We start from the raw sequence: 45,780 nt of genomic DNA on the forward strand, positions 1-45,780 counted from the left end.
AGTGGTAGAAACTTTAAAAGAAGGAACTGATATCACCATCGTTTCATATGGTTCGACATTGAGAATTATAGAACAGGCCGCTAAAGAACTTACAGAAGTTGGCATTGATGTAGAAATTATAGACGCACAATCGTTATTACCATTTGATCTTAACCATGATTGTGTTAAAAGCGTTGCCAAAACCAACCGCTTGTTGGTAGTAGATGAGGATGTTCCGGGTGGTGCTTCTGCCTATTTATTACAACAAATTGTAGAAGAGCAAAACGGTTACCGACACCTCGACAGTCAACCACAAACCCTAACGGCCAAAGCCCACCGCCCGGCTTATGGAACTGATGGAGATTATTTCTCAAAGCCTTCGGTAGAAGATGTTTTTGAAAAAGTATATGCCATCATGCACGAAGCAAAACCAGATAAATTTCCGAGTTTATACTAATACCGAAAGGAGCCTAATATAGACTGCCCCCTAAAAGTTACACACCTATTGGGGGCATTTTTATAAAAAAGATGCACCTTAGCAAAATGATATTACTGTTGTTCCATTAATTCCGAATCTATGATGTGGTGGTACTATTTTTTAGTCTTTGCCGGTGCTTTTTTATTTGATGTTGTCCCCATTCCTTTTCCGCCGGCACTTACCATTATGGTTCCGTTACAAATCATGTATGATTTAAATGCTTGGTGGGTTACTGTAATAGGAGTTGCGGGGTCAATTTTAGGAAGATATGTGCTCACTCTATACATACCTCTGTTATCGGAAAAAATATTTAAAGCTAAAAAAAATCAGGAAGTTCAGTATCTCGGGGAAAAAATAAGTGAAAAAGGCTGGAAGAGCCAACTGCTCATCATTACTTATTCTTTACTGCCATTGCCTACCACTCCGTTATTTTTAGCAGGAGGTATAGCCCGAATCAAACCCATCCGGATTATTCCGGCATTTTTTATAGGCAAATTCATCAGCGATGCGACAGCAGTGCATTTGGGTAAATTTGCTTCAGAAAATGTTGATGAGATGTTTCGCGATACATTATCCTGGCAATCCATAACCGGGTTAATTTTTGGGATATTATTGCTTTGTGCTTTATTGTTCATTGACTGGTTTTCACTGCTCAAAGAAAAAAAGTTTAAATTGGATTTTAACATCTGGAACCGAAAAGAACAATCCGACACTTAAGATTTACCCTTTAACCATTTTACAGATATAAATACCGGCTTTTCATTTGCCCAAAAATCTTTTTTCAGTATTCCCAAATTATCAGACAGGAATAACTTGCAATCGCTAATTTGTCATTCACAATTCGTAATTAATTATATTTGTGAAAAAATAAAACCATGCAACATATCATTGACCGTTTCGTAAGTTATGTCACTATCGACACCGAATCGGATCCCAATTCAACCACTACACCGAGTACCAAAAAACAATTTGATTTAGCTAATAAACTGGTAGAAGAGCTCAAAGCCATCGGGATGACCGAGGTTACCATTGACAAACACGGATACGTAATGGCCACCCTGCCCTCGAACGTAGACCACAAAGTGCCGACAATAGGATTTGTAGCCCACTTTGACACGACTCCCGACTTTACCGGAAAAGATGTTAAACCTCAAATTGTAAAGAATTATGACGGAGGAGATATTATACTGAACAAGGAACACAACATTGTCCTTTCTCCAAATTACTTTAAGGATTTATTGCTTTACAAAGGGCAAACCCTGATTACCACAAATGGTTTAACCTTACTTGGTGCCGATGACAAGGCTGGAATTACCGAAATCATGACCGCTATGGAGCACATGATTCAAAATCCGGACATCAAACACGGCAAAATAAGAGTGTGCTTTACACCTGATGAAGAAATTGGCCGTGGTGCCGATTTATTTGACGTAAAAAAATTCGGAGCCGACTGGGCTTACACTATGGACGGTAGCCAGATTGGTGAATTAGAGTACGAAAATTTCAATGCGGCGGGAGTTAAAATTACTTTCAAAGGGAAATCGGTTCACCCGGGGTATGCTAAAGGCAAAATGATTAACTCGATGCTGATTGCCAACGATTTCATCAACGAATTACCCAAAGGTGAAACGCCACAGGAAACCAAAGGATACGAAGGCTTCTTTCACGTAACCCAATTACAGGGAAGTATTGAAGAAACCAAACTGGAGCTGATCATCCGCGATCACGACATGAAGTTATTCAAACAACGCAAAGCTTTAATCGAAAAAATAACTGCAAAATTCAACAAGAAATTTGCCAAACAATTCGGAGAAGATATAGTGATTACCAAAATCACTGACCAGTACTACAACATGAAAGAAAAAGTAGAACCGGTAATGTTTATTGTAGATTTGGCAGAAAAAGCCATGAAATCATTGGGCATCAAACCACTAATCAAACCAATCCGAGGAGGTACTGATGGCTGTCGTTTGTCTTACATGGGGTTACCATGTCCTAATATTTTTGCCGGTGGTCATAACTTCCACGGAAAATACGAATACGTTCCGGTAGAAAGTATGCAAAAAGCAGTGGATGTAATTGTGAAAATTGCCGAATTGACAGCCACCACTGATTTCAGTAAAGCAGGTAAGGGTAAGAAGAAGTAATGTTTTACCGCGAGAGGTTCTCGATACAATTTTTACTTCGTAAAAATCACTCGAACTGACGGAAAATGACCTAAACCCACGTGGGCTTCGGTATTGTTTTTCCAACTGTTGCAGCCGGTTGATTGAAAATTATGTTACACCTAATATTCTGACTGTAAAGCACTATGAAAGAAACACCTGTTTGGGATAAAGTCAATCAATGGGGCGAGGAACTCGGCGTGTTGCGTGGCATTATTCAAAAAACCGAGCTGACAGAAACCACCAAATGGGGCGGTGAAGTGTACACGCTTAACAACAAAAATGTGTTAGGCATTGGAGGCTTTAAAAACTTTTTTGTGATTTGGTTCTGGAATGGGGTTTTCCTGAAAGATGAATTGAAAGTGCTGGTCAATGCCAATGAAGGTGTTACCCGCGGATTACGTCAGTGGCGCTTTACCTCGGCAAAGGAGATAGATGAATCTCTCATTTTACGATACATCAAGGAAGCTATAGCCAATGAAAAGGCCGGACTTTCGATCAAACCTGAAAAGAAAGAAGCCATGCATTGCGATTTCTTTGCTGCTGCTTTGAGAGAAGATAAAGAGCTGAATACAGCATTTGAACATCTCACTCCGTTTAAACAAAAAGAATATTGGGAATATTTGGCTACAGCCAAACAAGAAAAAACAAAAATTGCGCGTCTGGAAAAAGTAAAATCAATGATTTTGGAAGGTCGCGGTTTGAATGACAAATACAGATAGAATTGGGAATTACGAATTAGGAATTACGAATTGGGGGCTTGTTGATTGTGAGTATCTTGATTTAATAATAAATAAAAAACCCAAATCCTTTTATCGGGGTTTGGGTTTTTTAATGTGGAAATTTGAATTTGTAATTCTTAATTACCTATTCATCATTTACCGCTTATGCTTTCTTATTTAAGGCAGCAGTCATTTCAACAGAAATGGCAGAGCGCTCAATTTTCAGTTTTCCCGACATGGTTTCAATGATTACAGTCCCTTCACCCAGTTCTACAATTTTTCCGTGAAAACCACTTTTGGTGATGATTTTATCGCCTACTTTTAATCCGGCTTCAAACTCTTTTTCCTGTTTTATTTTCTTTTGTTGTGGTCTGATCATAAAGAAATAAAAAATTGCCAATAAGGCGACCATTTGTAACGCAAACATTGAATTCATAATTAAGATGTTTTAGTTCGTTCCTTTCGAAACTATGTTAGATTGAATGTATAATATTTTTTTTCCTTCGGGGACATTTGCTGACAGGACTACTGATTTAGAGTTTTCCCCTATCTTCCCGGCGGAATTGAATGAAACCTTAATGATACCGTCCTTACCCGGGGCAACCGGTTCTTTAGGATACTCGGGGATGGTACATCCACACGAGCCTTTGGCATCGGTAATCAACAAATCTGCTTTTCCGGTATTTTTAAATTTGAAATCGTATTCTACTTTATCACCTTGTGTAATTGTTCCGAAATCGTGCTTTTGAGTTTCAAAAGTCATCTCGGTTTCAGCAGCAGGTGTAGTTTCTTTTTCATTTTTACAAGAAGTTGCAAAAACCAATAATGTTGCAACGGCCAGAAAACTTACTTTTCTAATCATTTTTGTATTGTATTACATTAAACCTCTTCCGGTTTTTTTGATTTTGTTTTCGCTTTCAAATTCTTTGACCAAATTATCTAAAATTCCGTTGATGAAGATACTGCTCTTTGGTGTTGAATATTCTTTGGCAATTTCCAAATACTCATTGATGGTTACTTTTACCGGTATAGATGGAAACTTTAAAAATTCACAAATGGCCATTTTAAGGATAATGGTATCGATTTCGGCGATACGATCAGCATCCCAATTGGGCGTTTTATCGATATATTCTTTGGCCAAAGACACTTCATTCAATACCGTTTTTCTAAACAATAAACTAACAAACTCTCTGTCTTCTTCATCTTTGTAAAGCTTAATTACTCTGAAATCATCTTTCTCGGATATTTGCCTCAACTGTTTTTGAATTTGGGTATTCACCAACGGTATATCATCTATCCAAGTCAGCTTGTGATCTTCAAGGTACTCGTATAGTTTTTCATTGGGCGCCAATACTTCGGTAAACATGTCAACTACGAACTGTTTATCTTCTTCAAACGTCGTTTTTTTGGTACTCATGTACTTTTGGTACAAATCGCTTTTTTTAATCTCGTTCAACAAAATCAAAATATAGTCGTCATTCATCGACCAGTTATTGATTTTACGTTTTTCTAAAGCAATGCTCAACGAACTGTTTTCTTCTAACAACAGCAGTACAGCGTTATTGACGAATTTTCTGTTGGGATTTTTTTCTTCCGGAGTAGCTAAATGTTTTTTGCTAGAAGTTTCTAAGAAAACCTCTTCTTTTTTTCTGATTTCAATCAGCGAAGACAGCATGATTAAATATAAATCCTGAATATTATCGATACTTTGAATTAAAAACTTTTCTTCTTTCTCTAATTCATCAGAACTTTTTTGATGCATTGCGTAGATGGACTGCATCACTTTCACTCGAATATGTCTTCTGTTTAACACGGATAAGAACTTTTAAAAATTAACAAAGCGAAAGAAATTCTTTCGCTTTGCAAAAATAGTAATATTTTAAAACGCTCGATTATTTATTGGCGTTTTCTTTTTTTCTTTCGTCAATACGATTTTGTGCAATTTGCATAGCTGCTTGTTGCGTGGTGATATTATTGGTATCGGCAAAGTTGAAAATTTCTAACGTGGTATTGTAGATATTTTCAGTTCTTCTGATAGCTTCTTCTTTGCTGTATTTTACAATTTCTGCATACACATTGATGATTCCACCGGCATTGATTAAGAAATCAGGAGCATAAGCAATTCCTCTTTCTCTTAAAATCTGACCGTGTACCGATTCAACAGCCAACTGGTTGTTAGCCGCTCCAGCAATTACTTTGGCTTTTATCTTGTAGATTGTTTCGTCATTGATAGTTGCACCTAAAGCACATGGTGAGTATATATCTACATCAGCGGCATACAAATCTGCACCGGTGAAAATTTTGGCTCCGTACTTGGCAACCATACTTTCCATTTTATCCTGATGAATGTCTGAAACAAAAACTTCGGCACCTTCTTTTGTCAAATGGCTGATTAGAGTTTCACCCACGTGACCGGTTCCTTGCACCAAAATCTTTTTACCTCCTAAACTGTCTGAACCGAATTGGTATTTGGCAGCAGCTTTCATTCCCATGTAAACACCGTAAGCGGTTACCGGAGAAGGATTTCCTGAACCACCTTTAGCCTCTGAAATTCCGGTCACATAATTAGTTACTTCGTGAATACGGTCCATATCTTCTGTTGTGGTGCCCACATCTTCAGCAGTAATGTATTTTCCGCTTAGTGAGTCTACAAACTGTCCGAAACGGGTAATCATTTCAGGAGTTTTGTCGGCTTTGGCATCACCTATTATAACCGCTTTTCCTCCACCAAGATTTAAACCCGTAATGGCTGATTTATAAGTCATTCCTCTCGAAAGGCGCAAAACATCATTTAACGCTTCCCATTCGTTGTTGTATTTCCACATTCTCGTTCCGCCAAGAGCCGGTCCCATAACGGTATTGTGAATACCGATAATTGCTTTTAAACCTGTATCTTTGTCGTTACAAAAAACAATTTGTTCATGATTATCAAAAGAAAGTTGTCCGAAAACAGGATCCATCTTTTGTAGCTCTGCGGGTGTTGTGATTTCTGAAGTCATTTTATAGCTATTAAAATTTGGACTTTTTTAAAAAGTCCCGACAAAATTAAAACTTTATTCAATAAAACTCACTCAAATCAGGGATAATTAGTAATTTGTTAATAAAATCAATTTAAACAATAAAATCAATAAATTCATTATTTTTAAAAATTTAACAAGAAAAAGTTTTTAAACCCCATTTTCGTCTATCAAAAAATGAAAGAACTTCAATATTTAAACAAATATTTTATCAAATACAAATTCCACTTTTTATTAGGAATTATCATCACTATAGTTGCCCAAATTTTCTCTCTTTTCACTCCGAAGCTCATCAGCAAATCGTTTATGATTATCGAGGATTTTCATAAAAACAATTTGAGCAGTGCTGTTATAAAAACCGAATTGATTCATAACATCCTTTGGATATTAGGCACCACGCTGATTGCCGGCGTTTTAACTTTTCTGATGCGTCAGACATTAATAGTTATGTCAAGGCATGTGGAATTTGATTTGAAAAACGAAGTATTCAAACATTATGAAGTTTTAGACCAAAACTTTTACAAGCGTAACCGAACAGGCGATTTAATGAACCGCATCAGTGAAGACGTGAGCAAGGTTCGTATGTATGTTGGCCCGGCTGTAATGTACACTATCAACACCTTCATTCGTTTTGCCGTAGTCATTATATATATGTATAACGTATCGCCCAAATTGACCCTCTACACCCTGCTACCATTACCGCTGTTATCGTATATCATTTTCAAACTGAGCAGTGAAATCAACAAGCGCAGTACAATTTTTCAACAATATTTATCAAAAGTATCGAGCTTTACACAGGAAATATTTTCAGGAATCCGGGTAGTAAAAGCCTATGCTCTAGAGGATCAATACCAAAATAATTTAGTTGAACTGGCCAAAGAAAGTAAAACCAAAAGCATGAGTTTGGCTCGTGTGCAATCCTTATTCGGACCGTTGATGATTGCTCTGATTGGGGTCAGTAATTTAACTGTGATTTATTTCGGTGGATTGATGTACATTGACGGAACTATCAAAAGTATCGGAACCATAGCTGAATTTATTTTGTACATCAACATGCTGACATGGCCTGTAGCCTCTATTGGCTGGGTTTCTTCATTGGTTCAGGAGGCAGAAGCTTCACAAAAACGCATTAACGAGTTTTTAAAAATTGAACCCGAAATCAAAAACAAAACTGCAGAACATACTGCCATTGAAGGAGAAATTGAATTCAACAATGTAAGCTTCACCTATGAAGATACCGAAATCACCGCATTGCAAAACATTTCCTTTAAAGTTAAAAAAGGAGAAACTCTAGCTATTTTAGGCAAAACGGGTGCGGGAAAATCAAGCATTCTATCGTTAATCACCCGTATGTATGACATTAAAAACGGCAGCATCACCATTGACGGCAAAAAAATAGATGAAATCAATTTGTATGATTTGCGCAACGGTATAGGTATAGTGCCGCAGGATGCTTTTTTGTTTTCAGACACTATTAAAAACAACATCAAATTCGGCAAAGAAAATGCTACTGACGAAGAAGTGATTGATGCTGCGAAAAAAGCTGTAGTGCACAAGAATATTATGCATTTTAATAAGCAATACAATACTGTTTTGGGAGAACGTGGCATCACCCTTTCGGGTGGTCAAAAACAGCGGGTTTCTATTGCCAGAGCCATCATTAAAAATCCACCGATATTGCTTTTTGATGATTGTTTATCGGCTGTTGATACCGAAACTGAAGAACGGATTCTTAACAACCTGCTTGAGATTTCAAAAGATAAAACCACCATTATTGTCAGTCACAGAGTGTCTTCAGCCAAGAATGCCGACAAAATCATCATCATTGATGAGGGACAAATCATACAAGAAGGTTCTCATAATCAATTAGTAACCCAAGAGGGGTATTATGCCGAATTATATCTGAAACAACTTTCGGAAAAAGAATTAAATTAATTGTTGTTTGGTAACAAAAATTTTATCATTTTTGAACTGTATAGAAACACTATTAATCGACTGAAAGAATATGAGAGAAAATGATATGTTAGAAAAAGATGAGATTTTTTCTAAAGTTTTAAGAGCTGGTAGAAGAACTTATTTCTTTGATGTAAGAGCCACAAAAGCCGATGATTACTACATCACCATCACTGAGAGTAAAAAATTCACTGAAGAAGATGGTTCTTTTCACTTCAAAAAACACAAAATTTATTTATACAAAGAAGACTTTGCAGCCTTTACTGATATTTTAGAAGAAATGACTGCTTATGTTTTGAATCACAAAGGAGAAGAAGTAATCTCTGAAAGACATCAAAAAGATTTTAAAAGAGAATACCAACAGGAAACCCCGGTAGAGAAAGCTCAGACCGAAAAGAGTTTCACCGACATTGATTTTGATGATATTTAATATAAAAGCCCGAAGATTTCGGGCTTTTTAAATTTAAAAGACTATGCAAAAACTTGCCCTTTACATCAAACAGTTTACCGATTTTATCGATAAATACGGAATACCATTTCATGCATTAAGCGTGTTGTTTTGGATTTGGATTCTGAACATGAACATCAACAATCCCGAGCACAAAACTACTCCGGTGAAAATTTCATTTTATATCGCCATTGTTTTTATCGTGATGAGCTCCTTGAGCCTGATTGTAAGTATTATGAAAAAAATGAAAAAGGATTAACCAATCCGCAATCCGTTCTCAACTTTCATATCTGAAGTCAGCAAAACAATATCATTGTCCTCGCCAACAGAGCCCAGCACCAAACATTCGCTCATGAACGTGCCTATTTGTTTTCGGGGAAAATTGACCACCGCTACAATCTGTTTTCCGATCAACTCTTCTTTGGTATATCGTTTTGTAATTTGTGCGGATGTTTTTTTCAAACCGATTTCATTTCCGAAATCAATAGTCAATTGATAGGCTGGTTTACGGGCTTCGGGAAAATCGTTAACCTTCACAATGGTTCCCACACGCATTTCTACTTTTTCAAAATCAGACCATGATATTTTTTCTTCCATATAGCAAAACTAAAAAAACACTCAAATGAGTGTTTGTGGGATTATTGCATGGCTACGTAATTAAAAATCTTTTGCCCTTGTACATCATCGAGATGGGCTTTCTTTTGCATACGAGCCACTATCGGCTTCCACTTTTCGGGTGAGAATTCTTTGGCATCATACAATCTGTGGCATTTAGCACAATTATTTTCATAGAGGGCTTTACCTTCTGCTAACTCAGGAGTCAGTGCAACAGTTGTTTCTTTTTTGGCATCCGTTGTTTTCGAGACCTCAGTTGTAGGTACGCTCGACTTGGAAGCACACGAGTAAATAATTACCGTCAATACTGCCAAAGAAATTACTTTATACTTCATAATTATAGTTTATTGGTTTAGGTAAATGTATAAAAAATCCCGACAATTAGTTGTCGGGATTTTAACTATTTAACGAGATGTCAAATTATTTTACATCCATCAATTCAACGTCAAAAATCAAGGTAGCATTAGGCGGAATAACACCACCTGCTCCACTCGAACCATATCCTAAATATGAAGGAATAACAAAGCGCGCCTTATCACCAACCTGTAATAGTGCGATACCTTCATCCCAACCTTCAATGACATGACCTTTTCCTAAAGGAAACTCGATTGGTTTTTTTCTCGGGTAAGAAGAATCAAATGTTTTACCGTTTTCCAATTGTCCGGTGTAATGTACCGAAACCGTTTTTCCGGCCTCAGCTTTTTTACCATTCCCTTTTTGAATTATTTTGTAACGCAATCCGCTATCGGTTTTATCAAATCCGGCAGCCAATTTTTCCATAGCCGCTTCAGCTTGTTTTTTGGCTTCTTCAATTCTTTTTTGTCTTGACCCTTCAAAAGTTCTGAATGATTCTATGGCATTCCACTCCTGAGCTTCTTTCCCTACTCTGATGATCTCAATACCTTCGATAATATCACCTTGTACAATTTGATTGACAATATCCTGACCTTCTACTACGTGGCCGAATACCGTATGCTTGTCATCCAACCAAGTTGTGGGAACGTGTGTAATAAAGAATTGAGAGCCATTAGTTCCCGGGCCGGCGTTTGCCATAGACAATACCCCCGGCTTATCGTGTCTTAAATCAACGTGAAATTCATCGTCAAAGTTGTACCCCGGACCACCGGTTCCGGTTCCTTGCGGGCATCCGCCCTGAATCATAAAATCAGGAATGACACGATGAAATTTCAACCCGTCGTAGTACGGTTTTCCCATTGGTTTAGCTGAATTTTCTAATTGCCCTTCGGCCAATCCAACAAAATTACCTACCGTACCCGGTGTTAAATCGTGTGTCAATTTTACTAATATCGGACCCTTAGTGGTATTGAATTTAGCGTATATTCCGTTTTCCATTGTGTATATTTTTATAAATGCAGTGCAAAGGTAGTATATAAATTGTAATTTTGGCTACCCATAAAAACGAAAACATGAGCTCAATATACAGCAAAACCGACAATGATTTAATCATTACCAGAATCAATCAACTAACCCCGGAAAGCAAAGCACTGTGGGGCAAAATGACCGTAGACCAAATGTTATCGCATTGTCAGGCTCCGTTGGATTTCACCTTCGGTCACACTCCTATGAAAGCCAATTTTATCATGCGCCTTTTTGGAAAAATGCTTAAAGGAAAGGTTTTCAATTCGAATGAATTTAAGAAAAACAGCCCTACTGCTCCTGCTTTCATCAGAACGGCCCATTACGATTTTGATCAAACCAAAAACGAACTGATTCAAAAAATAGAGGTTTTTTCCAATTTGGGAAAAGATGCCATCAAAACCACCAATCATCCTTTCTTTGGCGAATTGACCTATGACGAATGGAGTAAAATGCACACCATGCATTTAGACCATCATTTGAAACAATTTGGCGTATAATTTCACCCGAGTAACTTATCTTTGTCGACTGAATTGAAACCATGCGAATAGATATTATTACCATATTGCCGGAACTGATGCGAAGTCCTTTTGAAGCCTCTATCATGAAGCGTGCTATAGAAAAAGGCTTGGTAGAAGTTCATTTTCACAATCTAAGAGATTACACTAAGAACAAGCAAAAAAGCGTAGACGACTATCAGTTTGGCGGAGGAGCCGGCATGGTCATGATGGTTCAACCCATAGACGACTGTATTACTTTTTTAAAAAGTCAGCGACACTATGACGAGGTGATTTATATGACTCCTGATGGAGAAACGCTGAACCAAAAAATGGCCAATACGATGTCGATGTACGAAAACATCATTATTCTTTGCGGACATTATAAAGGAGTAGATCAACGGGTTCGCGATCATTTTATTACCAAAGAAATTTCGATTGGAGATTATGTACTATCGGGTGGAGAAATTGGCGCGATAGTATTGTGTGATGCCTTGATTCGCCTGATTCCGGGAGTGTTGAGCGATGAGACTTCGGCTTTGACCGACAGCTTTCAGGACAATTTACTCTCACCTCCTATTTATACCCGTCCGGCTGATTATAAAGGATGGAAAGTTCCCGAGGTATTGACCAGTGGTCATTTTGCCAAAATTGAAAAATGGCGTGAGGATATGGCGTATGAGCACACCAAAAACAGACGTCCGGACTTGTTAGACAATGAATAATCGACACTTAACAATTGATAATGAATTGATTACAGATTTAAAAAATTATTCATTTATAATTGTTAATTGCCAATTCTTTTTTATCTTTGCCCCCACATTAGACCAACCTCTGGCGAGAACCGTGAATGTTGCTCTGATTTTAAACCATAATAATTAATAAAAATGGCAAATTTAGTAGATTTCGTAAATAACGAATTATCGACAAAAAAAGATTTCCCTGAGTTCGGAGCCGGAGATACTATCACCGTGTACTACGAAATTAAAGAGGGTGAAAAAACAAGAACTCAGTTTTTCAAAGGAGTTGTTATCCAAAGAAAAGGTGCAGGATTGACTGAAACTTTCACAATCCGTAAAATGTCAGGTGCTGTTGGTGTTGAGCGTATCTTCCCTGTAAACATGCCGGCATTACAAAAAATTGAAGTTAACCAAAGAGGTAAAGTTAGAAGAGCTCGTATTTTCTACTTCAGAGAACTTACTGGTAAAAAAGCAAAAATCAAAGAAAGAAGAAGATAATTTCATCCTTTCTGATTATAAAACAAGCCTCGATTTTCGGGGCTTTTTTATTGCTTTCTCCTACCATTTCAATAAAAAACCCGAATTGTTTCCAATTCGGGTTTACTGTATGATTTGTGATAATGTTTATCCTAAAACGGTCGCCAAAGCATCATTCATGCTTCTTACCGCATCAGCACTTTTCGCAAATAACGCTTTTTCTGCGTCGTTCAATTTTACATCAACAATTTCTTCCACACCATTTTTACCAATGATGCAAGGCACTCCGATGCAAATATCATTTTGCCCGTACTCTCCTTCTACAAAAACAGAACAAGCAATCATTTTTCTTTGGTCGTTTAAAATACTGTCAACCAAATACGCTACAGAAGCCCCCGGCGCATACCAAGCCGAAGTTCCCAATAAAGCCGTAAGCGTAGCTCCGCCAACCATAGTATCAGCTGCTACTTTTGCCAACTGCTCTTCAGATAAAAACTGAGAAACCGGAATTCCGTTATAAGAAGCCAAACGCGTTAACGGAATCATAGTCGTATCACCATGACCTCCGATAACCATAGCCGAAATATCATTCGCCGGTTTGTTCAATGCTAAAGATAAATACGTTCTGAAACGAGAACTGTCTAAAGCTCCACCCATACCAATGATTCTGTTTTTAGGCAATCCTAATGATTTGAATGCCAAATAGGTCATTGTATCCATTGGATTGGAGACAATTACGAAGATAGCATCAGGAGAATGTTGCAACAGATTTTCGGCAACCGACTTCACAATGCCTGCATTAATACCAATCAATTCTTCACGGGTCATCCCCGGCTTTCTCGGAATTCCTGAGGTAATTACCACCACATCACTTCCGGCTGTTTTTGAATAATCATTGGTAACCCCGGTCAATTTGGTATTGAACCCGGTATTGGTTGCACACTGCATAATGTCTAACGCTTTTCCTTCAGCAAAACCTTCTCTGATATCCAACAGGACAATCTCGCTTGCAATTCCTCTGTAAGCCATCACATCAGCGCATGTCGCCCCAACATTTCCAGCTCCTACAATCGTAACTTTCATTTTTTTGTAAATTTTATGTTTGTTATGTTATTTATGTTCTTGAATTAATTTCTGAATGTATTTCAGGAGCTAATCCCGCTTTCCGTTGCAATCTTTTTGTTTGGTTCTTCAACCCTATATTCAAAAATCCGTAAAACAAAAAGGATTTCCGCTGCAATCGGGGCTAGTTACGCATCAATCTTAGCATAGACGGCATTCTTCTCTATGAACTCTCTACGAGGCGGCACTTCATCCCCCATCAGCATCGAGAATATTCTGTCGGCTTCCGTCAAACTGTCGATGGTCACCTGACGGAGCGTTCTGTAGTTCGGATCCATAGTCGTTTCCCACAACTGTTCTGCGTTCATTTCTCCCAAACCTTTATAACGCTGAATCGAAGCGCTTCCTCCCATTCTCTCATTGGCTGCATCGCGTTGATCATCATTCCACGCATATTCTTTTTTGTTTCCTTTTTTAACCAAGTATAATGGCGGTGCCGCAATGTATACGTGACCATTCTCTATAAGCTCTTTCATAAAGCGGAAGAAGAACGTAAGAATCAATGTAGAAATGTGGCTACCGTCCACATCGGCATCACACATGATGATTACTTTGTGGTAGCGTAGTTTTTCTAAATTCAGTGCTTTACTATCCTCTTCGGTACCAATGGTAACTCCAAGAGCCGTAAATATATTTCGAATCTCTTCGTTTTCAAACACTTTATGGTGCATCGCTTTTTCTACGTTCAAAATCTTACCACGCAGCGGCAGGATAGCCTGAAAATTACGGTCACGACCTTGCTTGGCCGTTCCTCCCGCCGAGTCTCCCTCGACTAAGTACACCTCGCATTTTGCCGGATCCTGCTCAGAACAATCGGATAATTTACCCGGTAAACCTCCACCGCCTAAAACGGTTTTACGTTGTACCATTTCGCGGGCTTTCTTGGCCGCGTGACGCGCCTGAGCCGCTAAAATTACTTTCTGCACAATAATTTTGGCATCATTCGGATTTTCTTCCAAATAGTTCTCCAACATCTCTGCTACCGCTTGTGAAACCGGAGAAACTACCTCGCGATTCCCTAATTTGGTTTTAGTTTGTCCTTCGAACTGAGGCTCGGCTACTTTTACCGAAATAATGGCCGTCAATCCTTCACGGAAATCATCACCCGAGATTTCAAATTTTAATTTTTCTAACAATCCGGAAGCGTCGGCATATTTTTTCAACGTACGGGTCAATCCCATACGGAATCCCTGCAAGTGCGTTCCTCCTTCGTGTGTGTTGATGTTGTTTACGTAAGAGAAAATATTTTCAGAATAACTTTCATTGTAAATCAACGCCACCTCTACCGGGATTTCTCCTTTTTCATTCTCCATCGAAATCACATGTCCGATGATTGGAACACGGTTACCATCAAGGAATTTAACGAATTCTTTCAAGCCTTCTTTGGAGTGGAAAACTTCGCCTTCAAACTCGCCATTTTCTTTCTTATGACGTTTATCCGTAAGCGTAATGGTAATTCCTTTATTTAAAAACGACAACTCGCGCATACGGGCAGCCAAAGTGTCATAAGAGTACTCTAAGGTTTGTGTAAAAATGGTAGCATCGGGTTTAAAGGTTACAATAGTACCTCTTTTAGATGTTTCTCCAATCTGCTTAACAGGATAAAGTGTTTTACCTCTTTCATATTCCTGCTCATATATTTTTCCGTCGCGGTGGACAGTGGCTCTCAAATGATCGGACAAGGCATTCACACAGGAAACTCCCACACCGTGAAGTCCACCCGACACTTTATACGAATCTTTATCAAACTTACCTCCGGCACCAATCTTGGTCATAACTACCTCAAGAGCAGAAACACCTTCTTTTTTGTGAATGTCTACCGGAATACCACGACCATTATCTTCAACCGTGATGGAGTTGTCTTCATTTATAAATACACTTATCGTGTCACAATGCCCAGCTAAAGCCTCATCGATGGAGTTATCCACCACCTCATAAACCAAGTGATGTAATCCTCTGACTCCAGTATCACCAATATACATGGAAGGGCGCATTCTTACGTGCTCCATTCCTTCTAATGCCTGAATACTATCGGCCGAATAACTGTTCTTTTTAATTTCGTCGCTCATATAAATTTATCGTAAAAATGTATTTTTTGTCTAACACGCAAATATATGAAAACACACCTCATTTCCTATCCCAAAACGATGTTAAAAGCCTTAAGTTATTAACATTTTAGGCAATATTTCAACAAAAAAACGCCTGTCAAAAATGACAGACGTTCTTTAACAAACAAACTAAACTTCAAACTAAACTCAAGCAATTACACTTGACTTTGCGATTTCAACATCCGCTTTTACGTGAGCTGCATTAGCTCTTCCGCTCGGATCTTGATTTTCCTGCCATTTTGGTATCCATTTACGCACGGTTTGTGCCGCACTGAGCTGTGGATAATATTTATGAAAGATGGTTCTGTAATAATAGGCTTCTTTGGTCGCCGGTGTATTATAAGGAAACTGTTTTGCCGCTTCTGCCATTTGTTCATCAGTTACCTGAGAAGCACAATACTCAATTAAAGTATCTATCCAATTGTAGCCAACCCCGTCTGAAAACTGCTCTTTTTGGCGCCACAATACCTCATCAGGAAGGTACGGATCATTTGGTGTATCAAAGGCTTTTCTTAAAATGTATTTTTCTTTTCCTTCATAAGTTTTGGGCAATTTCTCCTCCCCTTTTATTTTCATGGCTACTTCCAGAAAATCTTTGTCCAAAAACGGGACTCTGGCCTCCAATCCGTGTGCCATAGTTGACTTATCTGCACGCAACAAATCGGCTGTAAACAATTTTTGAACTCTTTCAATAGTTTCCTTGGTAAAATCTTCGGTAGTTGGTGCATTTCTGAAGTATAAATATCCCCCAAAAACCTCATCAGCTCCTTCACCCGAAAGCACCACTTTAATCCCCATATCGGTGATGGCTTTAGACAAGAAATACATTGGAGTACTGGCTCTTACCGACGTAACATCATACGTTTCGAGGTGCCAAATCAGTTTTTCTAAAATTGCGATTCCCTGCTCAATGGTAAAATGAACTTCGTGGTGAGTCGTTCCCAAAAAATCAGCCACTTTACGAGCAGCTACAGCATCGGGAGCTTCTTTGTCTAACCCAATGGAAAAAGAATGTAGTTCTTTTCCTTTTTCTTTTAACAAACGAGCGGCAATTGAGGACGTTAAAGATGAATCCAACCCACCCGAAAGCAGTACTCCTATAGGCACATCGCTCATTAATCTTTTACGCGTAGCTTCGGTTAAGGCATCTCTTAACATTTTGAAATCAACTTCATCCCGGCACTTTTTATAATCTTCATATTCCGGCGTGTAGTATTTTACAAACCCGGTTTCTGCTGTGTAATAATGACCCGGAGGAAACGTAGAAAACGTCTTGCACTGATCCGCAATCGGCTTCATTTCTGAGGCAAAATACATTCTGCCCCGGTCATCTACCCCGTAATAGAGCGGTTTTACTCCCAAAGGATCTCGACCGGCAATGTAATCATCTCCGTCAACGACTACAAAGGCAAAGTCACCGTCTAATAAATGCACAAAATCATAACCGAATTTTTCATACAAATGCACTATAACTTCAGAGTCTGATTTAGAACGAAACACATGATCTTTCAAAATCGTATCCCTTAACTCCTGATGATTGTAAATTTCACCATTATGAACCATCCAGGCAGAAGAACATCCCTGAATAGGTTGCTTGCCCGAATGTAAATCGATAATAGACAAACGTTCGTGACTTAATATATGTCCGTTTTCTGTGATATGCATATCGCTCTCATCCGGGCCACGATGTGACATCCTTTTTGAAAGTTGTTTCACCAACTGCTCGTCTTTACCTTTTCCTATAATGGCTAATATTCCACACATATCCCAAAACTTTAAAACCTTTTATTTTATGAAGCAAAAATGAATTATTAGTTTCATTACAAAAACAAATACCGATTAAATAGTTACAATTAAAAACTTAAAAAAATAAAAATAATAAAATATGAAACTTGTTTTTATAAAATAAACCCATTTTGTTTGAATTTCACAAAAAATGCACTCTTTTGTTGACATTAAACCTAGCTATTGAAAAAATAAGAGAGACTGAATTTAAAGGTCAGGGTTTGATAAATAATTCTTAATTGCCACTATCATTGTTGCTATTTTCATAAATTTGCCCAAAATTCAACCCTTTGAGAAAGTTATTTTTTTGCTTCGGATTAGTACTCGGATTGATTCAAGGTCTTTCTGCCCAAAAATCATCACAAATAAATGTTGAGTATGCCGATTTTTCAGACATCAACCAAACCGAAATCCCGGATGCCTTGTTGTTACGCGGCAATGTAAGAGTGAGTCATGAAGGCGTAGTTTTTACTTGTAATAAGGCTTATTTTTTTCAAAAGGAAAACTACATCAAAGCATTTGGCGATGTACAAATGGTTCAAGGCGATACTCTTTTTTTAAACAGTAAATATGCCGAATACAATGGCAAAGTAAAGCAGGCTTTCGCTACCGGAAATGTGGTCATGCGCTCACCCGAAGCCACTTTAGTAACTGATACCATCAACTTTGACCGAAATGTTCAGGAAGCTTTTTACAACTCCTTCGGAACGATTACCAACAAAGAGAACACGCTGAAAAGCAAGTCGGGTCGCTATTATGCCAAAGAGAAAAAATTTCGCTTCCTGACAGCAGTTACCATCACCAATCCTAAGTACACTATCAAGTCAAATCATTTGGATTATTACACCAACTCGGGGCATTCTTATCTGTTTGGTCCTTCGACCATAACCAGTAAAGAAAATTACATTTATACCGAAAAAGGATTTTACGACACTAAAAAGAACTTGGCTCATTTTCTGCGTAAATCTTACATCAAATACAAAGACCGAAGGATTGAAGGCGACAGTTTGTACTATGACCGAAACCGGGAATATGCTTCGGCTACCAACAATGTAAAAATTACCGATTCTATCAACAAAGGGCTCATTAAAGGCCATTATGCGGAAATTTTCCGCAATCTCAAAAAGCAAACCGATTCCATCATGATTACCAAAAGAGCCGTGGCTATCACTTTGGTTGAACAGGATTCGATGTACGTTCACGGCAAAAAAATGCTCATTACCGGAAAGCCCGGTGAACGCATCGTGCGCGGATTCAAAAATGTACGCTTTTACAAAACAGACATGAGCGGAAAATGCGATTCTATTCATTCTGACCAAAAGAAAGCCTTAACCAAGCTCATCGGAAAACCCATACTCTGGAATTACGACAACCAAATGACCGGAGATGTAATGCATCTCATTGGCAACAACAAAACAGAAAAACTCGACTCTCTCAAAGTACTGAACAATGCTTTTATTGTTTCTAAAGACACTTTAGGCACCGGTTACAATCAGGTAAAAGGGCAAAATCTGTACGGAAAATTCAAAGACAACAAACTCTATGAAGTAGATGTAATTAAGAATACTGAAGTCGTCTATTATATGCGAAACGACCAACACGAACTGATTGGCATCAACAAAAATGTGAGCAGTAAAATCAACATGACTTTAGACAAAAACACTATTGACACCATCACTTTTTTCAATACTGTTGACGGAGATATTTATCCTGAAAAAGATTTGCCAGAAAATGCCAGAAAGCTTCGGGGGTTCATTTGGCGCGGAGACGAACGCATAAAATCCAAAGACGACATTTTTCCTCCTGAAGAAAACGAATTGGATGCCAAAATACAAGCCCAAAGAAAAGCAGAAATGGCCAAAGAAGATAAGCCATTGACTCCGCGAAAAGAAACATTGGATTACGACAAAAACAACCCAAAACCGGTAGTGAAGTAATAATGATGAAAGAAGATTTTTTAAAATACCAGGCCCAAACCTCTCCTTACCCGTTGGGGATGGAAGTTTCCTACGCTAAGGGTTCCTATATCTACGATACCAACAACAAAAAATACCTGGACTTTGTGGCCGGAGTTTCCGCCTGTAGTTTAGGACATCAAAATCAAAGAGTAAATCAAGCCATCAAAGACCAGTTAGACAAATATTCCCATGTTATGGTTTATGGCGAATATGCGCAACACCCGGCAGTGGCTTACTGCAAATTATTGGTTGAAAATCTCCATCCTTCACTAAACAAAGTATACTTAGTCAATTCGGGCACTGAAGCTACTGAAGGCGCATTAAAATTGGTGCGTCGTGTAACCGGCAGAAGCCAACTGATTTCCTGTCACAATGCCTACCACGGCAATACCATGGGTTCTATGAGCGTGATGGGATTTGAAGAACGCAAACAAATCTTTCGTCCGCTGATTCCCGATGTAGATTTCATTACCTTTAACAATGAAGAAGATATTCAAAAAATAACCACCAAAACAGCCGGAATCATTCTGGAAAGCATTCAGGGTGGTGCGGGGTTCATAGAGCCTAAAAATGATTTTTTGGCCAAAATCAAAAAACGCTGTGAGGAAGTTGGTGCGTTATTGATTGTTGATGAAATTCAACCCGGATTCGGAAGAACCGGAAAGCTATTTGGTTACGAAAACTACAACGTTGTCCCTGATGTGGTCATAATAGGTAAAGGTATGGCAGGCGGAATGCCTGTTGGCGGCTTCATTGCCAACGAAAAACATATGGATTTATTGAGCCATGATCCGAAATTAGGACACATTACTACATTTGGCGGACATCCTGTCATTGCGGCAGCCTGTTTGGCTACTTTGGAAGAAATACTTGAAAAAGACTACATTTCACAATCTTTAGCCAAAGAAAAACTTTTCCGGGAGCTATTGGTACACCCTTTGATAAAGGAAGTGAGAGGAAGAGGACTGATGTTGGCAGCCATGACCGACGACCCTGAAATTACCAACAAAGTAATTTTTAAATGTCAAGACAAAGGATTGATTTTATTTTGGTTGTTGTTTGAAGTTTGCGCCATCAGAATTACTCCCCCATTAACCCTATCCGAAGACGAAATCAGAGAAGGCTGTGCCATCATCATCGAGGCAATGGATGAATTGATGAATGAAGAATTAAGATTAACGAATTAAGATTGCAGATTTTTTACTTCTAAAATCAAAAATCGTCAATCATCAATCACAAATCAATTGTTAATTAAATTGTTTACAACAATACCGACAATTATTAAAAAAAGCACTGCGTTTCCCTAATTTTATTAAGGATAATTTTAAACCCTACTGTTATGCACCTGGATCACGACGAAGAAGACTACAACTTATCCTTATCGAAATTTGAATCGATGTTGAAAACCAACAAAGTGTTCTTTTTCGACTCTGAGGAATTCGAGGAAATCATCCTGCATTACCTTGATATGGGCAAAGCAACTTTGGCTAAAAAAGCATTGAAGTTAGGATTAGAACAACACCCTAAATCGACCGGATTAAAATTAGTTCAGGTTGAAATGTTGGTGTATGATGACAAACTGGATCAGGCCGAAAAATTACTCAACGAATTGTACGCCATTGAGCCGACCAATGAAGAGATCTTCATCCAAAAAGCCAATATTTATTCCAAAAGAGACCAGCATGACAAAGCAGTAGAATTTTTGCAAACAGCTCTAAAATATACCGAAGACCATGCCGATGTATACAATTTAATGGGCATGGAATATCTTTTTATGGACAATTTAGAGTTGGCCAAAGAGAGTTTTATCAAATGTTTGGAAGAAGACATAGAAGACCAATCAGCCTTATATAACGTAGTATACTGTTTTGAGTTTTTAGACCAAAATGCAGAAGCTATTGAATATCTGAAAAAATACATTGACAGAAATCCGTACAGTGAAATTGCCTGGCATCAGTCGGGCCGCTTATACTATGGGCTCAAAGAATACGAAATGGCTGCGACTTCTTTCGAATTAGCTTCTTATATAGATGAAGAATTCATCGGAGCTTATATGGAAAGAGGAAAAGCTTTGGAGCGATTAAAAAAATACCAGGAGGCAATTGAAAGCTACAAACGCACTATCGAATTAGACGATCCCACCTCATATGCCTTGCTTCGCATCGGGAAATGCTATGAAAAACTGGGAAACAAAGTAGAAGCCTTAAAATATTTCAACAAAACAGTACATGAAGACCCGCTTTTAGACAAAGGTTGGATTGCGATAACCGATTATTATGTACGCCAAAAAAACTTCCAAAAAGCTCTGTACTACGTAAACAAAGCATTAGCTATTGACGATCAAAACCGCTTGTATTGGAAACGATTTGCGACCATCAACAAAGCCATGAACTTGTTGGAAGAAGCCGAATTCGGGTACCGAAAAGCCGTTGAATTCGGAGATTACCAATTAGATACCTGGTTGTTTTGGGTTGACATCATGAAAGACTTGGGTGAATTCAATAATGCCATATTAACTTTATTACAAGCTGCTGAGTATTTCCCTGAAGAATATGAAGTAGAATACCGCTTAGCCGGATTTTATTTTATGCTGAATGAAGAAGAAAAAGCTAAGTTTCATTTGAGCAACGGTTTGCGTTTGAATTACAAACACCACACCATTATAACCGACTTATTTCCTTCTGTTTGGGAGCGAAAATCGGTGCAGGATTATATTAGCAAACATCAAAAACCAGAATAAATGTCGAGAAGACAGTATGGTCTAATCGGAAAAAATATTTCCTATTCATTTTCCAAAAAGTATTTCACAGAGAAATTTGCTTTAGGGAATTTGGTGGATTGTACTTATGATAATTTCGACATTCCTACTATCGAAGATTTCCCGGCAGTTATTGCAAACAATCCCGATTTAAAAGGGCTAAATGTGACCATCCCTTACAAGGAAACCATCATTCCTTATTTGGCAAAATTGTCGAAAAATGCAGCTCAAATCGGAGCCGTTAATGTCATTCGGTTTACCAAAAAAGGAAGACTGAAAGGTTACAATACAGACTATTACGGATTTATGAAATCGTTGGAACCGCTATTGCAACCTCATCACAAAAAAGCATTGATTCTCGGTACCGGCGGGGCTGCCAAAGCAGTAGCATTCGCCTTAGACAAACTTGGAATCCTGTATACTTTTGTATCGCGTGAATCTAAAGAAGGCATGATTGATTACGACCGAATCAATGCAACCACTTTTGACAATTATCACATTATCATCAATTGCACGCCTTTGGGCACCAGTCCCAATACTAAGGAATTCCCTCCTCTCCCATATGCTTTTTTTACTGATAGACACATTGCTTTTGATTTGATTTACAATCCCGAAGAAACACAGTTTCTCAGGAAAGCTAAAAAGAAAGGAGCTGTTACCAAGAATGGCTACGAAATGTTAGTCCTACAGGCTGAAAAAGCTTGGAAAATCTGGAATAAATAATCAACCGAATGAACATCAAACTTCTCGCAATCGGCAAAACCGACAATAAAGCACTCCAAACCCTGATTGAGGATTATACCAAAAGACTATCGTTTTACATTAAGTTCGATTTAGAAATTATTCCGGACATCAAGAATGTAAAGCATTTATCTGAAAACCAGCAAAAAGAAAAAGAAGGAGAATTGATTTTGGGCAAACTCACCCCAACTGATCAATTAATCTTGTTGGACGAAAACGGAAGCACTTTTTCCAGCGTCGGTTTTTCTGATTATTTGCAAAAGAAAATGAATTCGGGAACCAAGACATTAGTGTTCGTTATCGGAGGCCCGTACGGTTTTAGTCAGGAAGTATACCAAAAAGCTCAAGGCAAAATTTCGCTTTCATTAATGACCTTTTCGCATCAGATGGTACGTTTGTTTTTTATAGAACAGTTGTATCGCGGTTTTACCATTTTGCGCAACGAGCCATACCATCATCAGTAAAACGTTCTGCCACAGCACTTGTGATATACTAATAAATATATTCCTTACCGTGATTTATAAGCACTCCTTTTTTGGTAATCACTAAATTTTTAAGGAACAACTTATCCTGAATGTATTTGTCGAAACTCAGTTTTTTACTGAAACAAAAGGTAACTGTTGACGGCACTTCTTTTAAAGAATCATTTAAAAAAACCGCCAATTGTTCTTTTGAAAAAACTTCATCTTTATATCTCACCAGATTATTTTCATCAAAGGTAATCACGGTTGCATTCCCATCAGGTTTTTCGTATTGGTATCTTATTTTGGTAAATGGCAAAAAAGCCATCCGTTTCTTAGTAGTATCGGTGTAAGTAAAATAATTCTCCGATGTTTCGCTTTTGTGCACACTTCCTTCTTTTTTGTTCTGAAGTTTTTTGATTTCGGGAATGACTAAACGCAACGGCAATCGTTTATCAATATTAAACAACCAATTAGTAGAGCTTATAGAATTCTTGCGGTTAACTTCAATCAAGGTATCTTTTTCTTCGGTTTTAAAGAAAAAGTAAATTGGGGAATGGTCCTGCACGTCAGCCACTACTGTTTCACCAGCCATGGGCAGCAATACTTCCTTATTTTGACAGGAAAACAGAAAAAAACAAATTCCGGCTACAATGATTTTTTTCATAATTGAGATACTAATTTTATGCATTCAACAGCTTCTTTTACATCATGCACTCTTAAAATATTAGCTCCTTTTTGCAGAGCAATGGTATTCAGAACCGAAGTCCCGTTAAGGGCTAATTCAGCTGAAGTATTTAATGTTTTATAAATCATAGACTTTCGGGAAACGCCAACCAAAACAGGCAATTCCAAAGACTGAAACAACTCTAAATTCCCCAATAGTTCAAAATTTTGTTCCAATGTTTTAGCAAAACCAAATCCGGGATCCACGATGATATCATTAATTCCGAAACTTCGGGCCTGAGCTATTTTTTCAGAAAAATAAAATAAAACGTCTTTAGTAATATTGTTATATTCCGTAAGGCTCTGCATGCTTTGCGGCGTACCTCTCATGTGCATCATGATGTAAGGTACTTGCAACTCGGCAACGGTTTTGAACATGTTTTCGTCTAAATTTCCGGCAGCAATATCGTTAATGATACAGGCTCCGTTTTCAATCGCTGCCCTGGCTACTTTGGCACGAAACGTATCAACCGAAATTAAGGTTTCGGGAAACTCCTTGAGCACCATTTTGAGCACAGGCAATAAACGATTGATTTCTTCGTCTTCAGAAACAAACTCGGCACTGGGCTTACTGGAATATGCTCCTATGTCGACAAAAGTAGCTCCTTGAATCAACATTTTTTCTACCTGAGAAAGAATGGCATTTTCGTCAGCATATTTGCCTCCGTCGTAAAACGAATTGGGCGTTGCATTCAGTATTCCCATAACTTTGGGAACAGACAAATCTATCAGGTTTCCGAGGCAATTAATGGTCATTGGTATTTTAACTTAGTTATAAGATTTAGTCCTTTGTACTTCAATCTTTATTCTTTACTTTTGACACGAACCCATTGGGACGAATCGTACGCGAGTAAAAAAATTTGATACAAAGATACACTGAAATGAGTAATACTTCTCAGGAATATGATAAGGTTATCGCTATTTGCCGACAACTTTTCAGCAATAAAATGAAAGACTACGGAAGTGCTTGGCGCATATTGAGATTACCCTCACTAACCGATCAGATTTTCATCAAAGCACAACGCATCCGCAGCTTGCAACAAAACCAAACCCGCAAAGTTGACGAAGACGAAACCGGTGAATTTATCGGAATCATCAATTACTGCATTATGGCGCTTATTCAACTCGATTTAGGCGTAGTAGACCAACCCGATTTAGACGTTGCAAAAGCCGTAGAGTTGTATGACGCCAAGGTTGCTTTGACCAAATCATTGATGGAAGCCAAAAATCACGACTATGGAGAAGCATGGAGAGAAATGCGCGTGAGTTCCCTAACCGATTTGATTTTACAAAAACTGCTTCGTGTAAAGCAAATTGAAGACAATCAAGGTAAAACTTTGGTTTCAGAAGGCATAGATGCCAATTACCAAGACATGATTAATTACTCCGTTTTTGCGTTGATTTTGATGCAATTCGGGCAAAACTAATTTACAAGTTATGAGTTTATCTAAAAACAATACTGCTCTGGGAATCCGAATCATCATTTCGTTCCTTTTCCTTTTATCAGCTGTGGCCAAATTATATCCATCGCCTTATTTTGCCATTTCAACTTTTGAAGTAAAGCAATTGTATCCCATGGGATTTTCGGAAGGTTTTGCGCCTTATTTTTCGAGAATATTAATCGGAATTGAATTTGCCTTGGGCTTTTTAATTTTACAAAAACACTTTTTGCGAAGCATTGTTATTCCGGGCACCATATTACTATTGGCCGTATTTACAACACATTTAACCATAGTAACCATACAGGACGGCGGTAACTCCGGAAACTGTGGCTGTTTTGGGAGTTTGTTGCCCATGACTCCGATAGAAGCTATCATTAAAAACGTAGTGGCCATGGCTTTGTTGGTTTGGTTGTTTGTCATTATGCCAAAATCTAATGAAAAGAAAGACAATTTTTGGGTACTGACATCTGTGACTTTTGCTTCAATCCTGGCATTATTCATGTTGGCTCCAATACAGCCGATGGAAAGCAAATTTTCAGTTTCCACCCCGGAGGAAAGTATTGTTGACACTGTAGCTGAAACGAGTGTTGATACAACTTCGGTTCAAATTGTGAAAGACACGCTGAAAAAAGCTGAAGCGCTAAAAAATGAAATCAAAACGGAAAGCAACGAACCTGAAAAGCACAAATCAGGCTATGCACAATATTTCGCCAATATTGATAAAGGCCGTAAAACCCTTTGCTTCTTTGTACCGGGTTGTGACCACTGTCGTGAAGCCGCCAAAGAGTTAACTGAAATGCGAAAAACCAATAAAAACTTCCCTGAGATTTACGTCATTTTCATGAATGAGGAAGCTGATTTAATTCCGGATTTTTTCAAATTTGCCGGTGCTGAATATCCTTATAAGATTATTGAAGTGATTCCGTTTTGGAAAGTTTTGGGATCGGGTAAAGATACTCCTGGTGTAAAATATTTATGGAACGGAAACGAATACAAATACTATTGGGGAATTACAGATAACAAATTTGACCCGGTAGACTATCAAAAATTAATTCAGAAACCTTATTCAGAATTAAAAAAATAATCCTACTTTGCTTATCATTTTGTATTTTAAACCATAAAAAACTTCACATATGATTAAGTATATCATGTCCCGAAAAATCAATGAACGAGGACTCATCGGCATTGGTTTGTGCATAGTAGTTTTCTTTGTTGGGCAGTATGTTTTGAATCACCTCTCAACGATGGAGCATCCGCCAATGGGAAACACTATCTGGATTATTCTGGGAAGTACTTTAGTATTTACATCAGCATTAGGAGTTGTTTTGATTCTGAAATACCTTTATGACACTAAGAAGCGCAAAGAAAGACGCGAACGAAAGAGAAAAAGTCACAAATTATATTACCTGAAAAACGGTAAGACAAAACAAGTGACGGATTCTGATTTAGAATAACCCCTATTTTCCCAAACAAACAAAAAAATGAAAAAAATTGCTGTAATTTTAGTTGTGATTATGATTGCTTTTGCGTTTTCAACATTTCAAAAAGAGTCTTTTTCCAAAGAATCATTAGATCAAAAATTGATTACTCCTGAGAATACCGAAATTACATTCAAGGAAATTTTAAAAAAGCATCACGGAAAACCTACCGTTATCGAAATTTGGGCCTCCTGGTGTGGCGATTGTGTTAAGGCAATGCCCAAAGTAAAAGAAATGCAAGCAGCCAATCCCAATGTAGATTACGTATTCATCTCTATGGATAAAGCTTTTGACAAATGGCATTCAGGCATAGCCAAACACGAGCTGAAAGGAGACCATTATTGGGCTACTGGTGGTATGAAAGGTACTTTTGGCAAATCAATTGATTTGGATTGGATACCGCGCTATATTGTACTCGACGGCAAAGGCAAAATTCAAATATACAGAGCTATAGAAACCGATTTTGACAAAATAAACAAGACCCTAAAAAATTTACAATAATGAGACAAAAGATAGTTGCCGGTAATTGGAAAATGCACAAAAATGCCGAAGAAACCGAAGACCTTTTAAACGAATTAATTGACAAACTACCTGTTGATACCGAAGCACAAATCATTGTAGCACCAACTTTTGTCAACCTCGCTTCTGCTGTTGATCATCTGGAGTTTACCAATATAACCGTTGCGGCTCAAAACATGCATCAAAACGAATCAGGAGCCTACACCGGAGAAGTATCAGCTGACATGCTGAAAAGCATTGGGGTAAACAGGGTAATTCTGGGGCACTCAGAACGCAGAGCCTATTTTCATGAAACCGATGCCATTCTTGCCCAAAAAGTAACTACCGCTTTAAAACACGATATGTCCGTAATTTTTTGTTTTGGCGAAGAACTGAAAGACCGTCAAAACAAGCAACACTTTAATGTAGTTGAAAATCAGTTGCGCGACGGTTTATTTCACCTTGAAGCTAAAAATTGGGAACAAATCATTTTGGCCTACGAGCCTGTTTGGGCTATCGGAACCGGAGAAACTGCCTCCCCTGAACAGGCACAGGAAATGCACGAATTCATCAGAGAAACAATCAGAAAACGTTTTGGCAGTAATGTAGCCGAAGACGTTTCTATACTTTACGGAGGTAGTGTAAAACCTGATAATGCCAAAGAAATTTTCTCAAAACCGGATGTTGACGGCGGATTAATTGGTGGAGCTGCCCTCAAAGCTGAAGATTTTGCTGCCATTGTAGCTGCTGTATAAGAAAAAAATCCTTTCAAAATTTCAAAACCTTTCATTAAATTGAAAGGTTTTTTTTTGTTATTACAACAAACAATTGCATTTTATCGATTTTATTTGCTTTTAATCGAAAATACTTTTAGTTTTACCAACCTAAATCTTGTCAAATCAAATGAAAGCGAAATTCACACTTGTACTCCTACTGTTTTGTAGTCTGAATCTACTTGCCCAAATAGATATTCAAAAACGATTCCAATCAGACTCCCGAAAATACTATGTTTGGAATAAAGACTACGACAAATACGAATTGATGGAAACGGAATATGAAAACTCCGTCATAGACATTCGTGAAATTGGTTCTAAATCTAACGGATATATTGTTGTCAGCATGATAGATAACGGTTTGGTCAGAATGCACCATGGTTCTATCTATCAGTTTAAACAAGACAGTGACGAAGAAGGCTCTTGGCTAATCCGATCGAAATTTATGAAAGGGAAACTAACCTACAATCCTAAAGAGAACACTATAACGTATCTTTATGATGCTGACGATAAACGCTACAATAAACTGATGATTTTTTACGTTCAGACGGATGAAGCACCCAATGCCAGTTTGAAAGCCATCGTAAAATCAGACTAAAAAGTTTTCCTGAAATGACTTCGCTGTAAGGCTGTTGATTGTTACCTTTGCCAAAAAAATACAGCATGTCAAACGTTTATTTAGGATACCATTTTACTGTGGAACCCAAAGAATTAGGTTCTGAAATTTTAATCGCCGAATTGGGTGAAAAACCTTTTGAAAGTTTTATTGAAACGGATAATGGTTTTGTTGCTTACATTCAGAAAGACCTTCATACTAAAGACATACTGGATGATATTTATCTGCTACATTCTCCTGAGTTCACTATTTCCTACACAATCGAAGAGATTGATCAAGTCAATTGGAATGAAGAGTGGGAAAAAAACTTCGAACCTATCGACGTAGACGGAAAATGCCACGTTCGAGCTCCTTTTCATCCAAAAACAGCAGCCGAATATGATATCGTGATTGAACCTAAAATGAGCTTCGGGACCGGTCATCATGAAACAACACACATGATGATTCAACATCTTTTAGAAACGGATGTTACCAATATGAAAACCCTAGATATGGGTTGCGGAACAGCCATTCTTGCCATTCTTGCCGAAATGAAAGGAGCCAAACCCATTGATGCCATTGACATTGACAACTGGTGCTATTTAAATTCGATTGAAAATGCAGAACGCAACAACCGTCATGAGATTACCGTATATGAAGGAGATGCCGAATTACTGAAAGGAAAAAAATACGACTTAATCATCGCCAACATCAACCGCAATATCCTGTTAAACGACATGCAACAATATGTGGATTGCCTGAACAAAAACGGGATCCTTTTATTGAGCGGATTTTACAGCGAAGATATCCCTTTTATTGATGCATCCTGTACAGAGAAAGGGCTCACTTATGTTAAAAAATTCGAAAGAAATAATTGGGTTTCTTTGAAATATGTAAATTAGCACTCGGAAAAAAATCGGAATACAAACGAAATGAAAATGAGCACGATAGAAAAAATACAAGAAGACGTTTTAGTTGAAGAACAGGTTGGAATTAACAACGAAATTGTATTGTATAACGACGATGTCAATACGTTTGATCATGTAATTGACACCTTAATCCGAGTTTGCCAACACACCTCAGAACAAGCAGAACAATGTGCTATTTTAGTTCATTACAAAGGAAAATGTACTGTAAAAACCGGACAGTATGATGAATTAAAACCTCAATGTACTCAATTGTTGGAAGCCGGTTTAAGTGCTGAAATTGTTTAAGCCTTAAATTTCCAGTCGAATTCATCATTATCTTTGATGATAGCTCCTAACTCCACCCGTATTACTGTTCCGTATTCGGTCTGAAGAATCAACCAATTACTTTCATTAAAATGGTTCTCAGTACTGTCAAAATCTTCTTGTTCCCAAGTTTTGAAAGGCAGGTTGGTTTTGAGCTCTTCTATATTTTTACCCATGACAACCTGATCTAAAAGAGTTGCTTGAGGATTAGAAGTAATGATATACCCCAAACGGAAGTTTTCATCTTCGTAAAAGGTCAGTCTAATTTTTTCGTTGTTATACAGATAAATCACATTACCGTCTTCATCTTTGAATTGTTTATCAGGTTTACCGTAAATACTTTCAACATGATTCTGTTTCATACCGAATAACAATTGACCAACACCGTTTTTGGGATTTATTTTCATAGTTTGTTTTACTGATTAATATTCAAACGTTCCAAACTCACTTTGAATGGTGAGTCTTTTATTGACAGAAGGCTCTACTCTGCCTACAATTCGGGCTTCTACACCAAATGATTCTGAAATTGCTATGATGTCGTGAGCTATTGCATCGGGCACGTATAACTCCATGCGATGCCCACAGTTGAAGACTTGGTACATTTCTTTCCAATTGGTACCGGATTGTTCTTGTATCAACTTGAATAATGGCGGAACCGGAAATAGATTGTCTTTTATAACATGCACCTCATCCACAAAATGCAAGACTTTGGTTTGTGCTCCACCGCTGCAATGTACCATACCATGAATATGGTTCGACGAATATTTTTCCAATATGGTTTTAATAATAGGCGCATAAGTCCGGGTTGGAGATAAAACCAATTTTCCGGCGTCAATTGGAGAACCTGCTACCGAATCGGTAAGTTTAGTATTTCCTGAATAAACTAGCTCATGGGGTACCGAAGCATCAAAACTCTCCGGATATTTTTCGGCTAAATATTTGGCAAAAACATCATGACGTGCCGATGTTAAACCGTTGCTGCCCATGCCACCATTATAACTTTTCTCATAATTGGCCTGACCAAAAGAAGCCAAACCTACAATAACATCGCCGGCTTGGATATTGGCATTATCAATTACATCCGAACGTTTCATACGGGCTGTAACGGTTGAATCTACGATAATAGTTCTGACTAAATCGCCCACATCTGCAGTTTCACCTCCTGTAGAATGAATGGTTACTCCAAAGTTTTTTAACTCGGTAATCAATTTTTCTGTTCCGTTGATGATGGCAGATATTACTTCGGCAGGAATGAGGTTTTTGTTTCTTCCGATGGTGGATGAAAGCAAAATATTATCGGTAGCACCTACACAAAGCAAGTCGTCAATGTTCATGATTAATGCGTCTTGCGCTATGCCTTTCCAAACGGACAAATCACCGGTTTCTTTCCAATACATATAGGCCAGTGACGATTTAGTACCGGCGCCATCGGCATGCATAATCAGACAGTAATTTTCGTCATTGGTTAAATAATCGGGGACAATTTTACAAAAAGCTTTGGGAAATAAGCCTTTATCAATGTTTTTGATGGCGTTGTGTACATCTTCTTTAGAAGCCGAAACTCCGCGCAAATTGTAGCGTTGGCTGTTATCAGAACTCATTAGTAGTAGTTAGTTGCCCTTTGACAAGCTCAGGGTAAATGTTGTTGTGCCGCAAAGATAGTAATTAGAATTGTGAATTGTAAATTGTGAATTACTTTTCCAGAATCATAATTTCTACGCGTCGGTTTTCGTCTTCTTCCTGTGCAGATTTTTCAGGTATAGGATGTACCGGATGCGAAGTTCCGTATCCTTTGAAGGTCATGCGCTTTCTATCTATTTTATTGCGGAGTAAATACGTATAAACGGCACGCGCTCTTGACGAAGAAACATCGTTGACATCGTATACTTTTTGGCAACAAATATGTCCTTGTATTTCTATTTTCAGTTTCGGATTTTCTTCCATAACACAGAGCAGTTCAAGTAGTGTCGGCTCTGATTTGGGAACTATTCGTGCCGAATTATTGTAGAAATAAATATTGGGCAAAGCTACGGTCTCCCCTACTTTAGAGTTCATTATTTTCTCTGATAATTTTGAAACAATAGGCTTTTCGTTTTTAATTTCGTTATAAAAGATGGTTACTTTTCTGTTTTCTGCCTGAATTTTGGATTGTTTAAATTCTTTGCCGTAAGCAATGCGCTCCAAATTTTGTTGAATACTGATGCCGCTTTTTTCGAGTAATTTTTGAACGTTATCAATGCGTCGTTCGGCCAATTTTTTATTGTAATCTTTAGTGTCCACGCTGTCGCAATAGCCCATCATTTTACTGACTTCAATATACTTATTTTTAGCAAACCATTCGTTGAAGTCTAAAATCGATTTCTCGTTAGGAAAGTCTTTATTGAAATCAAAAAATACTTCGAATTGACTTTGCCCTATACTTTTTGAGGAAACCAAAAACAACACTATGATGATTATATGTTTCATTATTTGTCGACGATTAAAATTTCTACGCGGCGATTGGCTTTTCGTTCAGCTTCGTTTCGTTCAGGTAATTTGTATATGGGGTCATTGCTACCAAAACCTTTGTAGGACAACCTGCTTAACTCAACTCCGTTTTCTCTCAAATAGTTAAAAATAACTAAGGCTCTACGATACGATAATTTGGTATCCATAACATTCGGGTTACAGCAAATATGGCCATGAATGGCTATTCTTAGTTTTGGGTTATCAAGCATAATTTGCACTAATTCTTCCAGGATAGGTCGTGACCGTTCCTCAATTCGCTCTGAGTTAAATAGGAAATTAATGTTATTAATTTTGACTAGATCTCCTTTTTTTGCCTTCCCAAATTTACCAGCTAACTGTGATACTTCTTTTTCAATTAAGGCTTGGCTGTCAAATGAAGATACGGATTCATCTCCTTTGGCAATATCCTTATTTTCTTTACTTTCTTCTTCTTTTGATCTATAAAACAACGTTACTTTTCGGTTTTCTTCCTGCTTTTTAGAAAATTTAAAATCTTTGCCGAATGGCTTTAACTCTACTTTATCGTTAATGGCTATAGCTCCATCCTTGAGTGACTTCATAACAAAGTTTATCCTTCTCATGGCCAATTCCTTATTGTAGTTGCTGTCATCCACACTGTCACAATACCCAAAAATACCTATGACTTCAACAGTTTTATTAGCCGCTATCCATTGGTTCAATTTTGTCATTGAAGCTTGATTGGGATACTCTTTATTGAAATCAAAGAACACTTCATATTGCTTTTGGGAAAAGGCAATAAACGGCAACATCCATAAAACAAAGCAAAGCTTCTTCATTCTAATTTTCAACAATTAAAATCTCAACTCTCCTGTTAGCCGCGCGTTCCTGTTCATTCTTTTCGGGTAACGGATAAATGGGTTGTGTACTGCCAAATCCTTTGTAGGACAATCTTGGCGGATAAATTTGGTTGGCCACTAAAAAATTATAAATGGCTTTCGCTCGTTGGGTTGATAAATCCAATCGGTCAGTCGGCATGCAGCACAAGTGTCCTTGTATTTCAATTTTTAATTGCGGATTTCTTTGGAGCACGACCAAAAGTTCATACATTTTGACCCGAGATTCGGGCACCACTGCAAAGGTGTTGATGATAAAATTCAGGTTCTCGATTTTGATTTTCTCTCCTTGTTTTGCCTCGCCTATTTTTTTCATAAAAGCTTGGTCAAGTTTAAATTCAGAGGTAGTCCCGTTAGGGTTTTCGAACATTAGTTTTTCGGGATATTCAATTTCGGGCTTGGGAGTTTCCTCACGGGTTTCTTGTTTAATTCCGAGGATTTCATCTTCCCGAATTAAGTCTTTTTCTAAAATATAATAAATGGTAACTCTCCTGTTTTCGGCTTTAATTTTAGACTGATTGAAACTTTCGCCGAAGCTTCTGGTTTTAAAATCTTCTCTGATTTTTATTTTATCTTTGATGATTCTGAAAACACCATCAACACGTTTTTGAGCCAGAGTATCATTAAATCCGGTTGTCCCGTCTTCATCGGTAAAACCGTGTATGGCGACTATTTTATTGTTTTTATTTTCGGTCAACCAAGTTGTTAGTCTTTCCTTTTCTTTGTTATTTAATTCAAATTTATTGCTGTCAAAATACAACGCAAACTGTTCCTGAGCATGAAAGGTATTAGCAAAAAGAACACAAAAAAGAAAAACAAAAATAGGCTTCATAAATCGCTTTTAATACAAACGTAATTTACGCAAAAATAGTATTGCTTTTGTAAAATATAATCCTGACTATAAGTAATTAATAATTACATTTGTAAATAAAACTTTATTAAATGAAATCATTACTACTTTTTGGATTTTTAACCCTTTCACTTACAGTCAGTTCTCAGACGCTGATACAATCGGTGAATTCGGGTAGTGTTATTGCTAACAGTTCTTCAATATCAGTAGGTGAAATTGTAGTGGTTCCACAAAATCAAAATCAATCAAGCACCGGAATTATTGGACTTTTGGCACAAACTCAACAAGCATTAGAAGTACCGCAACTGGAGCTGAGTAACAAGATTACGGTTTTTCCTAACCCAACGACTGCTACTGTTTACTTTCAAACCGAAACCAATTTAACCCATGAAAAAGTTTTGGTGTTCAATATCACAGGGCAACTAGTTTCTGAGCAAAAGATAGCGGCTGATAATTCTTTGGATTTATCGATACTTCAAAACGGTGTTTATCTTATTCAGTTTTCAAACAAAAACATCAATTCCTTTAAAATAATCAAACATTAACATGAAAAAACTATTACTTTTCTCAGCATTATTCATTTCCTTTTTGACATTTGCCCAAGTACCTCAGGGCATATCCTATCAGGCAATTGCCTTGAACAGTTCAGGAGCTCCTGTAGTGAGTTCGGATGTACGAGTGAAGCTTTCAATTTTGGACAGCTCTTCCTCGGGAACTATTTTATATACAGAAACCCAATTAAAAACTACCAATGCACAAGGGCTTTTTAACTTGGTAATCGGACAGGGAACATTGGTTTCGGGAGCGTTCAACACCATCAACTGGGGAAACAATTCTAAATTCTTAAAAGTAGAAATGGATGCTTCGGGCGGAACTAATTATGCCTTGGTAGGAACTACGCAATTACTCTCGGTTCCTTATGCTATGCATGCTGCAAGCGTTTCCAGTATTGCAGGTAATACCAATATTAATGATGAAATCATCGAGAATAAAACTTCCAATATTGGATTTATTGATTTATACGACAATAAGGTTTATGTATATACGAGTACCGTTGGAACTTGGTCTTCACAATCGTTTAATGCAAATGCCTCACCTCAATTGATAGAGTCGAATGGTAATTTTGCTTTTGTTGATTTTTATGATAACAAAGCCTATTCGTGTAATGGAAAAACCGGAATTTGGTCTTCACAAACTTTTAACCCAAATGCTTCCCCTGATTTAGTGACATCCAATAATAACTTTGCATTTATTGATTTTTATGATAACAAAGCATATGTGTACAATACAAAAACAGGTATTTGGGCATCACAAACTTTCAATTCAAATGCATCTCCGGATTTAATGGAATCAAATGGAAACTTCGCTTTCCTTGATTTATACGATAATAAAGCTTATGTTTTTAGTACAAAGACAGGCACTTGGTTGTCGCAAACGTTTAATGGAAATGCCTCACCGATATTGACCGCTACCAATGGTAATTTCGCTTTTCTTGATTTATATGACAACAAGGCTTATATATTCAATGGAAAAATCGGTACATGGTCATCGCAAACATTTAATTCGAACGCTTCTCCAACATTAATAACTTCTGGAACAAATTAAGTTAGTTCTATCAAAAAAAATCCAGCTCTATGAGCTGGATTTTTTATCTGTTTTAACTGAATTATCGGGTAAACAATAACTCTCTGTATTTGGTTAATGTCCAAATTTCATCATCTACCAGCAATTCTAATTTGTCGCAATGCGAGCGAATGATCTCAAAATAAGGTTTCACTTTATCGCAGTAGGCCTCAGCCATTTTTTGTGCATCGGTTAAGACATTGGCTTTTTTGCGGGCTTCGGTCATGGCTTCCACATTGGAGTTGATGCCTTCGATATGCGAAGAGATTTCTTTGATTAAAAAGATTTGTTCCTTGGCAATTTTCTCAAAATCCTTACCAAAGATTTCCTTTAATCCTCTTACATTTTCAATTAATGTATTTTGGTAACGAATGGCGGTTGGAATCACGTGATTACGGGCTATATCGCCGAGTACTCTTCCTTCGATTTGAATTTTTTTAGTGTATTCTTCCAATTCAATTTCGTAACGAGCCTCTACTTCTACATGATTCATCACATTCAAATCTTGGAATAAATCCAATGCTTTTTTGGACACTTTGGCTTTCAATGCAGCCGGTGTGGTTTTGTGATTACTCAGTCCTCTTTTTTTAGCTTCTTTTTCCCAAGACTCACTGTATCCGTCTCCTTCAAAAAGAATATTCTTAGTTTGTTTGATGTATTCTCTCAGAACATTAAAAATAGCTTCATCTTTTTTAAGCCCTTTATTATCAATCAAAGCGTCTACTTCTTTCTTGAATTCTTTCAATTGTTTGGCCACAATTGAATTTAGAGTGGTCATAGAGTTGGCACAATTGGCCGATGAGCCTACTGCTCTGAATTCAAATTTATTTCCGGTAAAAGCAAAAGGAGAAGTTCGGTTTCGATCAGTATTATCTAACAATACATCCGGAATTTTACCCACTACATTCAACTTCAAATCAGTTTTTTCCTCCGGAGATAGTTTTCCTTTGGTTACTCCTTCTAATTCTTCCAAAACTTTGGTCAGCTGTTGTCCTATGAATACCGAAATAATGGCCGGTGGAGCTTCATTGGCTCCTAAACGATGGTCGTTACTTGCCGTAGCGATGGAGGCTCTCATCAATTCTTCGTATTCCTGAACTGCTTTAATGGTATTGATAAAGAATGACAAAAACTGTAAATTACTCATTGGAGTTTTGCCGGGAGAAAGCAAGTTTACCCCAGTATCTGTGGCCAATGACCAGTTATTGTGTTTTCCTGAACCATTTACTCCTTTAAACGGTTTTTCGTGAAAAAGCACTTTGAAATCATGCCGCTCTCCTACTTTAGACATGACATCCATTAAAAGTGAGTTATGATCAACGGCTAAGTTTGTTTCTTCAAAAATTGGCGCTAATTCAAATTGATTGGGTGCCACCTCATTGTGACGGGTTTTTACCGGAATTCCCAAATACATACATTCCTCCTCTAATTCTCTCATATAATTTAGAGCGCGGGAAGGAATTGAACCAAAATAATGATCGTCTAATTGTTGTCCTTTGGCCGATGTATGTCCTAATAGGGTTCTGCCTGTCAGTAACAAATCGGGTCTCGAATTAGCTAAAGATGTGTCTACCAAGAAATATTCCTGTTCCCATCCTAAGGTAGCCGTTACTTTTTTTACATTTTTATCGAAATATTTACACACTTCTGTAGCTGCTTCATCAACAGCATTAAGGGCACGCAATAAAGGCGTTTTATAATCTAATGCTTCTCCTGTGTAGGAAATAAACACTGTTGGTATACACAAAGTTGTCCCAAAAATAAATGCCGGCGAAGTCGGATCCCATGCGGTATAACCACGGGCTTCAAATGTATTTCTTATCCCTCCGTTAGGAAAAGAAGATGCATCAGGTTCTTGCTGTACCAATTGACCGCCACCAAATTTCTCCAAAACTTCAGAACCGTCGTAGGAAGTTTCAAAAAAAGCATCGTGTTTTTCGGCCGTGGTACCGGTTAAAGGTTGAAACCAATGCGTATAATGAGTTACACCCTTAGCAATGGCCCATTCTTTCATTCCCATGGCAATATAATCGGCCAATTTCCTGTCAATTTTGGTTCCGTGCTGTATGGCATCTTTTACTCCTTTATATGCATCTGAAGTAAGAAACTGCTTCATTGCTTTATCGTTGAACACATTAGCTCCGAAAATAGCTGATTTTCGGGCAGCTTCTTCAAATTTCACAGGCTTTCTGGCCGATACATCTTTTAATGCTTGAAAACGCAAAGTTGACATAAAATTTATTTTTTTAGTTATACCCCATATAATTACAGCAAAAATAAAAATATTTATATTAAAAAAACATAAACACCCCATTTATTTTAGGGGTAAATTATTTTTTTTTACTTTTCATATCGATTTTAATTATTTTACAAAATCGTTAAATAATAATTTTGAACAAAACCAATCGCCTATATTTGTAACTATCAAATCAATTATTATGACTGTTTGGATTCTCTTTTTAGCCGCCATTTTTTTGTTTCTTGCCTTAGATTTAGGTGTATTCAACAAAAACCCACACATCATCAAACCCAAAGAAGCGGGGATTTGGACCGGAATTTGGGTTGCGTTGTCCTTCATCTTTTCCATTGTGATTAATTGGCTTTACAGCCATGAATACATTGATAACCCTACAGGTATCAAGCCAGCAGTAGCAACCATGAAGTTTATCACTGGTTATCTTATAGAATTATCATTGAGCATTGACAATATTTTTATCATTGCCGTAATCTTTGCTTCTTTTAAAATTCCGCAGAAATACCAGCACCGGGTTTTATTCTGGGGTATACTCGGCGCTATTTTCTTCAGAGGTCTGATGATTTTCTTCGGGGTTATACTAATCAACAAATTCAGTTGGATGACATATTTGTTTGGAGGATTTTTGATTTTTACCGCCATCAAAATGTTGTACAGCGGAGAAGAGGAAGAATTCAATCCGAAAAAATCTTTTGTTTACCGAAATCTGCGCAAGATAATGCCTATTACAAGTCACGTTGACGGAGAGCATTTTTTTGTAAAACGAAAACACATTACAGCTGCCACCCCTCTTTTTGTTGCTTTAATTGTTATTGAAGTCATGGACATGTTGTTTGCTTTAGACAGTGTTCCGGCTATATTGGCTATTACTTCTGACCCTTTTTTAGTATTCAGTTCTAATATTTTTGCCATTCTTGGATTGCGTTCTATGTATTTCTTTTTAGCCAATATGTTAGAAAAATTCAGCTATTTAGAATACAGTTTAATTGCCATATTAACATTTGTCGGAATTAAGATGTTACTGGTTCATTATTATAAATTTCCGGAATGGGTTTCCTTGAGTTTTATCGCTTTATCACTGTTAGTTGGGATACTTGTATCTATTAAAAAGAGTAACGCTGAGGCGAAAAAAAGCTAACCTTTTTACCCATTATACCAACAAAAAAGCCCCTCAATGAGGGGCTTTTTTTATTCATAACTACTTGATTATCTTTTAATAACACGTAAAGTTTTCACTTCAGCACCCTGAGTAACAATTACATTGTATACTCCTGATGAATATTTGCCTCCAACTTTAACTTCAGTTATGTCTGTAGGGTCAATTTCATTTTTCTCCATCAATCTTCCGGTCATGTCATAAACAGTTACCGAAACTTTCTGATTAGTTGATGTTGTAAAACTCAAATTGAAATCACTGGTATAAGGGTTTGGATAAACCTTAACTTTTAAATTCTCAGCCGCACCCATTTCAATCATTTCAGAAACTTTATAAGCAACATCAGAGCTTGAACACATTACTTTTATGCATTGCGTATAGGTTTTAGTGTTGCCACAACCATCAGTTGCTTCCCAAGTTCTGCAGTGTGTTTTTGAACCATCTGCATCAACGGTAATCACATCAGCATTAACTATTACAGGAACAATTTGAGAAGAAGTACAATTATCTGTAACTACAGGAGTATCAAATTCTACAGGAATATTAACATCACATGTTTTTTCAACCATTACTTGATTATCCCTGTTTCCTAGAGAATGTCCATCAAGTTGTTCCAATTTGAAATGGTATGGTGCTCCGTTTACCGATCCGGCTCCATAACAGTTTCCGTATCCTAATGATCCATGACCTTGAGCAGCTCTTCCTGCAAGTTTAATCATTACATTGCTTGAAGCTGATGTCCAAGTTACAGTATACCATGCATAATTATCACCAGTTGCTGTACCTGAATAACCATCAAAGTTGATGTTGAAATTAGCGATAGGAGCATTTCCTTTTATTTCAATTTGTCTGTTTCCGTATTGTTGTTCGAAACCGGCAACCACATCATTAACATTTGCATTACCGTGATGGTTTGGCGGATTACCCATATTGTCATTCAAAGTAGCATATGCAGTGTTAGTCAAGTTTTGACATACAGCAGGCATTCCGTCACATTGCTGATTGATAAGATTTTGTAATTCGTTAACCGCTCCATTACCTAAGCTTGCGGCTGTGGCCATAGCTTGTTCCCATGACATTAAGAAATCAAAAGCATGTTTACTATTACCTCCTTGACTTTTAACTGCCTGATGACGGAATCTGAAGGTATGAGTAGTTCCTGTTAATTGAGTAAATACTATACGTTGCGGAACACCCATTCCTTCAAAATAGTCAGACTGAGCAATATTGTTTACTCCATTAGTCCAGGTAAGTGGTACTGTCGGATGGTTCTGATTTCTTGGTTGATCAAAATAAACTCTGTCATTTGATACCGGTCTGGAATTGTCCATTTTTTCGGTCACAGTAGCTATTCCGCCACCACCTAAATCTTGACCACAAACTGAACCACCATTGTTTACTGAAACTTCTCTGTAATCAGAGTTACTACTGAATACAGGACCTTCTAAATCAACTTTCCATGTAAATACCTGGTTACAGGTTGAGGAATTACCACAAGCATCAGTTGCTGTATAAGTTCTGGTTTGTGAATGCATACATCCATCAATTGATTCTTCACCTAAAGCAGAAGTAATACTTACAACACCGTTTTCATCTGTTGCAACGGCCACACCCGGAGCCGGTAAACCTCCTTGAGGGTTACAGCCCAAATCAGCTCCTGAAGGACAAGATGTGAATACAGGTGGTGTTACATCTGTAGTTCTGGTAAACACTGCACTGCATGATACAGCTCCACAACTATCTGATACAACATAGTTAACTACCAATGGTACCCCTGCTGCAGGCATTTGATATTGTGACAAATCAGTAGCAATTGAATTCTGCCCTCCTCCAGTGTAATTGAATCCTGCAATCCAAGAAGCAAAAGCTTCAGCTGCATCTTCATTACAACTTACATTAGCATCTCCCGGACAATTAACAACTAATTCAGGATATCTAGTCACTGTTTGAGTAGCAATTGAAACATTTCCGTGTATATCAGTTGCTGTCCATGTAACTGTCGTAGTACCAACCGGAAAACACTGAGGAGCATTGCTGGTAAGTGAAGCTAATTCACAATTATCCGTGGCCGTTGCACCCAAGGCTATACCACAACCAAAATTATCTTCACCATAACATCTGGTTATATTTGAAACATTAATTAACGGCGCTTCTGTATCGTTCACTTTTACAACAAACTGACAAGAAGCTGAACCATTAGCATTTGTAGCTGTAGCTGTAACCGTTGTTAATCCAACAGGGAAGAAACTTCCTGAATCGTGTGAATATGTAATTACAGGAGTTGGATCCCCCGAAGCAGTTGCTGCAGCAAAAGTCACATTAGCTCCACATGAACCTGCTGTAGCATTAACGGTAATATCTGCCGGACATTCTATAGATGGCGGGAATGTAGCGGCAATCCACTGGAATGAAAGAACGTTGGAACATGCTAATTGGTTTTGACTATCTGTAAAACATGCTTTAATCGTATCTACGCCCGGTCCACCCGAACCTAAATAAGTAAAAAACGCTTCTCCGCTTGCATTGGTGTTTACTGAAAAAGGAGCCAGTCCGGCATTTGGTCCAGTCGGAATGCTAAAAGTAACCGTTTTGTTGGCTAGAGGCAATCCATTCGCATTTTTAACAAGCGCTTTAACTGTATGGTTAGTTCCCACGTTTCCGGAAGTAGTATCTTGAGACAGTAAAATACCCTCACCAATAATAGCTGCTCCTGAAAGGGCAAAATAGGCTAGGAAAATATTATCGTCTCCTGATGGATTAACCGTATTGATATTTAAACTTGTCGTTGTATTGGTTATAAAAGGCAATATAGAATACAACTCATCATCTGTAAATTGATTTGTAGGACCTGCATTAGGATTCGAAGGATTAGCATTTGAATTTCCAATTCCTCCAACCGTTAATAAGGCTCCATTTTCAGAAGCTCCGTCGTCTTCACCACCGGCAGAACTCGACAATCTTTGTCCGTTAACCGAAACCTGAGAAGTTTGAGTTCCTCCTGCTGCCTGATAACTAAAAGCTATTCCTAATCCCATATCCAACAAGGCTCCTGGTTGAGCCGGGTTTATTGGTTGCGCCAAGGTCACAGAAAAATTATCTCCTGAAGGCGTAGCTGCCCCAAACATAACAATTATTGTTTTTTCGGTTGCTGCAGCATCATTAAACACTACTAAAAGCACCTCTCCTTCAATAGTAGAACTACTGCACTCAGTTACTGTCATTGTAGAAATTCCTGCAGGAAATGCATTAATCTGAGCGGATACAAGACTAGTCACATCTGCCCAATAGTTATTAAATCCTATTCCACTGCTGCTGCTGGTTGCACTACCATTCCAACTTACAGGAGAACCTGATATGGTAACACAGCCATTGGCAATAGTTGCTCCTGTTGCACTCGACATAAGTATCGCTTTTTGCACAGTTGCTGAAGCATTAGGTTTATTAACTCTTACAGTCATTGATGAAAGCGAAGAACCTTTACCATCAACCGAAAGTGTATAATGTCCTGTTGAACTGTATACTTCTGATAATGCCCCGGCTTGAGGACTGAATACACTTGGTCCGTTGACATTAGATACTCTTGATACAGAACCTCCAAGGCTGGCAAGTGTACCCGGAGCAGAAACTTGTAGCGTTTCTTTTAAATCTGATTTACTTGTTGCTTTTCGTTGTTGCTGCGACATTGCTGTATTTGGCGCAAGAAATACAGTAAGAAATGTTGCAACAGCTACAAAAAAGTTCAATATACACATCCTATTTGGCGTATATACAACTGCGTTTTTTTGTTTCATTATTGTACAATATTAAGTTAGGTTAATACCAATACAATTAGCAAACAAAGTTTAATTATAGCTTGGGGCTGATAATTTTTCATTAATTGTCCGAAATTAGATAATATTTTTTCAGTACAATTCTAAAATCGTTGAATGTTATTTAAACTCGATTAAAAGATAATCTTACCATTTTTATTCAAAATCTTGAACTATTAATCTAAAGTTATTTTAATCATTTTGAAAAATTTACACTGAATTACAATTTCCGAAGAACGTTAACACCCCTCTATTTCATTAGTATAAAAAAGCCCCTCATTACTGAGGGGCTAATTTCAAATAATTTGGTTGAATTATTTTTTGATTACTCTTTGTGTTTTCACTTCTTCTCCCTGAGTTACAATCACATTATAAACTCCTGAAGAATAATTATTACCCACTTGTATTTCAGATACTTCGCTAGGATTTAAATCGCGTTTTTCAATTAATCTTCCTGTCATATCGTAAACTGAAATATTTACCTGAGCACTGTTTACAGTTGTCAAACTTAATTTAAAATTATCAGTGTATGGGTTTGGAGCAACAACTACTGAAAGACCTTTAAATTCCTTGTCTGATGAAGCATTCACTCTTACTAATGGTTGAGACGGACATTTTTCCACATTCCAACCAATAAATATTTTACATTCATCGAAACCTACATTTAGAGCATCTATGGCGCCATTAATCGCTGAGAGGCTAACACCAGCTTCTGAACCCACAATACCATCTGCATTACCTAAAGCACGGTTGGCTAAATCAATCAAACCGGCTACTGTTTTATTGCCGTTTGCATCAGCTGTAATGGCATTCAATACAGATGCCGGGAAGGTTTTATAAGTGTATTCATTAACTGTGTTAACCCACACACCGGCTTCATTGTAGTGTCCACAGATTCTTTCCTTAGCGATTTTTGAACCACAACCTCCTTGCGGACTGGCAACTGCAAAAGTACCTGCCTGTAATGTAAAGGCACTTAAATCATTTTCCAAACTAAGTTTTGAGTTCAATGCTAAAGTGATAGTTTGTGACAATAAAACATTACTTATTCTACCATTTTTCAATAAAGAAGACGGTAATGAACAAATACTGTTATTTCCGGCCGGAAGCTCTTTGGCAGGACCACCACCAGGTAATTTATCAATAATACAACTTACAGCACCCGGTGCAGTCATGAATACTGAACGTCCAGGCTGACCTACTGTAATGGTACCTCCTGCGTTGCTCAAACATTGTGCTATTGCTTGTGCAGTAGTCAAATGACTATTCTCTCCGTCACACATTGCACCACCTGCAGAACCGTAGGCTCCTTGAGTATAAGTACAGAATGCATCACAAGGGATTAGGCCAACATTTATTTGTTCCATATCCTCACAACCATTTGCATCCTTAACCACAACCGTATGTGATCCTGAATTTAAACTTGCAAAAGTATAAGGAGATGTTTGTGCTGTAAATGCTCCTCCATCAATACTTACCATGTATACCCCTGTTCCTCCTGAAAATGTAGCTTGCACACTACCTGTAGCTGTGTTGGCACAAATTTCCGGAAGAGATGTTAAGCTAACTACTACTTCAGTCGGGATAACAATAGTCACTTGTTTGGTATCGGTACAGCCGTTGGCATCGGTAGCCACGATGGTGTATGTTCCTGAAGCTGAAGCCGAGAATGGCGAAGTAGCGGAGTTTCCGTTTACCGTAAAGGTTTTAGTACCTGTTCCACCTGTAGCGCTGAAGGTAATTGATCCGCTGCCACCAAAACACAATGGGTTGGTGCCGTTAGCCGTCAATTCGACTTTAGTTGGGATGGTGATGGTTACTTGTTTGGTATCGGTACAGCCGTTGGCATCGGTAGCCACGATGGTGTATGTTCCTGAAGCCGAAGCCGAGAATGGCGAGGTAGCTGAGTTTCCATTCACCGTATAGGTTTTATCTCCTGTTCCTCCCGTTGCGCTGAAGGTAATTGATCCACTGCCACCAAAACACAATGGGTTGGTGCCGTTAGCCGTCAATTCGACTTTAGTTGGGATGGTGATGGTTACTTGTTTGGTATCGGTACAGCCGTTGGCATCGGTAGCCACGATGGTGTATGTTCCTGAAGCCGAAGCCGAGAATGGCGAGGTAGCKGAGTTTCCRTTYACCGTATAGGTTTTAGTACCTGTTCCTCCCGTTGCGCTGAAGGTAATTGATCCGCTGCCACCAAAACACAATGGGTTGGTGCCGTTAGCTGTCAATTCGACTTTAGTTGGGATGGTGATGGTTACTTGTTTGGTATCCGTACAGCCGTTGGCATCGGTAGCGACAATAGTATACGTACCGGAAGCCGAAGCCGAGAATGGCGAGGTAGCTGAGTTTCCGTTTACCGTATAGGTTTTAGTACCTGTTCCTCCCGTTGCGCTGAAGGTAATTGATCCGCTGCCACCAAAACACAATGGGTTGGTGCCGTTAGCTGTCAATTCGACTTTAGTTGGGATGGTGATGGTTACTTGTTTGGTATCCGTACAGCCGTTGGCATCGGTAGCGACAATAGTATACGTACCGGAAGCCGAAGCCGAGAATGGCGAGGTAGCTGAGTTTCCGT

At 38.0% G+C, this 45,780-nt stretch carries 46 protein-coding genes (1 of these 46 running past the window's edge); 26 read left to right on the top strand and 20 right to left on the bottom strand.

The window, feature by feature from the left end; translation table 11 throughout:
* From EZL74_RS06055 to EZL74_RS06070, 4 genes are all read left to right on the top strand, one after another.
* On the top strand, positions 1–436 hold the 3' portion of the coding sequence (locus EZL74_RS06055; protein ID WP_131475707.1) for an alpha-ketoacid dehydrogenase subunit alpha/beta. It extends 1,970 nt beyond the left edge of the window; the window shows 436 of its 2,406 coding nt (coding positions 1,971–2,406); its start codon lies beyond the left edge, outside the window; it ends in the stop codon at positions 434–436.
* Positions 437–556: 120 nt separating this feature from the next.
* Positions 557–1,174 (top strand): SNARE-associated domain-containing protein, encoded by a 618-nt coding sequence (locus EZL74_RS06060; protein WP_240034566.1) that lies wholly within the window; start codon positions 557–559, stop codon positions 1,172–1,174.
* Positions 1,175–1,332: 158 nt separating this feature from the next.
* Positions 1,333–2,604 (top strand): peptidase T, encoded by a 1,272-nt coding sequence (gene pepT / locus EZL74_RS06065; RefSeq protein ID WP_131475708.1) that lies wholly within the window; start codon positions 1,333–1,335, stop codon positions 2,602–2,604.
* Between the two features lie 164 nt (positions 2,605–2,768).
* Positions 2,769–3,344: a YdeI/OmpD-associated family protein gene (locus EZL74_RS06070; RefSeq protein ID WP_131475709.1), complete on the top strand. Its 576-nt coding sequence runs from the start codon at positions 2,769–2,771 to the stop codon at positions 3,342–3,344.
* A 163-nt stretch (positions 3,345–3,507) separates the two neighbouring features.
* Here EZL74_RS06070 and yajC read toward each other — a convergent pair whose 3' ends face one another.
* From yajC to EZL74_RS06090, 4 genes are all read right to left on the bottom strand, one after another.
* Complete coding sequence (yajC, locus tag EZL74_RS06075) at positions 3,508–3,780, bottom strand: preprotein translocase subunit YajC (RefSeq protein WP_131475710.1); 273 nt, start codon at positions 3,778–3,780, stop codon at positions 3,508–3,510.
* A gap of 12 nt (positions 3,781–3,792) precedes the next feature.
* Complete coding sequence (locus EZL74_RS06080) at positions 3,793–4,206, bottom strand: DUF1573 domain-containing protein (protein WP_131475711.1); 414 nt, start codon at positions 4,204–4,206, stop codon at positions 3,793–3,795.
* Between the two features lie 12 nt (positions 4,207–4,218).
* Entirely contained in the window at positions 4,219–5,124 is a 906-nt protein-coding gene (gene nusB / locus EZL74_RS06085; RefSeq protein ID WP_131475753.1) for a transcription antitermination factor NusB, read from the bottom strand.
* A 112-nt stretch (positions 5,125–5,236) separates the two neighbouring features.
* Complete coding sequence (locus EZL74_RS06090; RefSeq protein WP_131475712.1) at positions 5,237–6,343, bottom strand: Glu/Leu/Phe/Val family dehydrogenase; 1,107 nt, start codon at positions 6,341–6,343, stop codon at positions 5,237–5,239.
* Positions 6,344–6,538: 195 nt separating this feature from the next.
* Here EZL74_RS06090 and EZL74_RS06095 point away from each other — a divergent pair, with 195 nt between their 5' ends.
* From EZL74_RS06095 to EZL74_RS06105, 3 genes are all read left to right on the top strand, one after another.
* A complete protein-coding gene (locus EZL74_RS06095; RefSeq protein ID WP_131475713.1) occupies positions 6,539–8,296 on the top strand; it encodes an ABC transporter ATP-binding protein in 1,758 nt (585 codons plus the stop codon).
* A gap of 70 nt (positions 8,297–8,366) precedes the next feature.
* Positions 8,367–8,744 carry a PUR family DNA/RNA-binding protein gene (locus EZL74_RS06100; protein WP_131475714.1) on the top strand — a complete coding sequence of 126 codons (378 nt, stop codon included), beginning with the start codon at positions 8,367–8,369 and terminating at the stop codon, positions 8,742–8,744.
* A gap of 43 nt (positions 8,745–8,787) precedes the next feature.
* A complete protein-coding gene (locus EZL74_RS06105; protein WP_131475715.1) occupies positions 8,788–9,021 on the top strand; it encodes a hypothetical protein in 234 nt (77 codons plus the stop codon).
* On the opposite strand, the gene EZL74_RS06110 is transcribed toward EZL74_RS06105, so the two are convergent.
* The 3 genes from EZL74_RS06110 to EZL74_RS06120 all read right to left on the bottom strand — a co-directional run bounded on the left by EZL74_RS06110 (position 9,018) and on the right by EZL74_RS06120 (position 10,730).
* Positions 9,018–9,359 (bottom strand): tRNA-binding protein, encoded by a 342-nt coding sequence (locus tag EZL74_RS06110; RefSeq protein WP_131475716.1) that lies wholly within the window; start codon positions 9,357–9,359, stop codon positions 9,018–9,020. The two genes, EZL74_RS06105 and EZL74_RS06110, sit on opposite strands and share 4 nt — an antisense overlap.
* Positions 9,360–9,400: 41 nt before the next feature.
* Complete coding sequence (locus EZL74_RS06115; protein ID WP_131475717.1) at positions 9,401–9,712, bottom strand: c-type cytochrome; 312 nt, start codon at positions 9,710–9,712, stop codon at positions 9,401–9,403.
* 85 nt (positions 9,713–9,797) lie between these two features.
* The gene (locus EZL74_RS06120) at positions 9,798–10,730 is read right to left on the bottom strand and encodes a peptidylprolyl isomerase (RefSeq protein ID WP_131475718.1); all 933 of its coding nucleotides are present in this window, start codon (positions 10,728–10,730) and stop codon (positions 9,798–9,800) included.
* A 74-nt stretch (positions 10,731–10,804) separates the two neighbouring features.
* On the opposite strand from EZL74_RS06120, the gene EZL74_RS06125 reads away from it, so the two are divergent.
* The 3 genes from EZL74_RS06125 to rplS all read left to right on the top strand — a co-directional run bounded on the left by EZL74_RS06125 (position 10,805) and on the right by rplS (position 12,489).
* Positions 10,805–11,254 (top strand): DUF1569 domain-containing protein, encoded by a 450-nt coding sequence (locus EZL74_RS06125; RefSeq protein ID WP_131475719.1) that lies wholly within the window; start codon positions 10,805–10,807, stop codon positions 11,252–11,254.
* Between the two features lie 41 nt (positions 11,255–11,295).
* The gene (trmD, locus tag EZL74_RS06130) at positions 11,296–11,976 is read left to right on the top strand and encodes a tRNA (guanosine(37)-N1)-methyltransferase TrmD (RefSeq protein ID WP_131475720.1); all 681 of its coding nucleotides are present in this window, start codon (positions 11,296–11,298) and stop codon (positions 11,974–11,976) included.
* 162 nt (positions 11,977–12,138) lie between these two features.
* Entirely contained in the window at positions 12,139–12,489 is a 351-nt protein-coding gene (gene rplS, locus EZL74_RS06135) for a 50S ribosomal protein L19 (RefSeq protein ID WP_131475721.1), read from the top strand.
* A 126-nt stretch (positions 12,490–12,615) separates the two neighbouring features.
* Here the strand turns inward: rplS and mdh are convergent, their stop codons facing one another.
* The 3 genes from mdh to asnB form a co-directional block, all read right to left on the bottom strand.
* Positions 12,616–13,551 carry a malate dehydrogenase gene (gene mdh / locus EZL74_RS06140; protein ID WP_131475722.1) on the bottom strand — a complete coding sequence of 312 codons (936 nt, stop codon included), beginning with the start codon at positions 13,549–13,551 and terminating at the stop codon, positions 12,616–12,618.
* A 167-nt stretch (positions 13,552–13,718) separates the two neighbouring features.
* Positions 13,719–15,659 carry a DNA topoisomerase (ATP-hydrolyzing) subunit B gene (gene gyrB / locus EZL74_RS06145; protein ID WP_131475723.1) on the bottom strand — a complete coding sequence of 647 codons (1,941 nt, stop codon included), beginning with the start codon at positions 15,657–15,659 and terminating at the stop codon, positions 13,719–13,721.
* Between the two features lie 186 nt (positions 15,660–15,845).
* A complete protein-coding gene (gene asnB / locus EZL74_RS06150; RefSeq protein WP_131475724.1) occupies positions 15,846–17,462 on the bottom strand; it encodes an asparagine synthase B in 1,617 nt (538 codons plus the stop codon).
* Positions 17,463–17,773: 311 nt separating this feature from the next.
* Here asnB and EZL74_RS06155 point away from each other — a divergent pair, with 311 nt between their 5' ends.
* The 5 genes from EZL74_RS06155 to rlmH all read left to right on the top strand — a co-directional run bounded on the left by EZL74_RS06155 (position 17,774) and on the right by rlmH (position 23,404).
* Positions 17,774–19,420 (top strand): OstA-like protein, encoded by a 1,647-nt coding sequence (locus EZL74_RS06155; protein ID WP_131475725.1) that lies wholly within the window; start codon positions 17,774–17,776, stop codon positions 19,418–19,420.
* Positions 19,421–19,425: 5 nt separating this feature from the next.
* The gene (locus EZL74_RS06160; RefSeq protein WP_131475754.1) at positions 19,426–20,628 is read left to right on the top strand and encodes an aspartate aminotransferase family protein; all 1,203 of its coding nucleotides are present in this window, start codon (positions 19,426–19,428) and stop codon (positions 20,626–20,628) included.
* Positions 20,629–20,780: 152 nt separating this feature from the next.
* Positions 20,781–22,181 (top strand): tetratricopeptide repeat protein, encoded by a 1,401-nt coding sequence (locus tag EZL74_RS06165; protein ID WP_131475726.1) that lies wholly within the window; start codon positions 20,781–20,783, stop codon positions 22,179–22,181.
* Positions 22,182–22,922, top strand: coding sequence for a shikimate dehydrogenase family protein (locus tag EZL74_RS06170; RefSeq protein ID WP_131475727.1), 741 nt, complete (start codon positions 22,182–22,184; stop codon positions 22,920–22,922). It begins immediately after the preceding gene.
* A gap of 8 nt (positions 22,923–22,930) precedes the next feature.
* Entirely contained in the window at positions 22,931–23,404 is a 474-nt protein-coding gene (gene rlmH, locus EZL74_RS06175) for a 23S rRNA (pseudouridine(1915)-N(3))-methyltransferase RlmH (protein WP_131475728.1), read from the top strand.
* A 28-nt stretch (positions 23,405–23,432) separates the two neighbouring features.
* On the opposite strand, the gene EZL74_RS06180 is transcribed toward rlmH, so the two are convergent.
* Both EZL74_RS06180 and folP read right to left on the bottom strand, forming a co-directional pair.
* Positions 23,433–24,068 carry a hypothetical protein gene (locus EZL74_RS06180; protein ID WP_131475729.1) on the bottom strand — a complete coding sequence of 212 codons (636 nt, stop codon included), beginning with the start codon at positions 24,066–24,068 and terminating at the stop codon, positions 23,433–23,435.
* Positions 24,065–24,883 carry a dihydropteroate synthase gene (gene folP / locus EZL74_RS06185; RefSeq protein WP_131475730.1) on the bottom strand — a complete coding sequence of 273 codons (819 nt, stop codon included), beginning with the start codon at positions 24,881–24,883 and terminating at the stop codon, positions 24,065–24,067. Before folP ends, EZL74_RS06180 begins: the two co-directional genes overlap by 4 nt.
* A 125-nt stretch (positions 24,884–25,008) precedes the next feature.
* Between folP and EZL74_RS06190 the strand changes: the two genes are divergently transcribed.
* From EZL74_RS06190 to EZL74_RS06225, 8 genes are all read left to right on the top strand, one after another.
* Complete coding sequence (locus tag EZL74_RS06190) at positions 25,009–25,554, top strand: DUF1599 domain-containing protein (protein ID WP_131475731.1); 546 nt, start codon at positions 25,009–25,011, stop codon at positions 25,552–25,554.
* Between the two features lie 10 nt (positions 25,555–25,564).
* Complete coding sequence (locus EZL74_RS06195; protein ID WP_131475732.1) at positions 25,565–26,653, top strand: MauE/DoxX family redox-associated membrane protein; 1,089 nt, start codon at positions 25,565–25,567, stop codon at positions 26,651–26,653.
* Between the two features lie 49 nt (positions 26,654–26,702).
* A complete protein-coding gene (locus EZL74_RS06200) occupies positions 26,703–27,023 on the top strand; it encodes a hypothetical protein (RefSeq protein WP_131475733.1) in 321 nt (106 codons plus the stop codon).
* A gap of 27 nt (positions 27,024–27,050) precedes the next feature.
* Complete coding sequence (locus tag EZL74_RS06205) at positions 27,051–27,548, top strand: TlpA family protein disulfide reductase (RefSeq protein ID WP_131475734.1); 498 nt, start codon at positions 27,051–27,053, stop codon at positions 27,546–27,548.
* The gene (tpiA, locus tag EZL74_RS06210; protein WP_131475735.1) at positions 27,548–28,300 is read left to right on the top strand and encodes a triose-phosphate isomerase; all 753 of its coding nucleotides are present in this window, start codon (positions 27,548–27,550) and stop codon (positions 28,298–28,300) included. The genes EZL74_RS06205 and tpiA overlap by 1 nt, the downstream gene beginning before the upstream one ends.
* Before the next feature lie 148 nt (positions 28,301–28,448).
* Positions 28,449–28,916 (top strand): hypothetical protein, encoded by a 468-nt coding sequence (locus tag EZL74_RS06215; RefSeq protein WP_131475736.1) that lies wholly within the window; start codon positions 28,449–28,451, stop codon positions 28,914–28,916.
* A gap of 65 nt (positions 28,917–28,981) precedes the next feature.
* Positions 28,982–29,815 carry a 50S ribosomal protein L11 methyltransferase gene (gene prmA / locus EZL74_RS06220; RefSeq protein WP_131475737.1) on the top strand — a complete coding sequence of 278 codons (834 nt, stop codon included), beginning with the start codon at positions 28,982–28,984 and terminating at the stop codon, positions 29,813–29,815.
* 36 nt (positions 29,816–29,851) lie between these two features.
* Positions 29,852–30,127, top strand: coding sequence for an ATP-dependent Clp protease adaptor ClpS (locus EZL74_RS06225; RefSeq protein WP_131475738.1), 276 nt, complete (start codon positions 29,852–29,854; stop codon positions 30,125–30,127).
* Here EZL74_RS06225 and EZL74_RS06230 read toward each other — a convergent pair.
* The 5 genes from EZL74_RS06230 to EZL74_RS06250 all read right to left on the bottom strand — a co-directional run bounded on the left by EZL74_RS06230 (position 30,124) and on the right by EZL74_RS06250 (position 34,339).
* Positions 30,124–30,552 (bottom strand): hypothetical protein, encoded by a 429-nt coding sequence (locus EZL74_RS06230; protein WP_131475739.1) that lies wholly within the window; start codon positions 30,550–30,552, stop codon positions 30,124–30,126. The two genes, EZL74_RS06225 and EZL74_RS06230, sit on opposite strands and share 4 nt — an antisense overlap.
* 15 nt (positions 30,553–30,567) lie before the next feature.
* Complete coding sequence (locus tag EZL74_RS06235; RefSeq protein WP_131475740.1) at positions 30,568–31,746, bottom strand: AIR synthase related protein; 1,179 nt, start codon at positions 31,744–31,746, stop codon at positions 30,568–30,570.
* 91 nt (positions 31,747–31,837) lie between these two features.
* On the bottom strand, positions 31,838–32,611 hold the full coding sequence (locus EZL74_RS06240) for an OmpA family protein (RefSeq protein ID WP_131475741.1): 774 nt from the start codon (positions 32,609–32,611) through the stop codon (positions 31,838–31,840).
* A complete protein-coding gene (locus EZL74_RS06245) occupies positions 32,611–33,450 on the bottom strand; it encodes an OmpA family protein (RefSeq protein WP_131475742.1) in 840 nt (279 codons plus the stop codon). The genes EZL74_RS06240 and EZL74_RS06245 overlap by 1 nt, the downstream gene beginning before the upstream one ends.
* 1 nt (position 33,451) lies before the next feature.
* The gene (locus tag EZL74_RS06250) at positions 33,452–34,339 is read right to left on the bottom strand and encodes an OmpA family protein (RefSeq protein WP_131475743.1); all 888 of its coding nucleotides are present in this window, start codon (positions 34,337–34,339) and stop codon (positions 33,452–33,454) included.
* A 110-nt stretch (positions 34,340–34,449) separates the two neighbouring features.
* Between EZL74_RS06250 and EZL74_RS06255 the strand changes: the two genes are divergently transcribed.
* A complete protein-coding gene (locus EZL74_RS06255; protein ID WP_131475744.1) occupies positions 34,450–34,902 on the top strand; it encodes a T9SS type A sorting domain-containing protein in 453 nt (150 codons plus the stop codon).
* A gap of 1 nt (position 34,903) precedes the next feature.
* Positions 34,904–35,962 (top strand): hypothetical protein, encoded by a 1,059-nt coding sequence (locus EZL74_RS06260; RefSeq protein ID WP_131475745.1) that lies wholly within the window; start codon positions 34,904–34,906, stop codon positions 35,960–35,962.
* A gap of 61 nt (positions 35,963–36,023) precedes the next feature.
* On the opposite strand, the gene EZL74_RS06265 is transcribed toward EZL74_RS06260, so the two are convergent.
* On the bottom strand, positions 36,024–38,213 hold the full coding sequence (locus tag EZL74_RS06265; protein ID WP_131475746.1) for a glutamine synthetase III family protein: 2,190 nt from the start codon (positions 38,211–38,213) through the stop codon (positions 36,024–36,026).
* A gap of 205 nt (positions 38,214–38,418) precedes the next feature.
* Between EZL74_RS06265 and EZL74_RS06270 the strand changes: the two genes are divergently transcribed.
* On the top strand, positions 38,419–39,372 hold the full coding sequence (locus EZL74_RS06270) for a TerC family protein (protein WP_131475747.1): 954 nt from the start codon (positions 38,419–38,421) through the stop codon (positions 39,370–39,372).
* 68 nt (positions 39,373–39,440) lie between these two features.
* Here the strand turns inward: EZL74_RS06270 and EZL74_RS06275 are convergent, their stop codons facing one another.
* Both EZL74_RS06275 and EZL74_RS06280 read right to left on the bottom strand, forming a co-directional pair.
* On the bottom strand, positions 39,441–43,181 hold the full coding sequence (locus EZL74_RS06275; protein ID WP_131475748.1) for an HYR domain-containing protein: 3,741 nt from the start codon (positions 43,179–43,181) through the stop codon (positions 39,441–39,443).
* Positions 43,182–43,513: 332 nt separating this feature from the next.
* Positions 43,514–45,780, bottom strand: a 2,267-nt coding sequence (locus EZL74_RS06280; RefSeq protein ID WP_131475749.1) for a T9SS type A sorting domain-containing protein, incomplete at its 5' end; no start/stop codon positions are given.

This window comes from Flavobacterium silvisoli (assembly GCF_004329815.1).
Classification (GTDB): domain Bacteria; phylum Bacteroidota; class Bacteroidia; order Flavobacteriales; family Flavobacteriaceae; genus Flavobacterium; species Flavobacterium silvisoli.

Bases quoted from the DNA above. Each gene is read 5' to 3' on its own strand.
- EZL74_RS06060 (WP_240034566.1), top strand. From the start codon at position 557: ATGATGTGGTGGTACTATTTTTTAGTCTTTGCCGGTGCTTTTTTATTT.
- EZL74_RS06265 (WP_131475746.1), bottom strand. From the start codon at position 38,213: ATGTCAACTTTGCGTTTTCAAGCATTAAAAGATGTATCGGCCAGAAAG.
- EZL74_RS06245 (WP_131475742.1), bottom strand. From the start codon at position 33,450: ATGAAGAAGCTTTGCTTTGTTTTATGGATGTTGCCGTTTATTGCCTTT.
- EZL74_RS06195 (WP_131475732.1), top strand. From the start codon at position 25,565: ATGAGTTTATCTAAAAACAATACTGCTCTGGGAATCCGAATCATCATT.
- EZL74_RS06180 (WP_131475729.1), bottom strand. From the start codon at position 24,068: ATGAAAAAAATCATTGTAGCCGGAATTTGTTTTTTTCTGTTTTCCTGT.
- EZL74_RS06255 (WP_131475744.1), top strand. From the start codon at position 34,450: ATGAAATCATTACTACTTTTTGGATTTTTAACCCTTTCACTTACAGTC.
- prmA (WP_131475737.1), top strand. From the start codon at position 28,982: ATGTCAAACGTTTATTTAGGATACCATTTTACTGTGGAACCCAAAGAA.
- EZL74_RS06190 (WP_131475731.1), top strand. From the start codon at position 25,009: ATGAGTAATACTTCTCAGGAATATGATAAGGTTATCGCTATTTGCCGA.
- asnB (WP_131475724.1), bottom strand. From the start codon at position 17,462: ATGTGTGGAATATTAGCCATTATAGGAAAAGGTAAAGACGAGCAGTTG.
- pepT (WP_131475708.1), top strand. From the start codon at position 1,333: ATGCAACATATCATTGACCGTTTCGTAAGTTATGTCACTATCGACACC.
- nusB (WP_131475753.1), bottom strand. From the start codon at position 5,124: ATGCAGTCCATCTACGCAATGCATCAAAAAAGTTCTGATGAATTAGAG.
- EZL74_RS06120 (WP_131475718.1), bottom strand. From the start codon at position 10,730: ATGGAAAACGGAATATACGCTAAATTCAATACCACTAAGGGTCCGATA.
- EZL74_RS06270 (WP_131475747.1), top strand. From the start codon at position 38,419: ATGACTGTTTGGATTCTCTTTTTAGCCGCCATTTTTTTGTTTCTTGCC.
- EZL74_RS06090 (WP_131475712.1), bottom strand. From the start codon at position 6,343: ATGACTTCAGAAATCACAACACCCGCAGAGCTACAAAAGATGGATCCT.
- yajC (WP_131475710.1), bottom strand. From the start codon at position 3,780: ATGAATTCAATGTTTGCGTTACAAATGGTCGCCTTATTGGCAATTTTT.
- EZL74_RS06275 (WP_131475748.1), bottom strand. From the start codon at position 43,181: ATGAAACAAAAAAACGCAGTTGTATATACGCCAAATAGGATGTGTATA.
- EZL74_RS06260 (WP_131475745.1), top strand. From the start codon at position 34,904: ATGAAAAAACTATTACTTTTCTCAGCATTATTCATTTCCTTTTTGACA.
- EZL74_RS06205 (WP_131475734.1), top strand. From the start codon at position 27,051: ATGAAAAAAATTGCTGTAATTTTAGTTGTGATTATGATTGCTTTTGCG.
- EZL74_RS06250 (WP_131475743.1), bottom strand. From the start codon at position 34,339: ATGAAGCCTATTTTTGTTTTTCTTTTTTGTGTTCTTTTTGCTAATACC.
- EZL74_RS06115 (WP_131475717.1), bottom strand. From the start codon at position 9,712: ATGAAGTATAAAGTAATTTCTTTGGCAGTATTGACGGTAATTATTTAC.
- EZL74_RS06230 (WP_131475739.1), bottom strand. From the start codon at position 30,552: ATGAAAATAAATCCCAAAAACGGTGTTGGTCAATTGTTATTCGGTATG.
- EZL74_RS06105 (WP_131475715.1), top strand. From the start codon at position 8,788: ATGCAAAAACTTGCCCTTTACATCAAACAGTTTACCGATTTTATCGAT.
- tpiA (WP_131475735.1), top strand. From the start codon at position 27,548: ATGAGACAAAAGATAGTTGCCGGTAATTGGAAAATGCACAAAAATGCC.
- EZL74_RS06235 (WP_131475740.1), bottom strand. From the start codon at position 31,746: ATGAGTTCTGATAACAGCCAACGCTACAATTTGCGCGGAGTTTCGGCT.
- EZL74_RS06070 (WP_131475709.1), top strand. From the start codon at position 2,769: ATGAAAGAAACACCTGTTTGGGATAAAGTCAATCAATGGGGCGAGGAA.
- EZL74_RS06170 (WP_131475727.1), top strand. From the start codon at position 22,182: ATGTCGAGAAGACAGTATGGTCTAATCGGAAAAAATATTTCCTATTCA.
- rplS (WP_131475721.1), top strand. From the start codon at position 12,139: ATGGCAAATTTAGTAGATTTCGTAAATAACGAATTATCGACAAAAAAA.
- EZL74_RS06215 (WP_131475736.1), top strand. From the start codon at position 28,449: ATGAAAGCGAAATTCACACTTGTACTCCTACTGTTTTGTAGTCTGAAT.
- EZL74_RS06160 (WP_131475754.1), top strand. From the start codon at position 19,426: ATGAAAGAAGATTTTTTAAAATACCAGGCCCAAACCTCTCCTTACCCG.
- EZL74_RS06100 (WP_131475714.1), top strand. From the start codon at position 8,367: ATGAGAGAAAATGATATGTTAGAAAAAGATGAGATTTTTTCTAAAGTT.
- trmD (WP_131475720.1), top strand. From the start codon at position 11,296: ATGCGAATAGATATTATTACCATATTGCCGGAACTGATGCGAAGTCCT.
- folP (WP_131475730.1), bottom strand. From the start codon at position 24,883: ATGACCATTAATTGCCTCGGAAACCTGATAGATTTGTCTGTTCCCAAA.
- EZL74_RS06125 (WP_131475719.1), top strand. From the start codon at position 10,805: ATGAGCTCAATATACAGCAAAACCGACAATGATTTAATCATTACCAGA.
- EZL74_RS06200 (WP_131475733.1), top strand. From the start codon at position 26,703: ATGATTAAGTATATCATGTCCCGAAAAATCAATGAACGAGGACTCATC.
- EZL74_RS06110 (WP_131475716.1), bottom strand. From the start codon at position 9,359: ATGGAAGAAAAAATATCATGGTCTGATTTTGAAAAAGTAGAAATGCGT.
- EZL74_RS06225 (WP_131475738.1), top strand. From the start codon at position 29,852: ATGAGCACGATAGAAAAAATACAAGAAGACGTTTTAGTTGAAGAACAG.
- EZL74_RS06240 (WP_131475741.1), bottom strand. From the start codon at position 32,611: ATGAAACATATAATCATCATAGTGTTGTTTTTGGTTTCCTCAAAAAGT.
- EZL74_RS06080 (WP_131475711.1), bottom strand. From the start codon at position 4,206: ATGATTAGAAAAGTAAGTTTTCTGGCCGTTGCAACATTATTGGTTTTT.
- mdh (WP_131475722.1), bottom strand. From the start codon at position 13,551: ATGAAAGTTACGATTGTAGGAGCTGGAAATGTTGGGGCGACATGCGCT.
- EZL74_RS06165 (WP_131475726.1), top strand. From the start codon at position 20,781: ATGCACCTGGATCACGACGAAGAAGACTACAACTTATCCTTATCGAAA.
- rlmH (WP_131475728.1), top strand. From the start codon at position 22,931: ATGAACATCAAACTTCTCGCAATCGGCAAAACCGACAATAAAGCACTC.
- EZL74_RS06095 (WP_131475713.1), top strand. From the start codon at position 6,539: ATGAAAGAACTTCAATATTTAAACAAATATTTTATCAAATACAAATTC.
- gyrB (WP_131475723.1), bottom strand. From the start codon at position 15,659: ATGAGCGACGAAATTAAAAAGAACAGTTATTCGGCCGATAGTATTCAG.